Annotated in this window: 49 protein-coding genes and 2 pseudogenes (1 of these 51 cut by a window edge); 27 read left to right on the top strand and 24 right to left on the bottom strand. The window is 70.2% G+C overall.

What is annotated here, in order from left to right; genetic code table 11:
• Positions 1-2,579 carry the 3' portion of an ABC transporter permease gene (locus tag ACI2LP_RS25330; RefSeq protein ID WP_404726793.1) on the top strand. It extends 19 nt beyond the left edge of the window, so the window shows 2,579 of its 2,598 coding nt (coding positions 20-2,598); its start codon lies off the left edge, out of view; its stop codon occupies positions 2,577-2,579.
• Between the two features lie 92 nt (positions 2,580-2,671).
• Here the strand turns inward: ACI2LP_RS25330 and ACI2LP_RS25325 are convergent, their stop codons facing one another.
• Positions 2,672-3,211, bottom strand: coding sequence for an ATP-binding protein (locus ACI2LP_RS25325; RefSeq protein WP_404726792.1), 540 nt, complete (start codon positions 3,209-3,211; stop codon positions 2,672-2,674).
• Between the two features lie 181 nt (positions 3,212-3,392).
• Positions 3,393-3,713, bottom strand: a complete 321-nt coding sequence (locus tag ACI2LP_RS25320) for a hypothetical protein (protein WP_404726791.1) — start codon at positions 3,711-3,713, stop codon at positions 3,393-3,395.
• A 199-nt stretch (positions 3,714-3,912) separates the two neighbouring features.
• Between ACI2LP_RS25320 and ACI2LP_RS25315 the strand changes: the two genes are divergently transcribed.
• Complete coding sequence (locus ACI2LP_RS25315) at positions 3,913-5,046, top strand: PLP-dependent cysteine synthase family protein (protein ID WP_404726790.1); 1,134 nt, start codon at positions 3,913-3,915, stop codon at positions 5,044-5,046.
• On the opposite strand, the gene ACI2LP_RS25310 is transcribed toward ACI2LP_RS25315, so the two are convergent.
• The 3 genes from ACI2LP_RS25310 to ACI2LP_RS25300 all read right to left on the bottom strand — a co-directional run bounded on the left by ACI2LP_RS25310 (position 5,043) and on the right by ACI2LP_RS25300 (position 6,879).
• Complete coding sequence (locus ACI2LP_RS25310) at positions 5,043-5,513, bottom strand: SRPBCC family protein (RefSeq protein ID WP_404726789.1); 471 nt, start codon at positions 5,511-5,513, stop codon at positions 5,043-5,045. The two genes, ACI2LP_RS25315 and ACI2LP_RS25310, sit on opposite strands and share 4 nt — an antisense overlap.
• Positions 5,514-5,591: 78 nt before the next feature.
• Positions 5,592-6,029 carry an SRPBCC family protein gene (locus ACI2LP_RS25305; protein WP_404726788.1) on the bottom strand — a complete coding sequence of 146 codons (438 nt, stop codon included), beginning with the start codon at positions 6,027-6,029 and terminating at the stop codon, positions 5,592-5,594.
• Between the two features lie 4 nt (positions 6,030-6,033).
• Positions 6,034-6,879: a DeoR/GlpR family DNA-binding transcription regulator gene (locus tag ACI2LP_RS25300; RefSeq protein ID WP_360875681.1), complete on the bottom strand. Its 846-nt coding sequence runs from the start codon at positions 6,877-6,879 to the stop codon at positions 6,034-6,036.
• A 218-nt stretch (positions 6,880-7,097) separates the two neighbouring features.
• Between ACI2LP_RS25300 and ACI2LP_RS25295 the strand changes: the two genes are divergently transcribed.
• A complete protein-coding gene (locus ACI2LP_RS25295; protein ID WP_404726787.1) occupies positions 7,098-9,461 on the top strand; it encodes a hypothetical protein in 2,364 nt (787 codons plus the stop codon).
• Here ACI2LP_RS25295 and ACI2LP_RS25290 read toward each other — a convergent pair.
• From ACI2LP_RS25290 to ACI2LP_RS25280, 3 genes are all read right to left on the bottom strand, one after another.
• Entirely contained in the window at positions 9,431-11,824 is a 2,394-nt protein-coding gene (locus ACI2LP_RS25290) for a right-handed parallel beta-helix repeat-containing protein (protein ID WP_404726786.1), read from the bottom strand. The genes ACI2LP_RS25295 and ACI2LP_RS25290 overlap by 31 nt on opposite strands.
• A 153-nt stretch (positions 11,825-11,977) precedes the next feature.
• Positions 11,978-12,586 (bottom strand): hypothetical protein, encoded by a 609-nt coding sequence (locus tag ACI2LP_RS25285; RefSeq protein WP_404726785.1) that lies wholly within the window; start codon positions 12,584-12,586, stop codon positions 11,978-11,980.
• 219 nt (positions 12,587-12,805) lie between these two features.
• On the bottom strand, positions 12,806-13,276 hold the full coding sequence (locus tag ACI2LP_RS25280) for a DUF6643 family protein (RefSeq protein WP_404726784.1): 471 nt from the start codon (positions 13,274-13,276) through the stop codon (positions 12,806-12,808).
• A gap of 239 nt (positions 13,277-13,515) precedes the next feature.
• Between ACI2LP_RS25280 and ACI2LP_RS25275 the strand changes: the two genes are divergently transcribed.
• Entirely contained in the window at positions 13,516-14,820 is a 1,305-nt protein-coding gene (locus ACI2LP_RS25275; RefSeq protein WP_404727010.1) for a TerD family protein, read from the top strand.
• Positions 14,821-14,835: 15 nt separating this feature from the next.
• Here ACI2LP_RS25275 and ACI2LP_RS25270 read toward each other — a convergent pair whose 3' ends face one another.
• Complete coding sequence (locus ACI2LP_RS25270; RefSeq protein WP_404726783.1) at positions 14,836-16,011, bottom strand: glycosyltransferase; 1,176 nt, start codon at positions 16,009-16,011, stop codon at positions 14,836-14,838.
• A 58-nt stretch (positions 16,012-16,069) separates the two neighbouring features.
• On the opposite strand from ACI2LP_RS25270, the gene ACI2LP_RS25265 reads away from it, so the two are divergent.
• Together ACI2LP_RS25265 and ACI2LP_RS25260 are read left to right on the top strand one after the other, a co-directional pair.
• Positions 16,070-16,843 carry a glutamate racemase gene (locus ACI2LP_RS25265; RefSeq protein ID WP_404726782.1) on the top strand — a complete coding sequence of 258 codons (774 nt, stop codon included), beginning with the start codon at positions 16,070-16,072 and terminating at the stop codon, positions 16,841-16,843.
• A gap of 40 nt (positions 16,844-16,883) precedes the next feature.
• On the top strand, positions 16,884-17,444 hold the full coding sequence (locus tag ACI2LP_RS25260) for a hypothetical protein (RefSeq protein WP_404726781.1): 561 nt from the start codon (positions 16,884-16,886) through the stop codon (positions 17,442-17,444).
• Between the two features lie 132 nt (positions 17,445-17,576).
• On the opposite strand, the gene ACI2LP_RS25255 is transcribed toward ACI2LP_RS25260, so the two are convergent.
• Positions 17,577-18,650, bottom strand: a complete 1,074-nt coding sequence (locus ACI2LP_RS25255) for an O-antigen ligase family protein (RefSeq protein ID WP_404726780.1) — start codon at positions 18,648-18,650, stop codon at positions 17,577-17,579.
• Positions 18,651-18,845: 195 nt separating this feature from the next.
• Here ACI2LP_RS25255 and lnt point away from each other — a divergent pair, with 195 nt between their 5' ends.
• The 4 genes from lnt to ACI2LP_RS25235 all read left to right on the top strand — a co-directional run bounded on the left by lnt (position 18,846) and on the right by ACI2LP_RS25235 (position 23,858).
• Positions 18,846-20,489: an apolipoprotein N-acyltransferase gene (lnt, locus tag ACI2LP_RS25250; RefSeq protein WP_404726779.1), complete on the top strand. Its 1,644-nt coding sequence runs from the start codon at positions 18,846-18,848 to the stop codon at positions 20,487-20,489.
• The gene (locus ACI2LP_RS25245; protein ID WP_404726778.1) at positions 20,476-20,958 is read left to right on the top strand and encodes an NUDIX hydrolase; all 483 of its coding nucleotides are present in this window, start codon (positions 20,476-20,478) and stop codon (positions 20,956-20,958) included. The genes lnt and ACI2LP_RS25245 overlap by 14 nt, the downstream gene beginning before the upstream one ends.
• Positions 20,959-21,013: 55 nt before the next feature.
• The gene (locus ACI2LP_RS25240) at positions 21,014-21,829 is read left to right on the top strand and encodes a 3-hydroxybutyrate dehydrogenase (protein WP_404726777.1); all 816 of its coding nucleotides are present in this window, start codon (positions 21,014-21,016) and stop codon (positions 21,827-21,829) included.
• Between the two features lie 109 nt (positions 21,830-21,938).
• Positions 21,939-23,858: a helix-turn-helix domain-containing protein gene (locus ACI2LP_RS25235; RefSeq protein ID WP_404726776.1), complete on the top strand. Its 1,920-nt coding sequence runs from the start codon at positions 21,939-21,941 to the stop codon at positions 23,856-23,858.
• 89 nt (positions 23,859-23,947) lie between these two features.
• On the opposite strand, the gene ACI2LP_RS25230 is transcribed toward ACI2LP_RS25235, so the two are convergent.
• The gene (locus tag ACI2LP_RS25230; RefSeq protein WP_404726775.1) at positions 23,948-25,342 is read right to left on the bottom strand and encodes an MFS transporter; all 1,395 of its coding nucleotides are present in this window, start codon (positions 25,340-25,342) and stop codon (positions 23,948-23,950) included.
• 202 nt (positions 25,343-25,544) lie between these two features.
• Positions 25,545-27,644: a SpoIIE family protein phosphatase gene (locus ACI2LP_RS25225; RefSeq protein ID WP_404726774.1), complete on the bottom strand. Its 2,100-nt coding sequence runs from the start codon at positions 27,642-27,644 to the stop codon at positions 25,545-25,547.
• 279 nt (positions 27,645-27,923) lie between these two features.
• On the opposite strand from ACI2LP_RS25225, the gene ACI2LP_RS25220 reads away from it, so the two are divergent.
• From ACI2LP_RS25220 to ACI2LP_RS25205, 4 genes are all read left to right on the top strand, one after another.
• Entirely contained in the window at positions 27,924-30,608 is a 2,685-nt protein-coding gene (locus ACI2LP_RS25220; RefSeq protein ID WP_404726773.1) for a LuxR C-terminal-related transcriptional regulator, read from the top strand.
• Between the two features lie 235 nt (positions 30,609-30,843).
• Positions 30,844-31,347 carry a hypothetical protein gene (locus ACI2LP_RS25215; RefSeq protein ID WP_404726772.1) on the top strand — a complete coding sequence of 168 codons (504 nt, stop codon included), beginning with the start codon at positions 30,844-30,846 and terminating at the stop codon, positions 31,345-31,347.
• 127 nt (positions 31,348-31,474) lie between these two features.
• A complete protein-coding gene (locus ACI2LP_RS25210; RefSeq protein ID WP_404726771.1) occupies positions 31,475-31,672 on the top strand; it encodes a hypothetical protein in 198 nt (65 codons plus the stop codon).
• A gap of 166 nt (positions 31,673-31,838) precedes the next feature.
• Complete coding sequence (locus ACI2LP_RS25205; RefSeq protein ID WP_404726770.1) at positions 31,839-32,501, top strand: HdeD family acid-resistance protein; 663 nt, start codon at positions 31,839-31,841, stop codon at positions 32,499-32,501.
• A 125-nt stretch (positions 32,502-32,626) separates the two neighbouring features.
• Here ACI2LP_RS25205 and ACI2LP_RS25200 read toward each other — a convergent pair whose 3' ends face one another.
• The 6 genes from ACI2LP_RS25200 to ACI2LP_RS25175 all read right to left on the bottom strand — a co-directional run bounded on the left by ACI2LP_RS25200 (position 32,627) and on the right by ACI2LP_RS25175 (position 39,156).
• Positions 32,627-34,426, bottom strand: coding sequence for a SulP family inorganic anion transporter (locus ACI2LP_RS25200; RefSeq protein WP_404726769.1), 1,800 nt, complete (start codon positions 34,424-34,426; stop codon positions 32,627-32,629).
• Between the two features lie 427 nt (positions 34,427-34,853).
• Positions 34,854-35,714 (bottom strand): phosphate ABC transporter ATP-binding protein PstB, encoded by an 861-nt coding sequence (gene pstB / locus ACI2LP_RS25195; RefSeq protein ID WP_404726768.1) that lies wholly within the window; start codon positions 35,712-35,714, stop codon positions 34,854-34,856.
• A 5-nt stretch (positions 35,715-35,719) separates the two neighbouring features.
• Entirely contained in the window at positions 35,720-36,628 is a 909-nt protein-coding gene (gene pstA / locus ACI2LP_RS25190; RefSeq protein WP_404726767.1) for a phosphate ABC transporter permease PstA, read from the bottom strand.
• Positions 36,625-37,566 (bottom strand): phosphate ABC transporter permease subunit PstC, encoded by a 942-nt coding sequence (gene pstC / locus ACI2LP_RS25185; protein WP_404726766.1) that lies wholly within the window; start codon positions 37,564-37,566, stop codon positions 36,625-36,627. Before pstC ends, pstA begins: the two co-directional genes overlap by 4 nt.
• Entirely contained in the window at positions 37,563-38,540 is a 978-nt protein-coding gene (locus ACI2LP_RS25180; RefSeq protein WP_404726765.1) for a PstS family phosphate ABC transporter substrate-binding protein, read from the bottom strand. Before ACI2LP_RS25180 ends, pstC begins: the two co-directional genes overlap by 4 nt.
• Before the next feature lie 241 nt (positions 38,541-38,781).
• Positions 38,782-39,156 carry an ArsR/SmtB family transcription factor gene (locus ACI2LP_RS25175; RefSeq protein WP_404726764.1) on the bottom strand — a complete coding sequence of 125 codons (375 nt, stop codon included), beginning with the start codon at positions 39,154-39,156 and terminating at the stop codon, positions 38,782-38,784.
• Positions 39,157-39,665: 509 nt separating this feature from the next.
• Here ACI2LP_RS25175 and ACI2LP_RS25170 point away from each other — a divergent pair.
• The 3 genes from ACI2LP_RS25170 (at position 39,666) to ACI2LP_RS25160 (ending at position 43,270) form a co-directional block, all read left to right on the top strand.
• Positions 39,666-41,267 (top strand): sigma-70 family RNA polymerase sigma factor, encoded by a 1,602-nt coding sequence (locus tag ACI2LP_RS25170; protein ID WP_404726763.1) that lies wholly within the window; start codon positions 39,666-39,668, stop codon positions 41,265-41,267.
• A gap of 146 nt (positions 41,268-41,413) precedes the next feature.
• Positions 41,414-41,608 (top strand): hypothetical protein, encoded by a 195-nt coding sequence (locus ACI2LP_RS25165; protein ID WP_404726762.1) that lies wholly within the window; start codon positions 41,414-41,416, stop codon positions 41,606-41,608.
• Positions 41,609-41,785: 177 nt separating this feature from the next.
• Entirely contained in the window at positions 41,786-43,270 is a 1,485-nt protein-coding gene (locus ACI2LP_RS25160; protein WP_404726761.1) for a hypothetical protein, read from the top strand.
• A gap of 9 nt (positions 43,271-43,279) precedes the next feature.
• Here ACI2LP_RS25160 and ACI2LP_RS25155 read toward each other — a convergent pair whose 3' ends face one another.
• The 3 genes from ACI2LP_RS25155 to ACI2LP_RS25145 all read right to left on the bottom strand — a co-directional run bounded on the left by ACI2LP_RS25155 (position 43,280) and on the right by ACI2LP_RS25145 (position 45,303).
• Positions 43,280-43,951: a hypothetical protein gene (locus ACI2LP_RS25155; RefSeq protein ID WP_404726760.1), complete on the bottom strand. Its 672-nt coding sequence runs from the start codon at positions 43,949-43,951 to the stop codon at positions 43,280-43,282.
• Between the two features lie 123 nt (positions 43,952-44,074).
• Complete coding sequence (locus ACI2LP_RS25150; protein ID WP_404726759.1) at positions 44,075-44,584, bottom strand: flavodoxin domain-containing protein; 510 nt, start codon at positions 44,582-44,584, stop codon at positions 44,075-44,077.
• Positions 44,581-45,303 carry a helix-turn-helix domain-containing protein gene (locus ACI2LP_RS25145; RefSeq protein ID WP_404726758.1) on the bottom strand — a complete coding sequence of 241 codons (723 nt, stop codon included), beginning with the start codon at positions 45,301-45,303 and terminating at the stop codon, positions 44,581-44,583. Before ACI2LP_RS25145 ends, ACI2LP_RS25150 begins: the two co-directional genes overlap by 4 nt.
• A gap of 430 nt (positions 45,304-45,733) precedes the next feature.
• Between ACI2LP_RS25145 and ACI2LP_RS25140 the strand changes: the two genes are divergently transcribed.
• Positions 45,734-46,609, top strand: a complete 876-nt coding sequence (locus ACI2LP_RS25140; RefSeq protein WP_404726757.1) for a universal stress protein — start codon at positions 45,734-45,736, stop codon at positions 46,607-46,609.
• Positions 46,584-46,774: pseudogene (locus tag ACI2LP_RS25135) on the top strand (hydrolase); the annotation flags it as partial. The gene ACI2LP_RS25140 and the pseudogene ACI2LP_RS25135, both read left to right, overlap by 26 nt.
• 25 nt (positions 46,775-46,799) lie before the next feature.
• Here the strand turns inward: ACI2LP_RS25135 and ACI2LP_RS25130 are convergent.
• Positions 46,800-47,483 (bottom strand): DUF4389 domain-containing protein, encoded by a 684-nt coding sequence (locus tag ACI2LP_RS25130; RefSeq protein ID WP_404726756.1) that lies wholly within the window; start codon positions 47,481-47,483, stop codon positions 46,800-46,802.
• A 329-nt stretch (positions 47,484-47,812) separates the two neighbouring features.
• On the opposite strand from ACI2LP_RS25130, the gene ACI2LP_RS25125 reads away from it, so the two are divergent.
• From ACI2LP_RS25125 to ACI2LP_RS25100, 6 genes and pseudogenes are all read left to right on the top strand, one after another.
• The gene (locus ACI2LP_RS25125; protein WP_404726755.1) at positions 47,813-48,280 is read left to right on the top strand and encodes a cyclic nucleotide-binding domain-containing protein; all 468 of its coding nucleotides are present in this window, start codon (positions 47,813-47,815) and stop codon (positions 48,278-48,280) included.
• Positions 48,281-48,377: 97 nt separating this feature from the next.
• Positions 48,378-49,106, top strand: coding sequence for a response regulator (locus ACI2LP_RS25120; RefSeq protein ID WP_404726754.1), 729 nt, complete (start codon positions 48,378-48,380; stop codon positions 49,104-49,106).
• A 120-nt stretch (positions 49,107-49,226) separates the two neighbouring features.
• Positions 49,227-49,658 (top strand): annotated as a pseudogene (locus ACI2LP_RS25115) (GAF domain-containing protein); the annotation flags it as partial.
• A 62-nt stretch (positions 49,659-49,720) separates the two neighbouring features.
• Positions 49,721-50,068, top strand: coding sequence for a ricin-type beta-trefoil lectin domain protein (locus ACI2LP_RS25110; protein WP_404726753.1), 348 nt, complete (start codon positions 49,721-49,723; stop codon positions 50,066-50,068).
• 173 nt (positions 50,069-50,241) lie between these two features.
• A complete protein-coding gene (locus ACI2LP_RS25105) occupies positions 50,242-52,650 on the top strand; it encodes an alpha-L-fucosidase (protein ID WP_404726752.1) in 2,409 nt (802 codons plus the stop codon).
• A 332-nt stretch (positions 52,651-52,982) separates the two neighbouring features.
• A complete protein-coding gene (locus ACI2LP_RS25100) occupies positions 52,983-53,261 on the top strand; it encodes a DUF2079 domain-containing protein (protein ID WP_404727009.1) in 279 nt (92 codons plus the stop codon).
• Positions 53,262-54,043: 782 nt separating this feature from the next.
• On the opposite strand, the gene ACI2LP_RS25095 is transcribed toward ACI2LP_RS25100, so the two are convergent.
• Together ACI2LP_RS25095 and ACI2LP_RS25090 are read right to left on the bottom strand one after the other, a co-directional pair.
• Positions 54,044-54,325 carry a putative PEP-binding protein gene (locus ACI2LP_RS25095; protein ID WP_404726751.1) on the bottom strand — a complete coding sequence of 94 codons (282 nt, stop codon included), beginning with the start codon at positions 54,323-54,325 and terminating at the stop codon, positions 54,044-54,046.
• Positions 54,303-54,512 carry a hypothetical protein gene (locus tag ACI2LP_RS25090; protein ID WP_404726750.1) on the bottom strand — a complete coding sequence of 70 codons (210 nt, stop codon included), beginning with the start codon at positions 54,510-54,512 and terminating at the stop codon, positions 54,303-54,305. Before ACI2LP_RS25090 ends, ACI2LP_RS25095 begins: the two co-directional genes overlap by 23 nt.
• A 16-nt stretch (positions 54,513-54,528) precedes the next feature.
• Here ACI2LP_RS25090 and ACI2LP_RS25085 point away from each other — a divergent pair, with 16 nt between their 5' ends.
• Positions 54,529-55,011, top strand: coding sequence for a hypothetical protein (locus ACI2LP_RS25085; RefSeq protein ID WP_404726749.1), 483 nt, complete (start codon positions 54,529-54,531; stop codon positions 55,009-55,011).
• Positions 55,012-55,890: 879 nt separating this feature from the next.
• Positions 55,891-56,490, top strand: a complete 600-nt coding sequence (locus ACI2LP_RS25080) for a hypothetical protein (RefSeq protein ID WP_404726748.1) — start codon at positions 55,891-55,893, stop codon at positions 56,488-56,490.
• Positions 56,491-57,121: the final 631 nt, after the last annotated feature.

Genomic DNA, 57,121 nt, shown 5'->3' with positions numbered 1-57,121 from the left:
CGCGTGGGGTCTCCCCAGCGAAAGCGAGGGGAAGCATCAGCCTCAACTCGCTGCGCGCCCACAAGCGGCGCTTCGCCGGCACCTTCACCGCCGTACTGCTCGGCGTGGCCTTCCTCGCCGGCACGCTCATCATGGGCGACACCCTGCGCGGCAGCTTCGACACGATGTTCGCCGGCGCCACCGGCGGCACGGACGCCGTCGTGCGCAGCTCGAACGTCGTCACGGTGTCCGGTGAGGGCCAGGGCACCCGCCGTCCGGTGCAGACGGATCTTGTCACCCGGATCGAGAAGACGGCGGGTGTCGCCTCCGCGGTGCCCAACATCCAGGGCGCGGGACAGCTCGTCGGCGCGGGCGGCAAGCCCGTCGGCGGTCAGGGCCCGCCCACCCTCGCCGGCAACTGGATCGACGATCCGGAGCTCAACCCGTACCGGCTCGCCGAAGGCCGGGCCCCGGCAAACAGCGGTGAGGTCGTCGTCAACCGCGGCGCCGCCGACAAGGGCGGGCTGAAGATCGGCGACCGTACTGTGCTCCGCACTCCCGACCCGGTGCGGGTCACCGTGGTCGGTCTTGCCACCTTCGGCGGCGAGGACGCCATGGGACAGGTCACCTTCACCGGAATGACCCTGGCCGACGCCGAGAAGTACCTCACCCCCAAGCCCGGCGAGGCGGCGTCCATCCAGGTCCGGGCCGGACCGGGCACCAGCCAGCAGGAACTCGTGGACGCGCTGACACCCGTACTCCCCAAGGGAGTCGAGGTGATCACCGGACAGCAGTCGACCGAAGAGAACCAGGACATGATCTCCGGTCAGTTCCTGAATCTGTTCACCACGTTGCTGCTGGTCTTCTCCGGCATCGTGCTGCTGGTCGCGACCTTCTCCATCTACAACACCTTCGCGATCGTCATCGCCCAGCGCACCCGCGAGAACGCGCTGCTGCGCGCGCTCGGCGCCTCCCGCCGTCAGATCGTCGGCTCGACGCTCGCCGAGGCGGCCGTCGTCGCACTTGCCGCGTCCGCCGCCGGTCTGCTGGGCGGCGTCGGGATCGCAGCCGGACTGCGTGCGCTCTTCCCGGTCATCGGATTCCCCTTCCCGCAGGGCGGCCTGGTGATCAGCGGTGTCTCGCTGCTGCTGCCGCTCGCCGTCGGCGTGCTCGTCTGCCTCGGCTCCGCGCTGATGCCCGCCGTAAGGGCCGGGCGCACCGCACCGCTGGCCGCGCTGCGCGAGACGGCGGTGGACCAGTCGGCGGCGTCGAGGAAGCGCGCGTACGTCGGAACGGGCGTCGCCCTGGCCGGAATCGGCATCATCCTGGCCGGAGTCGTCGCGAGTCCGTCCCTCTGGCTCGCCGCCGCGGGTGCGGTGCTGGCCCTGGCCGCCTTCGTGGTGCTCGGTCCGGTCGCCTCCTCGTATGCCGTACGGATCCTGGGCGGGCCGCTGGACCGGCTGCGGGGCGTCTCGGGCAGCCTCGCCAAGCGCAACGCACTGCGCAGCCCCAAGCGCACCGCCGCCACCGCGACGGCGCTGATGATCGGTGTCGCCGTCGTCTCCTTGTTCACCGTCTTCGGTGCCTCGCTGAAGGCGACCATGGACCAGACGGTCTCCCGGTCCTTCGCGGGCGATGTGGCCGTCAGCGTGCCGGCGTTCGGCGCGGGCGGCAGCGGGCTGAGCCCGAAGCTCGCCCCGGCCATCGCCGCACAGCCGGAGGTGGCGACCGCGGTCGGCCTCGGGAAGGGCGTCGCGGAGGTCGACGGCGCGGGGCGCCCGCTGACCGTCACCGACCCGGTCGCGCTCGGCAGGGCATTCGACCTGGGCACCGTGCAGGGCTCGCTCGACGGGCTCGGCACGAACGGCATGGCCGTCGCGGACACCGAGGCGGACAGGCGGGGCTGGCAGCCCGGCTCCACCGCCGAACTCGCCTTCACCGACGGGAAGAAGCAGACCTTCACGGTCCGCGCCGTCTTCGAGCAGTCTCAGCTGGCGGGCGACTATGTCATCACCCGCGAGGCCTGGGCCCCGCACCGCGGACAGGACTCCGACACCCTGATCTCGGTCGGCTTCAAGGACGGTGTGTCGAGCGCCGACGGCAAGGCAGCGGTAGAGAAGACCGCGGCGGCGTACGGCAATCCCGAGGTGCAGACCCGTGACGAGTACGCGCAGACCGCGGCCGGAGCCATCGACATGATGCTCACCCTGGTCTACGCCCTGCTCGCGCTCGCCGTGGTGATCGCACTGCTCGGCATCGCCAACACGCTCACGCTCGCGATCCACGAACGCACCAGGGAACTCGGCCTGTTGCGTGCCGTCGGACAGACGCGCCGTCAGCTGCGCTCCATGGTGCGCTACGAGTCGGTGCTCGTCGCCGCGTTCGGCACGGCGGGCGGTCTGGCGCTGGGCGGACTGCTCGGCTGGGTGCTCGTCAAGGCTTCCGAGGGCACGGGCGACACCGCGTTCGCGTTCGCCGTACCGCCGGTGCAGCTCCTGGTGGTCGCGCTCGTCGGCCTGGTCGCCGGGGCGGTCGCGGGCTGGCGGCCCGCCCGCCGTGCCGGGCGCCTGGACGTACTGCGCGCCATTGCCACCGAGTAGTACCGGGCTGTCATGGGCGCCTCGTAGTACCTGGCCCTCAGCGCCGCCGCCGCGTAGTACCCGACCGTCATGGGCGCCGGGGCGCCGCCCGGTCAGCCTGCGACGGCCGACCGGGTGGCGGCGGGCTTGCGCGTCGCGTCGTGAGCGCGGGGGTGCCCGTCCTGGGAACCGCCCAGGGGCCCGTCCGCCGACGACGCGTACACCATCGGATACGGCGGCAGGGACACGGTCGGTGCGGGTGCCGCCGAGAGCGTGAACCAGACGATCTTCCCGGTGTCGCCCTTGGGCCGTACGCCCCAGCTCTCGCTCACGGCTGCGATCAGCCCGAGCCCGCGGCCGGAGGTCGCCTGCAGATCCGAGTCCCGTACGGTCGGCAGACGTGGATCGTGGTCGTGCACCGAGACCGTGAGCCGGTCGAGCAGCAGCTCGATCTCCACGGTGCACATCTTGTCCGGCTCGGCGTGCCGGTGGACATTGGACAGCAACTCGGTGACGCCGAGCGCTGCTTGGTCGATCAGAGGATCGAGATGCCAGTAGCGCAATTGCGCCGAGATGATTCTGCGGACCTGACCGATCCGCGACGGCAGGGCCTGGAGCTCCACCGTGCAGTGCCTGCTTGGCTGGCTGATCACGGCTGCGACTCCCCGAATGAGGTCCGGAAGAAGACGAAGGATCGGATCCAGCAGTTGGCTATCTGCTGATTTGTCCGGCGGGCTGGATCACAGCGTCACCGCCGGTGCACCCTGAGTGATGTGAGACAAGCGTGAACCAACCACCTCGGTCCCGCAACTCGCAGCACTCGGGCTGTTACTCTCAGCTCCTGGCGCCGGCGCCGCGCACCGCCTCCAAGAAGCGTCCGGCCAGCAGCCGGGCGTCCGGCCTGCGGCCGCGCTGCCCCATGGTGAGCCGGTACCGCTTGCCGTTGACCGTCGCCACCGTGCTCGCCTCATCGGCGAACCAGGGCTTGCCGGCCCTGACCGCCTGTACGGGGGCACTCTCGATCACCCGGCCATAGCTGGTGAGCAGGGCCAGCCTGCCGTCCTTGATCAGCACCTGTCCGGCCTTGGTGAGCGACCGCGGCCACCGCTCGATCCGCACGCCCGTAGCGCTGAATTCGGGTTCTGCCATCCCCATCGCCCCTCCGCCCCCTTCGCACCGTTTCCTGCTGGCAGTCTGCACAACTTGGGGCAGGTGCACCAGTGCGTGTGGCCTTGCCCGGGCAAGTCCCAGCCTGCAAGTAACCCCTATGGATGCCCAAAGTGAACGTTTGTGCAGGTGAGGGGCTTACTGTGGCAGGAGGGGAACGGATTCGACGAGTTGAGGAACGGCGCGCATGAGCACGAGTGGGAAACCAGTGGCGGGCGAGGCTACGGCCACCGCCGATGTGGACCGCAGCGATCCGGAGTACCGGGCCTGGCTCAAGGAAGCGGTGCGCAAGGTCCAGGCCGACGCCAACCGGTCCGCCGACACGCATCTGCTGCGCTTCCCGCTGCCCGAGCAGTGGGGGATCGACCTCTACCTCAAGGACGAGTCCACCCATCCGACGGGAAGCCTCAAGCACCGCCTCGCGCGGTCGTTGTTCCTCTACGGCCTCTGCAATGGCTGGATCCGGCCGGGCAAGCCCGTCATAGAGGCCTCCAGCGGCTCGACGGCCGTCTCCGAGGCGTACTTCTCCAAGCTGATCGGAGTGCCGTTCATCGCGGTGATGCCGCGCACCACCAGCCAGGAGAAGATCCGGCTGATCGAATTCCACGGCGGGCAGTGCCACTTCGTGGACGACTCACGCAAGATGTACGAGGAGTCGGCGGCGCTCGCGGAGCGTACCGGCGGCCACTACATGGACCAGTTCACCTATGCCGAGCGGGCCACCGACTGGCGCGGCAACAACAACATCGCCGAATCGATCTACCAGCAGCTGAAGTTGGAGCGCTATCCCGAGCCCGCGTGGATCGTCGCGACGGCCGGCACCGGCGGCACCTCGGCGACCATCGCCCGCTATGTGCACTACATGCAGCACGACACCCGTATCTGCGTCCCCGATCCGGAGAACTCCTGTTTCTTCGACGGCTGGACCCGCCACGATCCGGGCGCGAGCAGCGACTGCGGCTCCCGTATCGAGGGCATCGGCCGGCCCCGGATGGAGCCGAGCTTCGTGCCCGGTGCCATCGACCGGATGATGAAGGTGCCCGACGCGGCGAGCGTCGCCGCCGTACGCGCCCTGGATGCGGCCATCGGCCGCAAGGCGGGCGGCTCCACCGGCACCGGACTCTGGAGCGCGCTGAAGATCATTGCCGAGATGGTGGCCGACGGGCGCAGGGGCAGCGTGGTCACGCTCCTGTGCGACCCGGGCGACCGCTACCTCGACAAGTACTACTCCGACGCCTGGCTGGACGAACAGGGACTGGACATCGCGCCGTACACGGCGGCGATCGAGCAGCTCCTGGCGACCGGGGTCTGGCCTGGCTAGGCTGCCGCGAGCCGCCGGTCCAGTTTGCGCACGGCGCCACGGAAGGAGGCGGCCAGGCCCGCTCGGCCCAGCTTCAGCACCAGGCGCATCGGCGTCGGGGCGTCCGTCGCAAACGTCCACTGCACCCGGGTGCCGGCAACTGTGGGAGTGAGCCGCCACTCCTCCAACAGGGCCCGCAGGCCGGGGGCGTTGGTCTCGTCGACGCGGTACGCATACCGCTCGCCGGGGTCCGTGGCGAGTATCGTCTCGCCGAAGCGCACCCCGCCCCTGAGCGTTATCTCGCGGCCCGCGCCCTGGTGGGTGGGCGTCGCGGCAGCGACCGCGCCGAACCAGGACGTCCAGCCCGCAACATCCGCGAGGGCTTCGTACACGGCGGGCGGCGAGGCCGACACCTCGGCCGCGAAGACCAGTCGCAGCGGCGCGGACTCGGTGAAGTCGAGCTCCACGGGGCGCAGTCGGCGTGCCATGGGACCGTACCTCCGGCTGAAAGGGGTGGTGGGCCCGCACACCATAGCTGAGGGGCCGTCAGTTGTCTGCCGGTGGCCTCAGCCCCGCCCGAGCAGTCCGTCGAGGGCGCGGCCGAACACCAGCCGTGCCACCCGGCGGACCAGCGGGTCCAGCAACCGGGGTACGAAGCGGATACGCAGTTCCTCCACCCAGACCACCACCGCGCCCGAACCCTCCGGGTGCACCTCGATCTCCGCCCAGCCCCTGATCACCCGGCCGTGCTTGTGCAGTCGGCAGCGTCCCGTCCTGCCCTGCTCGGGCGGCGCCCAGTGCACGACCTCCATCGGGTCGTCGAAGCCGAGCCGGCCAAAACCCGAGCGCGCCACGAACACCGTGCCCACCCGCGTGGGCCCCGGCGTCAGATGCGACACCCTCGTCAACGGCACCTGAGCGGTGTGCCCCTGCCAGTCGGTCACCCGCAGCCAGGCCTCGCCCGCCGGCAGTGTGACGGCACGCGTGAGCCGGAAGGCGGTCACCCGCTCAGCCGTCCTGGCCGCCGGCGTCCTCGCCGCCGCCCGCCACCACAAGACCCGGCAGATGCTCGGCGATCTCCTCGCGCGCCTCGGCCGACAGACCTGCGTCCGTCACGAGCGTGTCCACGTCGGCAAGCCGCGCGAACGAACTCAGACCCACCGTCCCCCACTTGGTGTGGTCGGCGACCACCACGACCCGTCGCGCGGCCTGGACGAAACGGCGGTTCGTCTCGGCCTCCGCGAGATTCGGTGTGGAGAGCCCGGCCTCCACCGAGATGCCGTGCACCCCGAGGAAGAGCACATCGAAGTGCAGCGAGCGGATCGCCTGGTCGGCCACCGGTCCCACCAGTGAGTCGGACGGGGTACGCACACCTCCGGTGAGGACCACCGTGGCCGCGCCGGGCCGCTGACCGCCCGCCGCACCCGCCCGCTGCGCCGCGTGGAACACATCGGCGACCCGCACCGAGTTGGTGACCACCGTCAGATCCGGAACCTCCAGCAGATGGTGCGCCAGCGCATACGTCGTGGTGCCGCCGGACAGCGCGATCGCACTGCCGGGCACCGCCATCTGCGCCGCCGCCCGCGCGATGTCCTCCTTGGCGCTCAGCTCGAGCGCCGACTTGGCCTCGAACCCCGGCTCGTGCGTGCTCGCCTCGACCACCGGCACCGCGCCGCCGTGAACCTTCTCGATGACCCCCTGCCGGGCCAGCGCGTCCAGATCCCGGCGCACTGTCATGTCGGAGACATTCAGCTTGCGGGTGAGCTCATTGACCCGCACCCCGCCACGCCTGCGCACCTCGTCGAGGATCAGGGCGCGCCGCTGCTCCGCGAGCAGGTTCTGGTTGTCGGTCACTGCCGGGGCCGGTCCTTCCATGTCGTCGTACACCGCCGTCGTCGTACACCGCCGTGGCCAAGGCTGCTCATCCTCGCACGGGCCGGTCGGCCCGGTCCCGCTCGGGGAGATTCCGTGAGAGCCGTGCGGTGAACTGCCACGATCCGGGATTCTTGTCCCGAACCGCCGCGCGGCCGCGCACCGGCCGATCCTCCCATCGAGAGAGCGAGCCCCCTGAAGTGTCCCCTGACACCCCGGTCCCGCAGAGCGGAGGACCGGCGCTGGAACTGCTGGTCCACGGCGTCGGCGGGGCCACCCCGCAGGACATGCTCGGCGATCCCCGTACGGTCCGGATCACCGGTGACGAGAAGGCCGCCGTGTTCCGGCGCACCGACGACGAGCACGCCGAGAGCCACCCCGAGCGGTACGAGGACCGGCCCATCCCCGAGGCCTACTGCTGGTCCAACTTAACCTCGGGCAACGGCGCCCGGGCCCTGTGGCTGCTGTTACTTCCCTTCATGGTGGCCAACCTGGCGCACTGGATGCGCCCGCGTGCCAAGGGCCGCAGGAGGACGACCCGGCTGTACGGAGTGCTGGTGCGGCTCGTCGCACTCAGCCTCACCGTGCTGCTGACGGCCGCCGCCTGCGAGGTCGCGCTCGACCTGGTGGCCTGGCAGTGCGCGGGCTCGCCCGACTGCACCCGGGAGCGGTCCTGGCTGGGCTTTCTGTCCAGCGCCCGGGGCGGCTGGTGGTCCCAGCCGGGCCGCCGCCTCGCGCTCGCCTCGGTGGTGCCCGCCGCCCTGGTGGGCCTGCTGTGGTACCTCTCCAACCGCACCTGGAGCGCATACGAGTCCCAGCGGCCGCCGACCGGCGAGGACGAGGGCGACGAGGGGCTGGAGGAGGACGAGGAGGGCTCGGGACCGACGCAGCCCGTCGTGCGGCCCGCGCTCGGCAGGCCCGGTTTCTGGTACGGCCGCCGGCTCGTCGCCCGGCTGCGCGCCGCGCACACCGCCGCCGGGTTTCTCACGGTCGCCGCGGCGGTCACCGGTGCCGCCGCGCGCCACGACCGCAGAGCCGCAAGCACACCGCTGAACGTCTGCGGCCTCCTGTTGGAGACGGCACTCGTCGTGGTGCTGCTCGCCGTGCTGTGGGTCGTCTTCCGCAGGGGCCGCAGCGAGAAGCGGATCGACGCCCGCCTCGATCGCGCAGCCGTCCGCTATCTGCCCGCCGGCGCCCTCCTGCTGCTCGCCCTGTCGCTGCTGTACGCCTCCTGGTCCCGCCCCGGCTGGGCATCCACCGCAACCCTTCCCGGCGATGTCACCTTCCGCGTCATCGCCCTCGGCCAGGGCGCCCTGGTCGTCGCCCTCGCCGTCGTCGCGTGCGTCCTGCACCGCCGGGAGCGCCACCCCCGTACCGCCATGTCCGGCCTCGGCGGGCCCGCCGTCGCGATGCTCGCCTGCGCCCTGGGCGGGGTGATGACCGGTGGCGTCGCCCAGCGGGTCGCCGACTGGCTGGACGGCCCCGGAACCCCCGGCATGGACGGGGAAGCGGCCATCATCGGGCCTCCGGTGCTGCTCAGCTGGCAGGCCTCGGTCATTCCCGTACTGCTGATCGTCCTGTTCGTCCCCGCTCTCGTCCTCGGTGTACGGACCTGGCTGGCCGCCCGCCGGCTCGCCGGTCCGGTCGAGGCGGACTACGACGAGGGCCGTCGCGACGAAGTCCGCACCCGGCGGATAGCGGGCACCCAGGCCCGGGCCGCCCTCACCGACGCCGCCCCCTGGATCGTCGGCATCGTCTCCGGCGCCACGCTGCTCCTCGGCGCGGGCGCCGTCGCCGGGGCATGGGCGAGCGGCGAGGTGCCGGGCAAGGCGTTCGGCGAGCGCCACGGCCTCGTCGAATCCGTTGCCGAGACCGCCCAGTCGCTGGGCTCCTGGCTGATCGGCTTCGGTTTCATACTGTTCGTGACCTGGGGCCGCCGCGCCTACCGCGACGCCTCGGCCCGGCGCACCATCGGCATCCTCTGGGACGTCGGCACCTTCTGGCCGCGGGCCGCACACCCCTTCGCGCCGCCCTGCTACGCCGAGCGTGCCGTCCCCGACCTCACCTGGCGGATGTGCACCTGGACCGGACGCACCGGCGGACGGCTCGTCATCTCCGGCCACTCACAAGGCAGTGTGCTGGCGGCGGCCGCCGTCTGGCAGCTGCCCGCCGCCACCCGGCGACGGGTCGCGCTGCTGACCTACGGATCACCGCTGGAGCGGCTCTACGGCCGCTGGTTCCCCGCCTACTTCGGACCGCTCGCGCTGCGCGAACTGGGCAGCCAGGTGCACTGCTGGCGCAATCTGTGGCGGCGCACCGACCCGATCGGCGGGCCGGTGCTGGTCCCGGCCGCGGGCGAACACCCCGACGTGGACCATGACGCACTCAAAGACCCTGTGGTCTACGGGCGTTCGGAAAAGCATCCGCTGCCCGAGCCCATCCTCGGGCACTCCGAGTACCAGGCCGATCCGGTGTTCGCCACCGCACGGCGGGAGCTCCTCGACCGGCTCACACCGGCCGTTCCCCGTCAGGCTCAGGGCAGTTCGGGAAGATCGTCCGGATAGAGCAGGGTCAGGTCGTCGGTGTTCGCGTCGGCGAGCTCGGCGACCCGGCCCGCGTGCCGCTCGACCATCGACTCAAAGGTCTGCCGGGCGGTGCGGCCATTGCCGAAGGCGGGCCCCTTGGGCAGCGCGGTGAAGTACTTCAGCAGCGCCTCACCGGTGCCCGTGCCCAGCCGGTACTCATGCTCCTCGGCCTGCTGCTCCACGATCCGCAGCAGCTCCTCGGGCACATAGTCGCTGAAGGTGATGGTCCGTGAGAACCGGGATGCCACACCGGGGTTGACGGACAGGAACCGTTCCATCTCCGCGGTGTACCCGGCGACGATCACCACCACCGCGTCCCGGTGGTCCTCCATCAGCTTCACCAGCGTGTCGATGGCTTCCTTGCCGAAGTCCCGCCCCGAGTCCTCGGGGGACAGGGCGTACGCCTCGTCGATGAACAGCACACCGCCGCGCGCCCGGTCGAACGCCCCCTGGGTGCGGATCGCCGTGGAGCCGATGTGCTCGCCGACCAGGTCGACCCTGGAGACTTCGACGAGATGGCCGCGCTCCAGCACTCCGAGCGAGGCCAGGATTTCGCCGTACAGCCGAGCCACGGTCGTCTTGCCGGTGCCGGGGGAGCCGGTGAACACCAGATGCCTGCGCACGGACGCGGCCTTCAGCCCCGCCTCCTGACGGCGCCTGCCCACCTCGATCATGTTGGTGAGCGTGCGGACCTCGCGCTTGACGCTGTCCAGGCCGACCAGCGCGTCCAGTTCGCCGAGAACGGCGACGGAGGTGCGTACGGGCTCGGCAGGCGGCGCCTCGGCCGCGGTCGGTGCGGGCACCGCGGTGAGCCGCTCCGGGGACTCGGTCGCGGTCAGCACAGTCGTCTGCTGCTCAGCCACCGGCCTTACGGCGCTCTCGTCACTGGTGCAGTCCTCGACGACCACACCGTCCGACTCGGCGAACTCGTAACCGCCGCGGGCACAGCGCTCGGTGCGGCACCGGCTCAGCGTGGTGCGGCAGCCGTCCATCACATGGAAGCCATAGCCTCCGCTGCCCGTGACGCGGCAGCCGCGGAAGGTGCCGCGGCCCTCGGCGGAGACATAGAAGCCCGCCTCGGCGGGCGAGGTGACCGTGCACCGCTCGATCACCGGATCCGCGCCCTTGGTCACGATCACCCCGGTCTGCGCGGCGTCGATGGTGCAGCCGTTCAGCGTGCCGCCGCTGCCGTGGTCACGGAACCAGGCGCCGGTGGATGCCTCCCTGATCCGGCAGTCGTCCAGCTGCGCCGTCGCCCCGTCGCTCACCGACACCGCCGTGTTGCGGACCTGGGAGAGATCGCTGTCAACGACGTCGGCGCGCGAACCGCGGTCGAGCACGAACAGGGCGTCCGGCACATCGTGGATGCGGCACGAGTCGAGGACGGCAGTCGCCCCGTCGCTCACCCAGACCGCCGGATAGTCGCCCGTACTGTCCTGGATCTCGCACTGGTTGGCGTCCACCCGCGTGCCCGGGTCCCACACGGACAGACCGTTGCGGCCGAAGCGGCGCACCGTGGAACGGGTGAGCGTGAGCACGGACCGGGAGCGCAGGTCGATCGCGTTCTCCGGGATGTCGTGGATGTCGCAGTCGGAGAGCGTGAGCACGGCGTCGGTGTCGAGGGTGACGCCGTCGGCCGAAGTGCGGTGCACGGTGGAGTCGGTGAGATGGGCCGCCGCCCGCGAGGCGATCTGGACGCCGGTGCCGTTGATCTCGTACACCTCGCAGCCGATCGCCTCCAGGCCGCTGCCCTCGCCGGTGACGCTCAGGCCCGCGCCCGCCGCGTGGTGCACCCGGCAGCGCTCCAGCCTCGGATGCGCGCCACCGCGCACGGAGACGCCCGACCGGCCGGCCGAGACGACCTCGCACTCCTCGAACACCCCGCCGGCGCCGTCCAGTACGGCGATGCCGACGCCGGCCGGATTGTCGACGGTGCAGCGGCGGACGGTGGGCCGGGCCGCGCCGCGCACCTCGACACCGGCCGCGGAGCGGGTGACGATACGCAGATCGATCAGCTCGGGGGTGCCGTCCTCCACCAGCAGCGCGGGCGCGGCAGCGTCCTGCCCCTCCACCTGGAGGTCCTGGACGGTGGCGGAGGCGCGCACGGTCAGCGGCACACCGTCGGCGGGCGCGATGCGCACCGAGCCGGCCGCGCCCTCGGAACCGCGCAGGGTGACCGCCCGCTGGACGACGAGATTCTCGCGGTACGTCCCCGGGGCGACGGTGAGGATGTCGCCGTCGCCCGCGGCCTCCAGGGCGGCGGCGAGTGAGGGGTACTCACCTGTGCGGCGCCGCCACCGCGAGGTGCCGGTGTGCGTCACCTGGACCGTGCCCTGTGCCATCGTGCTGCTCTGCCCCCACCTCGTGATACTGCTCCGCCGCGCCTCTGAGGGGGACGCACCCTCGGCCCCGTCCGACCGCTCGGGACCCAACCCCCGAGGGGGTCGCACCACCGTAGCGCGCGCGACGAGCGGGAGTTGACGAGTCGGGAAGGGTCAGCTGCCTGCGCCTGCGCGGCCCCAGTCGGGCCCCGCCGCGGCCCACGCCCGGTCCAGGCGCGCGTATCTGCGCCGGACGAGCCGCCAGACCACCAGCCGTCTGGCGCCTTCCACGAGCCCGGCGAAGGAGAGCGTCGCGCCGATCCCCGCGAGGACGGCGTGCGCCCGGGCGGTCGCGAAGTCCATCGGCCGGGTCACCAGGCGGCCGGACCGGTCGGTCCAGACGGTGAACGTGTCGCCGGGCCGCATGGTGCGCAGCACGGTGGAGACCGTGCCGGTGTGCCGACTGCCGTCCACCGCCGTCCACTTCGCGAGGATCGGACGGCGCTTGTCCCGGGCGGCGGCGGACTCCGGATCGTACGCCGAGGGCTTGGGCTCCGCTGCCGGTCTCAGCACCGTCGCGGTGACCGGATGACGCTGCTGGCGCTGGATCCGTACCGACTGGCGCAGCGATTCGTCGGTCAGGCTGCCGCTCAGCCAGCCGAACGCCGGAGCCGCGGTCACCAGGAGCACAGCGGCGACCAGCGCAAGCCACGCTTCCAAGAGATCGGTCGCACGGCGCAGAGGATTGTGGCGCCAGCGCCAGACTCCCGCGGCTGCTCGCACTTCCCGCACCCCCTTCCCCGTCCCGTAATAGCCCTGTACGGAACGGCACATGTGCGGGTGGCACGAAGAGAGAGCAAAGTCACCCCTGCCACCCGCCCGCGTCGTTCCCCCGCGAACTGTCCAACGCATCCGCAGCCACGCAGGGTTCCCGAGGGGCAGCAGTAACGCTTGAGGACGGGTGGAGTCAGGAAGGGGCCAGTACCCCTGCTCTGGTACGGGCTAGTACCCCCTGCCCTGGTACGGGCGGTTGTACGGGTCCTCGTAAGGAGCGGGCGCCGGCGCGGGGCGGGCGGCCGCCGGGCGCATCGCCTCGTATCCGGTGGTCATCGGACGCTGCTGCGGCATGGGCTGGGGTCCCGGGTACCCGCGCGGGACGGAGGCCCCTTGCTGGGGGATGTACGGCGCGGGCGCATGCTGCAGCGGGACGGGCTGCTGCATCTGCTGCGGGTAGCCGTAGCCGTAGGCGGAAGGCGGTGTGGGTGCTGCCGGCAGGGCGGGCAGCGCCGCGGGGAGCGCCGGCAGGTAGCTGTTGGTGGTGTAGCTGCTGCCGGTGTCGTACGCGGAAGGCACTCGGATCGGGGCGATCTGAGGCGTGCCCCGCTCCGCGACCAGGGAGTCGTAGATGGGGGTGTCGGGGAACGACGGCGCGGAGTAGTAACCGCCGCCGTAGGTGGCGCGGGGGGACGTCATGGCACATAAGTTAAGCCCACGATGTGCTGGTTGGGGAGCCCGATAAGAGGGTTGTTTCGGTAGATGCGAGTGACGACGGATCCCCAATGCGAGCGAATCTGGGAAAAACGGTCGCCGGGCAGTGCATCGATCCTGTAAAGGGCAAGCTGAGAGCGGGTTACCCACGGGTCGGCCCGGGCAGCTGAGGCGCCTTGGGCGTTAGGTTGGCGGAGATGAACTTTCAGGCACCCCGACTCGCGATGGGGGCGAGCATGTCCATGCTTAAAGGAGCCAATACTCCGGTGCCGGCGCAGCAGGTTCGCGTCGAATTGGGCTGGCATTCAGGGCCCGGCGTGCCGGACGTCGATGCCTCGGCGCTCCTCCTCGCGTCGGGAAAGGTCCGCTCGGACGCGGACTTCGTCTTCTACAACCAGCCGGCGCACGCCTCGGGAGCCGTGCGCCACGAGGGGAAGCGGACCGCGCCGGACGGTGTGAGTGACCAGGTGTGGGTCGATCTCGAGCGCGTGGAGCCCGCGATCGAGAGGATCGTGCTGGCTGCTTCGGCCGACGGCGGCAGCTTCGGGCAGGTGCCCGGACTCCATATCAAGGTGCTTGACGCGGTCTCGGGCGGAGAGATCGCGCGGTACGACAGCCAGGACGCGACGGTGGAGACCGCCTTTGTACTGGGCGAGCTGTACCGGCGGCAGGGCGCCTGGAAGTTCCGCGCGGTGGGGCAGGGCTACAGCAGTGGACTCGAGGGCCTGGCGACGGACTACGGCATCACGGTCGACGAGCCGCAGCGGACCCCCGCCCCGGCTCCTGCCCCGGTTGCGCCGTCTGCCCCTGTCCCGCCCGCTGCGGTGACGCCGCCTGCGCCCGTGGCACCTCCGGTGACTGCCCCGCCGCCGCCGGCCCCGCCCTCCACTCCCGTACGGCTCACCAAGGTGACGCTGACGAAGGACACCCCGTCCGTCTCCCTCACCAAGCAGGGCGGCACCTCGGGCGCCATGCGCGTCAATCTGAGCTGGCAGGTGCGCAAGCAGTTCCAGGGCTGGGGCGCCAAGCTGGGCCGCGCCGTCGCCATGCACGGCGACCTCGACCTCGATCTGTGCGCCCTGTACGAACTGACCGACGGGCGCAAGGGCGTGGTCCAGGCCCTCGGCAATGCCTTCGGCGCGCTCCACCAGCCCCCGTACATCCATCTCGACGGCGACGACCGCACCGGCGGCACATCCGGCGAGAACCTCACCATCAACCTGGACCACAAGGACCGACTCCGCCGGGTCGTCATCTTCGTGACCATCTATGAGGGCGCGCGCAGCTTCGCCGATCTGGACGCGACGGTGACGCTCCAGCCGCAGCACGGCGCACCGATCGACTTCTCGCTCGGCGAGTGCACCGTGCCGTCGACCGTCTGCGCGCTCGCGCTGATCACCAACACCGGCTCGGATCTCGTGGTGCAGCGGGAGGCCCGCTTCCTGGTCCCGGAGCGCGGCGTGAGCCCGCAGCGCACCATCGACTACGCGTACGGCTGGGGCATGAACTGGACGCCCGGCAGGAAGTAACGCTCGTTGGGCAGGTCACCGATCCGGCGTGGCCTGCGGACGGGCGTACGTACGCCCCTTCCAGGCTGCGCCGCGCCCGCGGTAGTGCTGGATCGCCGAATCGACGGTCATCAGCAGATAGAGGAGCGCGGTGAAGGGCAGCAGGGGCGCGAGCAGCAGCGGCTGCCGGTAGTAGCGCAGCATCGGCAGGTACGTCCCCGTCATCACCGCCCACGCCAGGCCCCCGGCCCAGCCGGCGGCCGCGTCGTTCCCGAGCACGCCGACGCACGCGGCCACGGGCGGCGCGAGATACACCAGCGCGAGCCCCACCACGGTCCCGGCCAGCAGCAGGGGACTGTGCAGCAGTTGGGCGTACGCGCTGCGCGACACCATCCGCCACAGGTCCGCCAGCCGCGGATACGGCCGCACGCTGTCCACCCCGTCCGCCAGCCCCAGCCAGATCCGGCCGCCCGAGCGCTGCACGGCCCGCGCCAGCGACACATCGTCGATCACCGCCTGCCGGATCGAGTCCGGCACGCCCGCCCGCTCGGCCGCCTGCGCGCGCAACAGGACGCAGCCGCCCGCGGCGGCCGTCGTCCGTGCCCCCGGGCGGTTGACCCATCGGAAGGGGTAGAGCTGCGAGAAGAAGTAGACGAATGCGGGCACGATCAGCCGCTCCCATCCGCCGGCGACCCGCAGCCGCGCCATCTGGGAGACCAGATCGAGGCCGTTGGTGCGGGCAGCGGCCACCAACTCACGCAGACTGTCCGGCGCGTGCGCGATATCGGCGTCGGTCAGCAGCAGATACTCGGGCTCGCGCGCTCTCGCCAGCGTGATGCCGTGCCGCAGCGCCCAGAGCTTTCCGGTCCAGCCGGGTTCCGGCTCGCCGGGTGAGACCACACGCAGCGGCAGCCCGCCGTGCTGCTGGGCGGCCAGGGCCCGTGCCAGCTCGCCCGTGCCGTCCGTACTGCCGTCGTCGACCAGCAAGATCTCCGCGCGGCCGGGGTAGTCCTGCGCCAGCAGCGAGGGCAGGCTGACCGGCAGCACCTCCGCCTCGTCCCGGGCGGGCACGATGACGGCGACATCCGGCCAGGTGCCGGGGGCCTCGCGGCGGGGCAGCCGCTGGTCCGTACGCCAGAAATAGCCCTGCCCGAGCAGCAGCCACCCCCATGCGGCCAGTGATCCCACAGCGGTCCAGGCAACGACGCTCATTCGCCGCAGTCTGCCCCACCCCGCCAGTGCCGCAAGGGCAGTCGACTATGGTGACCGGGTGAAGATCGCGCTCATGGACTCCGGAATCGGCCTGCTTGCGGCGGCCGCCGCGGTACGTCGGCTGCGGCCGGACGCGGATCTCGTCATCTCCTCCGACCCCGACGGCATGCCCTGGGGGCCGCGTACCGCGGAGGATGTCACCCGGCGCGCGCTCGCCGCGGCGAGGGCGGCAGCCGAGCACCGGCCCGACGCGCTGATCGTCGCCTGCAACACCGCGTCGGTGCATGCGCTTCCCGCGCTGCGCGCCGAGTTGGAGCCCGCGATCCCGGTCATCGGCACGGTCCCGGCGATCAAACCGGCCTCGGCAGCCGGCGGCCCCGTCGCGATCTGGGCCACGCCCGCCACTACCGGCAGCCCGTACCAGCGCGGACTCATCCGGGACTTCGCCGACTCGGTCGCCGTCACCGAGGTGCCCTGCCCGGGGCTCGCGGACGCGGTGCAGTGGGCGGACGAGAGCGCCATCGACCGGGCAGTGGCGGCAGCGGCCGCCCTGACGCCCGGGGACGTAAGGGCCGTCGTCCTGGGCTGCACCCATTACGAGCTGGTCGCCGAACGCATCCGGGCCGCGGTCGGGCACCCCGTTGTCCTGCACGGCTCGGCGGAAGCGGTCGCCGCGCAGGCACTACGCCGAATCGGTGAGCAGCCCGCCCCCGACGCAGCGCCCAGCAACCGCCTCACGGTGCTGCTCAGCGGCCGCGATTCCGCCCTGCCCGAGCAGGCACTCAGCTACGAAGAAGGCCTGCTGCTACAGGCAGTGACCACCACGCACTGAGGGCATGCCACGCGGTCACCGTTTGAGTACTCTGCTAGGCATGATGGACCACTCCCGCGACCCGGGGCACATGGCAGAGCCTCTGCCCGCCATCTGGACAGGCCGTGCGACAAACCGCATTCAGTGGTTGCTCGCCGCGGCGGGCGCTGCGTGCATCGCGCTCGCCGTCGAACTGGCCGTCGACTCCACATGGGGCTCGGGCACCGCCCCGGTGCTGATGTCAGTGATCGGTCTCATCGCGGTGGGCCTGATGATGCTGTACGGGACCCTCGCCTTCGTCCATGTGTCGGTCAAGGTCGACAGCGACTGCGTCGAGGTGCGCTGCGGCCACATCGGCCTGCCGCGGCGGCGGATCCCGCTGTCCCATGTGGTGGATGCGGAGTTCGCACCCAAGGTGACCCCCTGCCAGTGGGGCGGCTGGGGCTATCGCTGGCGCCCGGAGCAGGGCACGGCCGTGGTGGTACGCCGCGGTGAGGGCGTGGTCGTCACGCTGGGCGACGGCAGGATCTTCACGGTGACGGTGGACGACGCGGAGGCGGCGGTGAAGGCGATCCGGGCCCGCCTGGGCCTGACGGGAGCCGGCAGGCCGGCGAAGGCGTAGGCGACGGTCAGCCCCGGGGTCGTAGCCGGCGCTCGACTGCGGCGTCACTTCGTGGGGGTGTGGCCAGGTTGTCGGGAGGCGAGTGGTTTGCCCTGACCGCCACGGATCGCGGCGCTGCCACTCGTACAACCGTTACAGCGCGCGACTGTCCACCTGGTGGGTCATGTGCCGGGAAGCTTCCGCCGCTCCCTCGCCCGCCACGCGCGCCGTTGCGAGACCCGCCAGCAGCCCCGCGCCCGCCGTCACGGGCGCGAAGCTCAGCGCGTTGCCCACGCTCGCCAGGACCGCCAGCGCCGCCAGTGCCGCGCCCGCGCTCAGGACCACCGGCGTGGAGCGCGGCGAGCGCAGCAGGCCGTAGAGCATCCAGCCGAACGCCGCCGCCAGCAGTGCCACCCCCACGACACCCTGCTCGGCCGCCTGCTGCAGCGAGGCCGAGTGCGGTTTGCCGTCCGAGCCCAGGGACTGCTGCGCCGTGGCGCTCAGCTTGCCGAAGCGATCGGGACCCACGCCCCGTACCGGTTCCTCCTTGGCGAGAGCGACCGCGTCCTGCCACAGCGCCACCCGGTTCTGCGTCAACTGGCCCTCCAGCGAGACCGTGAGCCCGGTCGGCAGGGCGTCCTCGGCGATCCCCCACGACACGGCCACGACCAGACCGGTGGCGAGGGCCAGGCCGCTGAGCGCGAGGGTCCGCCGGCGCATCCGTACCGCCGCGAGCGAGCAGAGAAGCACGCCGAGCGCGGCCGCGAACCCCACCACCGATCCGAGCGCCAGCGCGGTGCACGCGACGGCCGGCGCAAGCAGACGCAGGCACAGACGCAGGGCGGGCGGACGAGCGGCCGAGGCGGCGCAGCAGGCCGCGCCCGCGGCGAGGACCAACAGCGCGGCTCCCGCACCCGTGTGCCCGGGCTGGGTGGCCGCGCCCACGTTCCCACCGGGCACGCCCTGCCGAGAAGCGATCGCCAGACCGAGCGCGGCGAGCGCCGTGGCCGACGCCGCGGCGACCGGCAGCAGCGTGCCGCAGATACGGCCGCAGGCGTACCCCGCGGCCACGGCGAACACCGCGAGCAGCACACCCTCGGGCCTGGCTTCCCGCCCCGCGGCGCTGATCAGCGACCACACGGCGCACCCGCTGAGGACGACGACGCCGGCAACGTCGGTCGCTCTGCCGCGCTCCTGTGCCGCGGACCGGCCGTCCGGTGCAGCCATCCCGTCGACCCCCCGACCTGTGACGGGCCCTGCCGCAACAGCCGAACCGGGTCGGGAGGCAGGGACTGGCGCACACGGTAACGGCAGAGACGGGTGTTTGTGGATGGGTTGCGCAGGAACGTTGCCTCACCTATCACCGGAGGCGGGGCCGACCGGACTGCCGCGGGCACAGCATGCCGCCGTAGACTCCGGCGGGTGAGCACCACCATGACCTCCGCCGACACCACACAGGCCGCCCCCGCCGCAGGCCGATCTCTGCTGCGCCGGCTCGTACGGCCGGGTGCCGCCGCGCTGTCCGGTGTGCTGCTCTTTCTGAGCTTCCCGCCGCGGCCCCTGTGGTGGCTGGTGCCGTTCGCTTTCGCACTGCTGGGCTGGACGCTGTACGGACGGCGGCTGCGGCCCGCGCTCGGTCTCGGCTTTCTCACCGGTCTCGGGTTTCTGCTGCCGCTGCTCGTCTGGACCGGCGAGGAGGTCGGCCCGATTCCGTGGATCGCGCTGGCCGCTGCGGAAGCGTTCTTCGTCGCGCTCGCCTGCATGGGCATCGCCGCGGTGACCCGGCTGCCCGGGTGGCCGGTATGGGCTGCCGCGGTCTGGATCCTGGGCGAGGCGGCCCGCGCGCGGGTGCCGTTCGGCGGCTTCCCCTGGGGCAAGATCGCCTTCGGCCAGGCGGACGGCTTCTTCCTGCCGCTCGCGGCACTCGGCGGGACGCCGCTGCTCGGTTTCGCGGTCGTGCTGTGCGGCTTCGGGCTGTACGAGACGGCCCGGCGTGTCCGCAGGTACCGGCGCACCGGTGAGCTGCCGCGCCGCGCCGCGGCCGCTGCGCTCCTGACCGTGCTCGTTCCGGTCACCGCGGCGCTCGCCGCCCTGCCGCTCGTCGACGACTCCGCCGAGGACGGCACCGCGACGGTCGCCGCGATCCAGGGCAATGTGCCGCGCCTGGGGCTCGACTTCAACGACCAGCGCCGCGCGGTCCTCGACAACCACGCCCGTCGCACCCTGCAGCTCGCCGCGGACGTGAAGGCGGGCAAGGTGGCCAAGCCGGACTTCGTGCTGTGGCCGGAGAACTCCTCGGACCTCGACCCGTACCGCAATCCCGACGCGCGGATCGTCATCAACGACGCGGTGAAGGCGATCGGCGTGCCGACCGTCGTCGGCGCTGTGGTCACCCCCGAAACCGGCAAGCTCCGCAACACGCTGATCGAGTGGGACCCGGCCCGCGGGCCGGTGGACACGTACGACAAGCGTCATGTGCAGCCGTTCGGCGAGTACATCCCCATGCGGCCCTTCGTACGGCTCTTCAGCTCGGACGTCGACCGGGTACGACGCGACTTCGGCCCCGGCCACAGGGTCGGTGTCTTCGACCTGGCGGGCACCAAGGTCGGCATGGTCACCTGCTTCGAGGCGGCCTTCGACGACGCGGCGCGGGCCACGGTCACGCACGGCGCCCAGCTGATCTCCGTACCGAGCAACAACGCCACGTTCGGGCGCACCGAGATGACGTATCAGCAGCTGGCGATGTCGCGGGTGCGGGCCGTCGAGCACGGGCGTTCCGTGGTCGTCCCTGTCACCAGCGGCGTCAGTGCGGTGATCATGCCGGACGGGAAGATCGTCCAGCGGACCAGGATGTTCACGCCCGACGCGCTGGTCGCGAAGGTGCCGCTGCGCTCCTCGCTCACTCCGGCGACCCGGATGGGGACCTGGCCGGAGCGGGCCCTGGTGCTGGTGGCGCTGGGCGGTCTGGGCTGGGTCCTGGTCCCGGCGGTCCGGGCGCGGCGGGCACGGAAGGCGGCGCAGGGCACGGCGGACGCCGGTCAGGGTCGAGCGCATGCCAACCCCTGACTTCATCCGCGAGCTCCGGGCCAGCGCCGGTCATCAACTGCTCCTGCTGCCGGGCGTCAGCGCGGTCGTCTTCGACGACAAGGGCCGGGTGCTGCTGGGGAGACGCGCCGACACCGGCAAGTGGTCCATCATCGGCGGGATTCCCGAGCCGGGGGAGCAGCCGGCGGTCGCCGCGGTGCGCGAGGTGTACGAGGAGACCGCGGTGCGCTGTGTCGCGGACCGGGTCGTGCTCGTTCAGGCGCTGCGCAAGCCGGTCACGTATCCCAACGGCGACACCTGCCAGTACATGGACATCACCTTCCGCTGCCGTGCCGTGGGCGGAGAGGCGCGGGTCAACGACGAGGAGTCGCTGGAGGTGGGCTGGTTCGCCGCCGACGCGCTGCCGGAGCTCAAGGAGTTCGCCCTGTTCCGGATCAAGCAGGCCCTCACTGAGGGACCGGCATGGTTCCACCCCACCATTGAGCAGTGAAGTGTGGGTGGTGACCACATCGGTTGGGGGATGATCACTGCCTAGGGTGCGAAGCATGACCGTGCCCACCACATCAGGTCCCGCACCCCATCACCACTCCCGTACGGTCGACCTCGACCTCGGCGGCCGTACGGCACTCGTCACCGGCGCGGCGGGCGGCATCGGCCGCGCCTGTGCGCTGCGGCTCGCGGCCGCCGGGGCGAAGGTCAGGGCCGTCGACCGGGACGCCGAAGGTCTCGACGCCCTCGCCGCGCACACCGCGCAACTGGCCGGCGCGGTCGAACCGCAGGTCCTGGACCTCGCCGATCTCGATGCGGCGGAGGCCGCAGCCGCCGGCGCGGACATTCTGGTCAACAACGCCGGACTGCAACTGGTACGGCCCATCGAGGAGTTCCCGCCGGACGTCTTCCACACGGTGCTCACCGTGATGCTGGAAGCACCGTTCCGGCTGATCAGGGGAGCGCTGCCGCACATGTACGCGCAGGGGTGGGGGCGTATCGTCAACATCTCCTCCGTGCATGGGCTGCGCGCCTCTGCCTTCAAGTCCGCCTATGTGTCCGCCAAACATGGCCTTGAGGGGCTCTCCAAAACCGCGGCCCTGGAGGGCGCACCCCACGGGGTGACGTCGGTCTGCGTCAATCCCGGGTATGTGCGCACCCCACTGGTCGAGAAGCAGATCGCCGATCAGGCGGCGGCCCATTCGGTGGCCGAGGAGCGCGTACTGGCGGACGTGCTGCTCAAGGACTCCGCGATCAAGCGGCTGATCGAGCCCGAGGAGGTCGCCGAAGCGGTGGTGTATCTGTGTACCCCGCAGGCATCGTTCATCACCGGCACTTCGCTCACCCTCGACGGCGGCTGGACGGCCCACTGACGTTCCCGCCGTCCCACGGCCGCCGACAGCGGGTGACGCCGTTGTCCACAATGGCTTCGTCGTCCACAGGTCTGGTGCGACCACCCGTACGGCAGGTAATCCTGTGTCCATGTCCCACGATCAAGCCTCCTACCTGGAGCTCCTCGCACGCGGTGCCGCCGCTGAGGCGTACGACCGGCCGGTGCTGCTCGCCCGTGCGAGCGGCGCCGGACCGGACGAACTCGCCGACCTCGAGCAGGCCAAGCAGCTCGCGCTGCGGGTCCGCGCCGAGCTGGAGGGACGGCGCCGGCGTGAGGCCGAGCTGTCCGCGCTGTTCGAGACCGCACACGACCTGGCGGGCCTGCGGGATCTCGACGCCGTGCTGCGGGCGATCGTGCAGCGAGCCCGCTCGCTGCTCGGCACCGAGGTCGCGTATCTGAGCCTGAACGACCCGTCGGCGGGTGACACCTATATGCGCGTCACCGAAGGATCGGTGTCGGCGCGCTTCCAGCAGCTGCGGCTCGGCATGGGCGAGGGGCTCGGCGGGCTCGTCGCCCAGACCGCCCGGCCCTATGTCACCGACAGCTATTTCGACGACGCCCGCTTCGAGCACACCAGGGCGATCGACACGGCAGTGAAGGACGAGGGTCTGGTCGCGATCCTCGGAGTGCCGCTGATGCTCGGCAGTCAGGTGATTGGCGTGCTCTTCGCCGCGGACCGCCGGGCGAGAGTCTTCGAACGCGAACAGGTCGCGCTGCTGGGCTCCTTCGCCGCCCATGCCGCCGTCGCCATCGACACGGCGAACCTGCTGGCGGAGACCCGTTCGGCACTCGCCGAGCTGGAGCGGGCCAACGAGATCATCCGCGACCACAGCGGCGTCATCGAGCGGGCCTCGGAGGTCCACGACCGGCTGACCGGGGTGGTCCTGCGCGGCGGCGGCGTCCATGATGTGGCCGCTGCGCTCTCCGAAGTCCTGGACGGGACGGTCGAGTTCACGGACGAGGACCTGGACGCGACCGGCGCAGACGGCCGTGCGGTGCGCCACGGGGACGACTGGGTGGCGGCGGTGTCGGCAGGTGGTGAACTGCTGGGTGCCCTGGTGCTCCGCGGCCATCGTGACCTCGACCCCGTCGACCAGCGCACCCTGGAGCGGGCCGCCATGGTCACCTCGCTGCTGCTGCTCGCCCGGCGCTCGGCCCACGACGCCGAACAGCGCGTGCGAGGCGAGTTGTTGGACGACCTCCTCGACGCCGCGGACCGGGACCCCCGGCTGCTGCGCGAACGGGCGGCGCGGCTCCATGCCGATCTCGACGTCCCGCATGTGGTGCTGGCGGCCCGGACCGACGCCCCCGGCACGGACCTGGCGGGTCGGGGTACCGCCGACCGGCAGGGCGCAGGCCAGCGGGCCGCGGACCGGCAGACCGTGGACCGTCAGCGCCTGTGGTCCGCCGCCTCGCACCTGGCCGCGACCCGCTCGGGCCTTGCGGCGGCCCGCGACGGCGGCGCCGTGCTGCTGCTGCCGCTCGGCCCCGACGACAGCGCGTCCGACCTCGCACGCCAGACCGCGAAACAACTGGGGGGCACGCTCAGGGAGTTGGTCACCGTGGGCGCCTCCTCCCCGGTCGCCGCGCCCGCCGGTGATCCGAGCCCGATAGCGGGTGCGTACGCACAGGCGCGCCGCTGCCTCGACGCCCTGCGCCTACTCGGCCGGGCGGGGCAGGGAGCTGCGGCACAGGATCTGGGCTTCCTCGGCCTGCTGCTGGCCGACCCCGGCGACATCGACGGTTTCGTACAGCGCACGATGGGCGACGTTGTCGAGTACGACCGGCGGCGCGGCACCGACCTCGTCGGCACGCTCGACGCGTACTTCGCGAGCGGCATGAGCCCCGCCCGTACGAAGGACGATCTGCACGTCCATGTGAACACGGTGGCCCAGCGCCTGGAACGAATAGGCCGCCTGCTCGGCCCCGACTGGCAGTCGCCGGCGCGGGCGCTCGAGATCCAACTGGCGCTGCGGCTGCTCGCGATGTCTTCGGCCGTCTCCCGCTGACGCACCACCGCGCGGACCCTCTTCGGGAGGTCCGCGCGGCAGGACGCGAGTTCCGCTCTGCGCTGCCCGTCGGCAGTCCGCGTTGCCCCTCAGGCAGTCCGCACATCCGCAGTGCGCGCGGCAGACGCGTCGTCCACCGGCTCCGCCTCGACTGCGGCGAGATCCCGGTGCCGGGTCTCCCGGGCGCAGCCGATGGCCACAACGGTGAGCAGAGCTGCGGCGATGACGTACAGGGCGATCGGGGTCGACGAGTCGTAGTCGGCGAGCAGAGCCGTAGCGATCAACGGCGCGGGGGCCCCTGCCGCGACCGAGGAGAACTGCGCGCCGATGGAGGCCCCGGAGTACCGCATGCGCGTCGCGAACATCTCGGAGAAGAACGCGGCCTGCGGCGCGTACATCGCCCCGTGCAGCACAAGCCCCACCGTGACAGCGAGCAGCAGACTGCCGAAGCTGCCGGTGTCGATGAGCGCGAAGAAGGGGAACATCCAGGCGCCGACGCCGATCGCGCCGATGAGATACACGGGCCTGCGCCCGATCCGGTCCGACAGCGCGCCCCAGGCCGGGATCACGGCGAAGTGCACGGCCGAGGCGATGAGTACCGCATTGAGCGCGGTCTGCTTGCTCATCTGAACCGCGGTCGTTGCGTACACAAGGATGAAGGCGGTGATGACGTAGTAGCTGATGTTTTCCGCCATCCGCGCGCCCATCGCCACCAGGACATCGCGCCAGTGGTGACGCATCACGGCGACGAGCGGCGTCTTTTCGACCTGCTGGCCGGCGGCGGCCTTGCGCGCCTCGGCCTGCGCCAGCGCTGCCTTGAAGACCGGCGACTCATCGACAGAGAGACGAATCCACAAGCCGACGACGACCAGCACACCGGAGAGCAGGAACGGTATGCGCCAGCCCCATGAGGTGAAGGCGGCATCCGACAGCAACGCCGTCAGCACGGAGAGCACCCCGGTGGCAAGCAACTGCCCTGCGGGCGCCCCGGTCTGGGGCCACGAGGCCCAGAACCCGCGCCGCTTCGCATCCCCGTGCTCCGACACAAGCAGCACGGCCCCGCCCCACTCACCACCGAGCGCGAAGCCCTGCACCAGCCGCAGAACGGTGAGCAGCACGGGTGCGGCGGACCCGACGGTGGCATGTGTCGGCAACAGCCCGATCGCGAAGGTCGCCCCGCCCATCAGCAGCAGACTGAGCACCAGCAGCTTCTTGCGGCCGAGCCGGTCGCCGTAGTGCCCGAAGACGAGAGCCCCAAGAGGCCGCGCGGCGAACCCGACGGCGTAGGTGAGGAACGAGAGGAGAGTTCCGACGAGCGGGTCGGAGCCGGGGAAGAACAGCTTGTTGAAGACCAGCGCGGCGGCCGATCCGTAGAGGAAGAAGTCGTACCACTCGATGGTGGTCCCGATGAGGCTCGCGGCGACGATGCGGCGGAGATTCCCGGGCTTGGCGGGCGTCGGGGGATCGGATGCTGCGGAGGCCATGTGCACCACTTCCAGTGTTCGGTGGGGACGTGTACGTGTCGGCACACGGTAGGAAGACGCAGGTCAGGCGCACATGTGGTGGGACAACATAGTTCCGGGGCGGGGTGTAAGCGTGGCCTCCATGCCAGCGTTCGGGGCCCGAACTGGGCTTGATCTGTGGCGGTGTTGCCGGCTCGGCGCATGTCGGGCCCGGAGCGATGAGTCAGAGCGAGCCGTCGGGCCCGGTGACACGGGACAGCGCCTGCTCGGTCCAGATCGTCTTGCCCGGAGCCGTGTAACGGGTGCCCCACGTCTGGGCCAGCTGCGCGCTGATGAACAGACCACGTCCGCCCTCGTCGACCGTGCCCGCGTGGCGCAGGTGCGGTGTGGCCGAGCCGGCGTCCCGCACTTCGCAGGTCAGGGTGCGGTCGTGGATCAGGCGGAGCTCGAGCGGTGGGCTTCCGTATCTGATGGCGTTGGTGACGAGTTCGCTGACGATGAGCTGGGTGTTGAAGATGGTCTCATCGTCCACGCCCCACGCGGCGAGCTGCTCGCGGGTACGGCGTCGGGCGACGGACACGGCCGCGGGGTCGGAGGCGAGCTGCCACGCCGCGAACCGGTCAGGGGGAAAGAACCGGGTGCGCGCGACGATCACCGCGGCATCGCCGGCGCCCAGATCTGCCGGGAGTGCGTAGACGAGGGCGTCGCACAGGTCCTGGAGTGGGCGGTCGCGGAAGTCCGGCGCCGACGGCAACGGTCCTGAGGATTCGGCGAGATACGCGGTGAGGAGCGGATCACTGGTGAACACCAGGACGCTGCCGTCCGGCACCTCGATGTCGACCGCCGCGAAGGGTGCGCCCTCCGTCATGCCCAGCCGCGGCCCGGCCGCTGTGGCGGGGACGGTGACAGTGCGGTCGGGGCGCACGACGAGGGGAGCCAGTTGGCCGGCTGCTGCCATCGTGCACGTGCCGGTCAAGGGGTCGTGTACCGCGTACACGCAGTCGGCGGTGAGCGCTGCGCGGCGCAGCGGATCGCCGAGCGGGAGATGCGCCCGTTCGGCGGCGAGCTGGCCCGCCGTGTGGTGCAGGCGGGCCAGGAGCTCCTCGGGGGCGAGGTCGAACGCGGACAGGGAGCGCACGGCGGTGCGCAGTTGTCCCATGCTCGCCGCCGCGTTCAGACCGCGTCCCGACACCTTGCCGACGACGAGGGCGGTGCGGGCGCTGGACAGGGCGATGGTGTCGTACCAGGCGCCGGGATCGGCGCCGGTGACAGAGAGGTAGGCGGTCTCCAGCGACGCGTGGGTCTCCGGGCGGCGGGGCAGCAGTTGGCGCTGGACCGTGGCGGCGACCGTGTGCTCCCGCGTGTAGCGCCGCGCGTTGTCGATGCACAGCGCCGTGTGTGTGGCCAGCTCGACCGAGAGCTCCCGGTCACCTTCGTCGAAGGGAGGCGAGTTTCCGGTGCGGTACAGACTGACGACGCCGAGGGCCGCGTCGCGCAGCGCCAGGGGAACCACGAGGAGGGAATGGGCCCCCGACGAGCGGATCGCCTCCGCACCCGGGGAATCGGCGGACAGCCACGGGGCGACCGGATGCAGCGGGACCACGCGCGGACGCAGGTCGGCCAGGGCCTGGGTGAAAGGGGTCGGAGCCGACAGGCGGCGGACGTCGTCCACCGGAAGCGCCTGCGGCGGCCGCGTGGGGCCGCCGCGGAACGCGGTGCGCATCATGGGCGTGCCCGTGGGCATCGGGGCCGACGGCGGGTCGTCGCCGCGGATCACGGCGTCCACCACCTCCACGATCGCGATATCGGCGAACGCGGGAACCACGGTCGCGACGAGTTCCTCGCCGGTCACGACCGGATCCAGGGTGCGTCCCACGTGCCGGCGCACGGCGTCGAGCACCCTTGTGCGGGCACGGGCTCGCTCCCGTTCGGTGACGTCGATCGAGGTGACCGCCACTCCGAGCACCGACCCGCGCGGGCTCTGCAGGCGCAGCGCGCTGATCTCGAATTGCCGTTCCTGCGGCGGGTCCCCCCTGACACGCGTCCGGACGATGTGCCGCAGCAGGGGGACACCGGTGTCCAGCACCTCGCGCAGGAGCACCTCCATGTCGCCGGCCTCGACGATGCCGTAGGCGTCGCGGACCGGGCGCCCTTTCAGCTCGTCCAAGGGCACGCCGCGCATGGCGGGGGTGGCGGTGTTGACCCGCACCACCCGCAGATCGGCGTCCAGCAGGTGGAGCCCGATCGGTGACTGCGTGAACAGCGCCTCCAGCATCGAGGCCGCCGTCTCGTCCACTCGTCGGCCGGGATCGCTGTGCGCCACAGGGACCACCTCCGAGCTCCGTCCTGCGCTTGCTCCGGCGCACGGCTGCCTCGTATCCGGCCTGCTTCCAGCGTGCTCCGCGGTCGGCGCGACCGCACCCGGCCGAGCGCCGGGACACGCCTGCGAGACGTGCGCGACCCATTCTCCGGCGCTGCGCGCCCGGGAAGTCACCCGTGGCGGGGGAGCCCGGCGGCGCCCGGTGTGGAGAGCTGCGCATATGCCCAGGAATACTGGGATGCTGAGGGGAGGGCTGCCCGACGAACAGTGGTGGTGAGCGCCATGCCTGGGTTGGCGGAGAACGGTCCGGAACCGACCACCCCGCGCGCTGATCCCCACGGAGACCCGTTTCTGCCCACGCGGTTCGCCGTACCGACGCGCCCCGCGACGTTCCTGCGGCGGGAGCGGTTGGCCAAGCACCTCGACCAGGCTCTTCTGACGCCGTTGACCATGGTCAACGGAGCCGCGGGTGCGGGCAAGACCCTGCTGGTCGCCGACTGGGCCGCGGGGCGGTCCGTCGTCTGGCTCACCACCGAAGCGGCGGACCAGGGGTGCGGAATGTTCTGGGCGTACCTGCTCCAGGCCCTGCGCGCCTCCGGTGTGCCGCTGCCCGCCGAGGTCGGCTTCCCCGCGGACGCAAGCCGCGTGGACCACACGCTGCTGGCGCGACTCGCCGCCGGTCTGAGCGCTCGGGACCGGCCCGTGATCCTGGTGCTCGACGAATACGATCGTGTGACCGACCCGGAGATCGCGGAACAGCTGGAGTTCGTCCTGCACCACGCAGGACGGGGCATGCGCCTGATCCTCGTCACCCGCACCGAACCGCTGTTGCCGCTGCACCGTTACCGGGCGGCCGGCGCCATGACGGAGATCAGGGGCGCGGAGCTGGCCTTCACTCCCGAAGAAGCGGCCGCGCTGCTGGAGCTGCACGGGTTGCGCCTTCCGGTGCACGCTGCGCGCCCGCTCGTGGAGCGCACCCGCGGATGGGCCGCCGGACTACGGCTGTGCGCCCTGGCCGCGCAGGAGAGCCCGGATCCGGAGACGTATCTGAAGGAGTTCGAGGCCGACCGAACCACAGTCGCCGACTTCCTGCTGGCGGAGGTGCTCAAGCAGCAGACTCCCCAGACGCAGGACCTCCTGCTGCGGGTCAGCGTTCTCGAGCGCTTCTGTCCCGAGCTGGCGAACGCGCTGACGGAGCGCTCCGATGCCGAGTCCATCCTGGCCCGGCTGCACCGCGAGAACGCGTTCGTCGAGCACCTCGGGCACGCCTGGTACCGCCTCCACCCGCTGTTCGGGGAGATCCTCCGTGCTCATCTGCGGGTGCGGTCTCCCGGCCTGGAGCCGGAACTCCACCGGCGGGCCGCGCACTGGCTGCGGCGCTCCGGATCCCTCGCGGAGACGCTCGGCCACGGTGCCGCTGCTGGCGACTGGGAGTTCACCGCCGGCGCCCTCGTCGACGACCTCGCCATTGGTCAGCTCTTCACCGGCCTCCGCTCCGACGACCTGGCCGCGCTGTTCTCACGGATGGGGCCCGCGGGCACGAGCCCCGCCATGGACCTCGTCCGCGCGGCCCGCGAGCTGTCCCGGTGCGACCTCGACCGCGGCCAGACCCACCTGCAGCGCGCCGAGCAGAGCCTGGCGGGGCAGCAGATGCCGACGGGGGACGACGAACCCGGCTCAGCACCGGCCCGGTTGAGCTGTGCCCTGCTGGAAGCCCTGGCGGCCCGGCTGACCGGTTCGCCGGGCAGGGCGGAGACGGCCGCGGAGGCGGGCGAGGAACTCCAGGAGGAGGTGCCCACCCACCTCCTGGACGAGCATCCTGAACTCAACGCCCTCCTGCTGACGCATCTTGGCTCGACGCGGCTGTGGGCCGGGCGCTTCGAGGACGCGCGTGCCGCCCTGACCGCGGTGGCCGGCTGCTCCGGGGGAGCTTCGACGGCGCTCCCGCGCGAGGAGTCCCTGGGCCACCTCGCCCTGATCGACTACCTGAACGGCTGGCTCGGCAGGGCGGAGCGCAAGGCCCTGGCGGCGATGACCGAGACGGAGCGGTTCGGCCTGCCACAGGCGGCCGGCTCCGGCATCGAGCTGCTGGTCCTGGCCGCCGTCGCCGTCGACCGCAACGAACTGGGTCAGGCCCAGGCCCTCCTCGACGCGGCGGCCGACTCGCACTGCGCCATGCGTGACCCGGTGATGGAAGCGGGGCGGGCCATCGCCACCGCGCGTCTGCTGCTGGCCCGCGGAAACACGCAAGCCGCGCTCGCGGCGGCGGAACCGGCCGTCGTCGCCGACGTGGTCTCACCCTGGGCCAAGGGGCACATGGCGCTGGTGGCCTCCGCCGCGCACCTGGCCCAAGGCCGGCCGGAGACCGCCGCCAAGCTGCTGCAAGCGGTGCCCGACGACCAGGTGGCGTGTGCCGTGGAGGCCGCACGGGCCCAACTCGCCGCGGGGAAGCCGGTCGCGGCGATCCACCTGCTCGACAGCTTGCACCCCGAAGGCCGCATCGGCCCCGCGGTGACTGTCCGAGCCTCCCTGGTGAGGGCGCAGGCCGCGGACGGGGCGGGGGACTGGGCCACCTCGCGCAGGCTCGTTGCCCAGGCTCTCCACGAGGCACGGCGCGAGCGGCTGCGGCGCCCCTTCCTCGAAGCCGGACCGTGGATCCGGCCTCTGCTGGGCATGGTGCCACTGCGCGGGCTGGCCGCGGGCTGGCTCACACCCGGTCTGTCGCCACACGGCGGGCCGCCTCGGCCCGACGACCAGCCGCCGGCGCCGGTCGTGGAGGAGCTGAGTGGACGCGAGCGCGATGTGCTGCAACGGCTGGCCCAGATGATGTCGACGGAAGAGATCGCTGCCGATCTGTATGTGTCGGTGAACACGGTCAAGACCCACCTCAAGAGCGTCTACCGGAAGCTGGCCGTGAACCGGCGCCACGACGCGGTGCGCCGCGCGCGCGAGCTGCGGCTGCTGTGACCACGGCCGAGCAGAGGCCGCCCGATGGCGCACCGCCGCGGCCACCGGCGGCCGGTGCCCCTGCGCCCGGCCACCGGCGGCCGGGCAGGGGCCTTCGCGGCTCGCCCGGCTCGCCCGTGGTGGGTGAGGCGCAGGGTGAGTTCTTCGGATGCGATGGGGGTGGCGGCAGGGCGTGTGCCGGCCGCTGCCCGGCGACTCCGCCGGCGTTCCGGGCCGACTCGTCGAGGTGGACACCGTGACGCACTCCCGAGCGCGCACCCTCGAGCGCCGGGCGCATGCCGACTACACCGGTGGCGTCTACGGGTCCATGCTCGCCGCCTCGGTGGTCATCGGCGCCGGCACCCTGGGCTCGTTCCCGCGCCTGGAGCTGGTGTTGCTGCTGTTGCTCACCGGCGTGGTGTTCTGGATCGCGCATGTGCACGCCCAACTGTTCGGCGCGCGCCTGGCTCAGCAGAGCCTGGATCGCCGGATCGTGCTGCACGTGTGCCGCGACGAGTGGCCGATCGTCAAGGCCGCCGTCCCGCCGGCCGCCGCCGTGGCCATCAGCCCTTTGCTGGGCCTCGATGTGCAGGGTGCCTTGTGGCTGGCGCTCGCCGTGGCCGTGGCCGGGCAGGTGGGCTGGTCGGCGGCCGCGGCACGGCGTGCCGGCGCCTCCTGGCGCCTGGCCAGCGTCACCGCCTCGGTGAACCTGCTGCTCGGTCTGCTGATCATCGCGTTCAAGATCTTCCTGACACATTGACAGGGGCCGATCGTGTGCCGGCGGCGGATCACCTCTACGGGGTGAGGCCGGACAGCACCCCGAAGCGGACGATCGCACAGGAAGGGCGCAGTCCGCCTGTCCCGGGCCGCCCGCGGGAGAGCAACTCATGCGCTACGAGATCCGCGTCGACGGACACATGTCGGAGACGTTGACCAAGGCCTTCCCGGAGCTGGACCACGTGGTGATGTCCGGTCAGACCGTCCTGTTCGGCTGCGTCCTCGACGAGGCGCACCTGTACGGGCTGCTGGCCCGCTGCCAGTCGCTGGGACTACGGGTCCTGGAGATGCGCCAGCTGCCGGAGTGACGCGTCCGTACGACGAGCGATGCCACGAGCGGCGCTTCGCGCACGGATCACCCGCCGGGGGTGACCCGGTGGCCGACGGGGGGTGGGACGCTGGCCCGGTGAGATCCCCGCACACCGCCCCCTCGGCGGTCCGGGACCGACCCGCTCGATCGCGCGAGGAGGAGCCATGACCGTGCCGCGTGGTCCAGCACCGCGTACCGGACCGGAACACATGCCCGACGGGGCTGCCCCTGGACCGGCGGGCGACCCCGCCGAAGTGCTGGCGGAACTGGGGCGCTCATGGACGTGGATGCTGGGGTCGGCGGTCGCCACGCTCGTACCGGGCGTTTTGGTACTGGTCTGGCCGGACGAGACCCTGCATGTCCTGGCGGTCCTCATCGGCCTGTACCTGCTCGTGACCGGGGCGTTCCGGTTCGTTGCGGCCTTCACCCGGGAAGAGCACGGCGAACGGCTGCCCGGGCTGCTCCTCTCGGTGCTGTGCATCCTGGCCGGGGTGCTGTGTCTGAGGAACCCGCTGCAGACCATCGCCGCGCTCTCGCTGATCGTCGGGATCGTCTGGCTGGTGTCCGGCATCCTCACCCTCTACACGGCCATCGCCGCCAAGGACCTGCCCCACCGCGGCTTTGTCCTCGGCGCCGCGGTGATCGGCATCGTCGCGGGGATCGTGGTGCTGGCCCTGCCCACCGAGTCGGCCCGCGCGCTGACCCGGCTGATGGGTCTGTGGCTCGTCCTGCTCGGCCTCGCCGAGGTGGCGGTCGCCTTCGCATGGCGAGCCGCACTCCGCAGGTCACGCACCGAGGGGCCGCGCGGCCCCGCCGGGACCGTCTGAGCCCCGCCCGGACGCGACGGAACGTTCGTGGGCGCCCCCGGACCGGGGATCCCGGATCGCCGTGGCGCCGGGACAGGCAGGTCTGTTCACGGCGCCCGTCCGAGCACTTCGCGCCCGGCAGGACATCACCCTTCGTGGGTGAGCGGGGGAGGATCGACGCCGGTTCCCCGCTCGCCGGTCCGTTCGGCCGAGGCGGCGGCCGTCCACTCCGCTCCGGTACGCAGGCGGAAGGCAGTGACGGCGGCCTCCACGGTGGGGAAGAAGTGGCGCGGGTCGATGGTGCGGGTGAGCCCGTATCGTTCGATCTTGCGCCGGACCGGGTCCTTGAGCTCGGCGAACACCAGATGCACGTGCTCGGCGTTGAGGGCCTCGTCTAGTTCCTCGAGAACGTCGGCGGCGGTGGTGTCCACGTCGGTCATCGGCTCCGCCGCGATCACGATCCAGCTCGGCGGCGGGTCCGTGCGGGCCAGTCGCCGGATCCCGTCGCGGAAGGTCCTGGCGTTGGCGAAGAAAAGCGGGGCGTCGAACCGGTAGATCACCAGGCCGGGCAGCTGCTCGGCCTGCGGGTAGGAGCGGATGTCGTGGTAGCCCTCCAGGCCCTTCACCTGCCCCAGCACGGCGTCGTACGGCCACCAGGCGCGCCGGAAGACGTTGAGGACGGACAGGGCCACGGCGATCGCGATCCCGGGCAGGACGCCGAGCAGGGCCACACCGGCGAATGCAGCGATCGACAGCAGGAACTCCGTCCGGCGCTGCCGCCACAGCCGTACGGTCCCGGGGATGTCGGCCAGCGACAGCGACGCGGTGATGACCACGGCAGCGAGGGCGGGCTGGGGGAGGTTGCGGAACAGGCCCGGGGCCAGCACGAGCATGAGGACGATCAGCGACGCTCCGACGACACCGGTGAGCTGGCTCTTGGCGCCCGCGCGCTCCGCCACCGCCGTACGGGATCCGCTCGTGCTGACCGGGAAGCCCTGGAAGAGCCCCGCCGCCAGGTTGGCGACGCCGACTCCCGTCATCTCCTGATTGCCGCGGACCTCCTGCCCGGTGCGGGCCGCGAAGGCCGACGCGTTGGAGATCGTGTCGGCCAGGGACACAAGGGCGATGCCCAGCGCACCGCCGAACAGCGGCGCGAGGTCGGCGAGCCGGACGTCGGGGATCGTGAGCGGTGGGAAGCCCTCGGGCAGCTTGCCGACCAGGCCGACCCCGTGCTCGCCCAGGTCGAAGACGGCGGTCGCGAGGATCGCCAGCACCACCATCACCAGCACTGCGGGGACTTTCGGGAGCCGGCGCTGCAGCACCAGGATCAGGACGATCCCGCAGCCGCCGACCGCGGCCGCGGCCGGCACCGCCGCCCCGTCGGCCAGTGCCTCCACGAGGCCGACGCATTCCCCGATCAGGCTGTCCGCCTCGACCTTGAAGCCGAGCAGCTTGGGCAGTTGACCGATCAGAATGGTCAGGGCCAGGCCGTTCATGTAGCCGATCATCGTCGGTTTGGAGATCAGATCGGCGATGAAGCCGAGCTTCGCCACCGAGGCAAGGATCATGATGGCCGCCACCATGATCGCGAGCACCGACGCCAGCGCGACCGCCCGGCCGGGATCCCCGTCCGCCGCCACCAGGGGCAGCACGGTGGCGGCGATCATCGGCCCGAGCGAGGAGTCCGGGCCCAGCACCAGGATCCGGGACGGCCCGCACACCGCGTAGCCGAGCAGGCAGAGAATCGTCGTGTACAGGCCGGTGATCGGCGGCAGGCCCGCGAGTTCGGCGTACGCCATGCCCTGCGGCACCAGCAGCGTCGTGAGGACCACTCCGGCGACCAGGTCCTTGACCAGCCACTCGCGCCGGTACGACCTCGCCGCACGGATCCCGGGGACGGCCTGCAGCCGGGACAGAACCCCGTGGGTGTCGTGCTGGGTCGTCATGGACCGTCCTTCCGCCTGGCCCGGCCCGCCTCGGGTCCGCACATCCGGCGGGCCCGCCGGGCGAGCAGCTTGCCGAGCTCACACCACGCCGGCGCCGCGATCGGGGGGCACCAGCGCCCAAGCGAACTGTCGCAGATCCAACTGCCCTCGGGCGCCCGGCGTTCCGGCTCCCGCTTGACCGCGGTCAGTTCACGCCGGGCCTGGCCGCCGACCCGCGGACACCGCGGATCGAGACCGATCAGGATGTGCGCCGGCGCCGCGCCGTCGTTCCTTCGCAGGATCGACCGGGCTCGCCGTCGACTGCTTCACCCTCCACGGGTGACCACCCCCGAGCGTGTGCATCCGCGGGGTAAGGTGCACGCCTTTGAAAGGGTGGGAGAACGACGGCTGGAGTTCATCGATGTGTGCTGTTGGCACTCGGACCTCCTCAGCCGAAGCGGCCTGTGATGTAGTCCTCGGTCCGCTTGTCGGCCGGGTTCTCGAAAATCTTCTCCGTCGTCTCGTACTCGACGAGTCGGCCGTGCCGCACCCCCTTCTCGTCGACATCCGACGTGAAGAAGGCGGTGTAGTCGGAGATACGGGCGGCCTGCTGCATGTTGTGCGTGACGATGACGATCGTGAACTCCGAAGCCAGTCCCGCCATCAGGTCCTCGATCTTGGCGGTGGCGATCGGGTCGAGTGCGGAGCACGGCTCGTCCATCAGGATCACCTCCGGCTTCACCGCGATGGCACGGGCGATGCACAGCCGCTGCTGCTGACCGCCGGACAGCGCCAGCGCGTTCGCCTTCAGCTTGTCCTTGACCTCGTCCCACAACGCCGCCCCGGTCAGCGCCTCCTCGACGAGCTCGTCGAGGCTCCCCTTCATCCCGTTCACCCGCGGCCCGTACGCGACGTTGTCGTAGACCGACTTCGGGAAGGGGTTCGGCTTCTGGAAGACCATGCCGATCCGGCGCCGGACCTCGATCGGGTCGACCTCGGCGTCGTACAGATCCTCGCCGTGGTACGCGACCTTGCCCACCACCCTGGCCCCCGGGATCAGGTCGTTCATCCGGTTCAGGCAGCGGATCACGGTCGACTTGCCGCAGCCGGACGGGCCGATCATCGCGGTGATCTGGCGGCGGCCGATGGTCAGCGTGACATCACGTACCGCCTGGTGGTCGCCGTACCAGACGTCCAGGTCGGAGATGTGGAAGACCGGGTCGTCCAGCGAAGGATCGGGTCGGCCGTTGCGCCCGCCGCCGAGCGCGATGGAGAAGCCGTGGCCCTGAGGGGTGCTGTCCTTTGTCATGGCGGTCACCAGCGCTTGCTGTAGTGGTTGCGAAGCCAGATGGCGGTGGCGTTCATCAGGAGCAGAAGGCCCAGCAGGATCACGATGGCCGCGGCCGCCAGGTGGTGGAACTCCTCGCGGGACTGGCTGATCCAACCGTAGATCTGCACGGGCAGCACGGTGTACGCGCTCTGCAGCCCCTCGGGGTTGAAGGCCACGTACGTGACCGCGCCGAGCATGATCAGGGGTGCGGCCTCGCCGATCGCCCGGGAGAGGGCGAGGATCGAGCCGGTCGCGATGCCGGGGACGGCGGCGGGCAGAACCTGTCGGCGCACGGTCTGCCACCGCGTCGCCCCCAGCGCGAGCGAAGCCTGCCGGATGGACTGCGGTACGGCTCTGATGGCCTCCCGCGACGAGATGATCACCACCGGCAGCACCAGCAGCGACAGGGTGAGCGATGCCGTCAACACTGTTGTTCCGAGAGCGAGTTGGCGGGCGAGCAGGCCCAGTCCCAGGATGCCGTAGATGATCGAGGGGACCGCGGCCAGGTTCTGGATGTTCAGCTCGATCAGCCGGTTGTACCAGCGGTCCGGATCGGCGTACTCCTCCAGATAGATCGCCGCCATGATCCCGGTGGGAAGGCAGAACAGCGCGGTGAAGGCGATCACCCAGATCGTGCCGAAGATCGCCGATCGGGCGCCCGCTTCCTCGGGATGCCGGATGGAGGGGAAGTTGGTCCACAGCCGGGAGTCCAGGCGCGGCCAGGCCTCGACCAGGATGTAGATCATCAGCACCGCGAGGAACACGATGCCAATGGCCAGGCAGCAGAACAGCAGCCAGCGGAAGGCGACCTCGCCTGGGCGGAAGCGCGGACCGGCCAGTCGGCGGCCCGGCATAGGGGCAGGGGGTGCGACCGGGTCGCCCACGACGCTCATTCGTACACCTCGCGGTACTTGCGCACCAGGCGGATGCTGATCAGGTTCATCACAAAGGTCAGCAGGAACAGCAGCGCACCGACGGCGAAGATGGTCTTGTACTCGAAGGACGCCGTCGACACGTCGCCGGACGCTGCGCCGGCGATGAAGGCGGTCATCGTCTGCATCTCGTGCAGCGGGTTGAGGGTGAGATCGGGCTTTGCTCCCGCGGCGATCAGTACGATCATGGTCTCGCCGAGGGCACGTGAGATGCCGAGGACGAACGCGGCGACGATGCCGGACAGCGCGGCAGGCATGACGACCCGTACGGACACGGTGCGCTTGCCGGAGCCCAGGGCGTAGGCGCCGTCACGCAGCGAGTGCGGGACGGCCGACATCGCGTCCTCGGCGAGCGAGGCAATGGTCGGCACGATCATCACGCCCATCACCAGTCCGGCGGACAGGGCGTTCTTGACCTCGGGTGGATCGCCGAACGGCCAGTGGTCCTGCAGCAGTGGGGTGATGAAAGCGAACGCGAAGAAGCCGTACACCACGGTGGGGATGCCGGCCAGGACCTCGAGCATCGGCTTGAAGATGCCCCGGGTACGGCGGTTCGCGTACTCGCTGAGGTAGACGGCCGCACCCAGCCCGATCGGGATCGCCACGAGCAGCGCGATGCCGGTGATCAGTACCGTCGCCGTCAGCAGCGGCAGGACCCCGTACTCGGGGCTGGCGAACAGCGCGGTCCACTTGGTGCCGGAGAGGAACTCCCACACCCCGACCTTCTTGAAGAAGTCGACGGTCGGCGGGATGAGCGCCGCCACGATCCCGACCGTGGTGCCGACGGAGACGAGCGCCGCCATCAGAAGCAGCGCCTTGATGGCCCCTTCGCCGTAGCGTGGGCGGGCCCGCCGCAGGGGGCGTCTCCCTGCGGGGGCCAGTGGGGCGGGCGCGGTCACTTGCCTGACTTCAGCTTCTCGAGGTCGGCCTGGAGCTCCTTCTCCTGCTCGGCATTGAGCGGGATGAACTTGGCATCCTTGGCGATCTTCTCGTTGTTCTCGACGTAATACTCAACGTACCCCTCGACCTCGGGGCGCTCCAGCGCGTTGGCGTTGGGGTAGATGAACAGCGGGCGCGACAGCGGCTTGTACGTGCCGTTCTGCGCGGTCTCCACACCCGGGGCGACGCAGCCGGCTCCGCCGTCGATCTTCAGAGCCTTGAGCTTGTCCTGGTTCTCCTCGTAGTAGGAGAAGCCGAAGTAGCCCAGGCCGCCCTTGGAGCCGGCGACGCCCTGGACGGTGACGTTGTCGTCCTCGGTCGGGCTGTAGTCGGTACGGGACGCGCCTTCCTCACCGTTGATCTCCTTGGTGAAGTAGTCGAAGGTGCCCGAGTCGGTGCCCGCGCCGAACAGCTTCAGCGGCTCGTCCGGGAACGTGGGGTCGACCTGGTTCCAGTTGTTGACCTTGGAATTGGGCTCCCAGATCTTCTTCAGATGGGCGACCGTCAGGCAGTCGACCCAAGAGGCATCCTTGTTCACCACGACGGTCAGCGCGTCATTGGCGACGCTGAACTCTTCGTACTTGATGCCCTTCTTGTCGCAGGCTGCTTTTTCCTCGTCCTTGATGGGGCGGGAGGCGTCGGAGATGTCGGTCTCGCCGTTGCAGAACTTCTCGAAGCCGCCGCCGGTGCCTGAAGTGCCGACAGTTACCTGGACCTTGGGCTGCTCTTCGGCAAAGAACTCGGCGGCGGCAGTGCTCAGCGGCGCGACCGTGCTCGAGCCGTCCACCTTGACCTTGCCCGACAGCTCCTTTGTCCCGCCGGAGCCCGAGCCGGTGGCCGCGTCCCCATTCCCGCAAGCGCTCAGTGTGAGGGCTGCGGCGAAGGCCAGCGCTGCCGGCCCGGCGAACCTTCTGGAACCACTGGCTGAGTTCACTTTTCTCGATCCTCGAAGTCGGGCCGGGGTCGAAGGCCGGCGTCCGAGGGACCTTTGTGGAGGCCCCCTCACACTCTTAAATCGAACTTTTACTATATGAACTCACGGTGCACAGGTCCTGGCGCGGCCGAGAACTATAGCCATGCGTCTATATAGACGGTCACCTTTTTATGTGTTGGGTGCATGCAAGAGGGGCGGAGGCTTGTCGCCTCCGCCCCTCTGGGGTGTCGTGGGTAAACCGTCAGGACGGCGCGCCGACTGGTGACTGCAATATGTCCTGCACCGCTTCCATGCCATCGCGGTCGACCGAGTACCAGACCCGGGTGCCACGCTTCTCGCGCCTGAGCAGTCCTGCCGTGGCCATGGTCTTGAGATGGTGACTTATGGTCGGCTGCCGCAGAGCGAGCCTCTCGGTCAGATTGCAGACGCAGGCCTCGCCGCCGGGCGCGGTCTGGATCAGATGCAGCAGCTGCAGCCGGGTGGGGTCGGCGATCGCTTTGAGCACGCGGGCGATGCGCTCGACCTGGTCCCGCTCCATCAGGGGCGTGGTCAGGGAGGGAGCGCATCCCCCGGTGGGCTCCTCGCCCGATACCGGGCCCGATGCAGAGACGGTCATCAATGCAGCATACGAAGCCGATTAGCCCGAAAGGGTGAGCGAAGGCTTCGCGTGCTACCTGTTCGCTTCGAGTTCACCTTTGCTTGGATGCCCCGCCGATCTGTCCAGAACACAGGTGCGAAATCCATTCTTGCTGGTGTGGGCGGCGCAGGGGCCGCCGCAAGGAGGCTCCGATGCCGGCTGTCCCCTCGGCCCGGGCATCTCGCCGCTGCGCGACCCGAGCGACCTGCCGGCGCGATCTGCCCCGCCGCGTGGCGTGTCGTTACTCCGGCACCTTCGGCATCGAGACCGTCGAGTCTTACCGGGACGAATGCCGCACATCTTCGGCGTTGCGTTCCTCGGATCAAATCTTCCCGGACGCTTCCGTCGGTATTCGAACATCGACCAGAATGCCATTCCCTCATGCAACGCACGGAAGGCATGGGTAACTCATGCCCAATGAGCAGGAAATACCCCTATCTGACGCCGAACTCACGGCAGCAATCAGAGAGTTGGAGTCCGACGCCCCAGTGGACGAGTTATACCGACGGCACCGGTCCGCCGTTTTCTGCTACGCACTTGCCTGCTGCCGCGATCGGCACACCGCCGAAGACCTCACCTCGGAAGCCTTCGCCCGCACCCTCCAAGCCGTACGGTCCGGCAGCGGTCCGGAGGCCGCCTGGCGCCCGTACCTCCTCACCGTCGTCCGCCGCACCGCCGCCGACTGGGCGGGCACGGCTCGCCGCACCGAGCTGTCAGCCGACTTCGAGCAGTGGCTCGCCAACGGGTCCGACACCCCCGAGGCGGAGAGCGGCGAGGAGCGGATGCTCCGTCTGGAGGAGAACAGCCTTGTCCTGCGGGCGTTCCGCTCCTTGCCCGAGCGCTGGCAGACCGTCCTTTGGCACACCGCCGTCGAGGAAGAACCGGCCACGAAGGTCGGCCCCCTGCTCGGCCTGGGTGCGAGCGGTGTCAGCTCGCTGGCGTCCCGCGCCCGGGAGGGTCTGCGCGAGGCCTACCTGGCGGTGTACGGCGAGGATGCCTCCGCCACCGACGAGTGCCGCCGCTACAGCTCCCTGCTCGGCGCCGCTGTGCGCCGCACCGGCCGCCGTACGAACAAGGATCTCGAACGGCACCTTGCGCAGTGCGAGTGCTGCCGCAGCGCGCTCGTCGAACTCACCGAACTCAACGAGCGGTTGGGCTCGCTGCTGCCGGCCGCCGTACTGCTGTGGGGAGGCTCGGCATATACAGCGGCGCGGCTGGCGGAAGCAGGCGCGAGTGCCGGTGCCATGGCCGTCGCGCCCGGCGCACCGCACGGTTCCGTCCCTCTGGACGGCGGTACGGGGTGGTGGGCCAAGGCCAAGGTCGCCTCGCTGTCCTCGGGCGCGGTCGCCGGCTCCGTCGTCGCCGCCATCGGGATCGCAGTCCTCGTCGTGCCGATGCCTTTCGGCGACGACGGGAAGGGGGCTCAGGGCGCGCCGCACGCGCCGGTGGCGCAGCCGCCCGTTTCGGATTCCGGTCATCCACCGCCCGTCACGCTCACAGCGACGCCCTCCCGGACGGCGGGCCAGGCCGGGCACTCCGCCGCAGCGTCAGCTCCCGCGTCCGCAGAGTCGGTTCAGCCATCGCCCACGGCGGCCGACCTCGGGGCCGTCAAATGGTCGGGCAGCCTGCGCAACGCGGGAGTCACCGGCATGTGCATCGAGCCGGCCGGTACGAGTGTCGTGCAGAACGCGTGCGACGACGGTGAGGACCAGGTCTGGCAGACCTTTTCGTTCAAGGAGAACAAGGACTACACGTGGCTGCGCAACGCCGCCACCGGCGAGTGCATCGACTACCGCGGTGGCACCCAGCAGGTATTTGACAACGCTGCCAACGTGCGGATCAGGATGGGACCCTGCCGCGCGGCCGCCGACGGACAGCTGTTCCGCTTCGACCCGTGGTGGGGCGAGAGCGACGGCAGTTACCTGGTGCGCGCCGAACTCGAGGACGGCAAGCCCTGGGACGAGATGCAACTCGGCATGCTGGACTGGTGGGAAGGGAACGACCCGCCGCCTGAGAAGGACGCCCCCGTTGTGCTCACGTACAACTACTACAACGCTCCACGGCTGCGGTACCGCATCGACCTCAAGTGACTGACTGGCCAGGGCCCGTGCGACGCCACCCGCGGTCGCACGGGCCCATTGAGCAAAGCGTTGGCAAAGTGGCGGGATGCCCTCTGCCGGGCGCAGTCCTCCTTGTGACCGTCTGTACAAACGACACGCATCTCGGGGGGACCCCCATGGTCCGAAGTGTCCTCGCGCACCACCTTCACCGGCTCTTCAGCGCGCCCGTGCGGCGGCTCTTCAGCGCGCCCGTGCGGCGGCGCTTCTGCGCGCCCGTGCGGCAGGCCGCCGGTGTCCACTCGGTGTATCTCACGGCGTGCCGCGCCGCGGGCAATTCCAGCGTCAGCATCACCGAATTCACCTTCGGCTGAGTCTCCCGGAATTCCTTGCCGGCTCCCGAGCACGACGTCGGCCGGCAGGCCGGTGACGCCATGCGGGCCTTCACCCATGGCTGCCACCGGACTTGAGTGAAAGGTTTCTCGATGCATTTGGTCCTGGGATCGCGGCCGTCGCAGCAGCCTCTTTCCGATGCGGCTCTGATTCATGGGGTGCGCAAAGGCCAAGTCGAACTCTTCCGGCATGTCTATCGCCGCCACTACGCCGCCGTGCAGGCGTACGCCTCCCAGTGCATGCCGGGTCCACTGCATGCGCACGAGGTGACATCACAGGTGTTCGCGCAACTGCTGCAACGGATGGTCTCCGGGGAGGGCTTCGTCGGACAACGTCATCCGGGCTGCCTGCGACCCCAGATACTGGGCAACGTTCGCACCACGGCGATCACGAGGTGGCATCGGGAGCGCGAAGTGCTGTCACCGGACTTCCGGGCCTGGGTGGCCGCGGGAGGCCGGTGGCCCTGGGGAGACGACGGCCAGCTGGCTGTCGCGTTCCAGCGCCTCCCGGCCACCACACAGTGTCTGCTGTGGCACTCGGTGGTGGACCGGGACGATCCCGCGTCGACGGCCCGCATCACGGGACTGGCCCTCCATTTGGTCAAGGACCGCTGCGACGAGGCCAGAAGTGCGCTGCGCCAGGCCCGTACGGACCTGTATCTCGAACGGCTGGAGCGTCAGGACTGCAGGGAGGTGATCAAGCGGCTGCCCCAGGGGCCCGAGGCGCTCCCGGCCGGGGAGGTCGCGGACCATCTCCGTGTCTGTCCGGCATGCATGGGTGTCTACAAAGATGTCTCCCGGCTCGACGGACAGCTGGAAGCGCAGCTGCCCGTACGGCTGTTGGGGTGGTGGACCGGTCAGGATTACCTGCGTGCGAAGGAGGCCATCCCCGCGCCCTTGGACGATCCGCCGTTCCTGACGAGACTGATGGAGCGAGCCGAGGTCCAAACGCAGACGCAGCGTTCGCGCGTGCGCCGGGCCGCCCCGGCGGCCGCCGCCCACCGGCACGGGGGAAAAACAGGGGCGGCGGCTCCGCGAGTCCGCACGGCAGCGGCGTCCCCGCGGGTCCCACGTCGGTCCCGGGCGGCTGTCGCGGTCATTGGCTTCCTGACCGGGATTGGCGCGGGCATGGGTGCCCTGGCCGCCTGCGATCAGCAGCGCGCGGCACAGGAGCACCCGCCGTCTGCATCCCGGTCCTCGCCGACGCCGGACGACTCTGCGTCGCCCGAGGCGCCGGTTCCCCCTGCCTTCCGGGCCGGAGACCGCGTCCCCGCTGATGCGTACACCACCCAGGGCGGGACAACTGCCGGCTCCGGCCCGGGCATCCGCGCCCTGGGAAGCTCCTCCTTGCTGCGCTACGACCGTGTCGCCTTCTCCAGCGGGGACACGCTCGCCCACGCCAGGCTCGCGGGGCCGCCGGGCGGCGGTGCCTGGATAGAGCTCGTGCTCGATTCCCCTGCCCGGTTACCGCTGGCGCGGATCACCCCGACCGCCGATGGCTCCGTTCAGGACATCTCGGTGCCAGTCATCCCGGTCGACGGCGTGCACCGTGTCTACGTGACCGCGCATTGCCCGACGACCGCCGAGCCGTGCGTCGAACTCCATGCGTTCGGTACCGCGTCGACAGGCTCTCGTACACAATGACGACACGCGTCATGTCTCGTCCCTTTCCGCTTCCGTGCCTTCCACCCGGACGGGCCCCGGCCGGTCCGGGTGCTCCGCGGCCGTCTTCACGGACTGCAGTGCTGCCCGCAGGGCGATGCCGACGCCCGGTGAGACGAGTGTCCAGTAGCGGCCGAAGCGCACCGTGGACTCCGGGTCGGTGCACACGGTGCGGGCCTCATAGACCAGGAGGGATCGCCGCGTGCCATAGGGGTGGACGGTGAAAGCGGCCGCCATCTTGGCCCAGCCGGGCTCCTCGAAGCCGGTGAACGCATCCGGCTCGATCCGGCGCCACTCGATGGCGGGCTTCCATACCTTGCCGACGGCTCCGAAGGTGAGTTCCCGTCCCGGGGTCTCCCCCAGGGCCACCCAGGGCTGGTCCTGGTCGTGCGTGTTGACGTCGAACAGATCGGCCACCCGCATCGTCGGCGGCGCCGGCAGGGGGCGCCGACGAAGCCTGTCCGGCACCCCGCGCGCCCACATGACCAGGTCGAACAGTGGCGAGTGAATGGTGAGCAGGTCCAGTCGGCGCGTCGCTTCGTACACCGCATGAGGTGCGGCGTCGATCATCACGCACTCCAGGCGGCTGAACCGGAAGTCCCGCAGCGCGCTGTCGAGCAGCAGGGGTGCGGCAGCCGTGTCCGTGGTCGGGTCGGCGCTCATCGAAAACCTCCCAGGTCCGATACCGGGCCGATATCTCAGTGTGACGTGCCGCCAGGCGGTGCGCAGGTGCCGGACGGTCCCTGTCTCAGCCGGAAACCGGGACCAACAGTGCACCTGCGCCCCTCATCCGTGGGTCAGCTCCCGGACGATCTCAGCCGCCCAGGCGTCGATGGCCGGCCAGTCACGGAAGTCGCCGTACCGGCAGCCCATCAACCGGAATGCCACACGCCCGGTGAAGGGCAAGTGCTCGGGTGCGATGACGCCCGACAGGAGCCGGTGCCCCTGGTAGGGAATGCCTCCCGGCAGATCCGCGGTGATGACGGACTCCTCCTCGTCCGCCCTGCCTTTCCACGGCCCGCGCAGCGCGCTCGGTATGCCCACACTGAAGATCCACACAGGACGCACGCGGAGCAGTTCGCTGTTGCGGCGCAGAAAGTCCTTCGCCGGGTCGAGCCAGGCCTGATCGTGGACCGCGCTGCCGAGCACGAACGCCTCATACGCGTGCGCGTCCTCGACGTCGGCCAGGGACCTGACATCGGCCTTCAGCCCGGTCTCGCCCAGCCGCTTGCCCAGGCGCTCCGCGATCTCGCGGGTGGAGCCGTGTGCGGTTGCGTATCCCACCAGAAGGTTCATGTCCTGGGGGCTCCGCCGTCGGGAGGCACATGGGTCTGTCCGACATGGATCCGGCGGCCCGTGAGGCGGGTGGGTGTGATGGTCACCCACAGTCCGCGGTTGCCTCCCGCCCAGGGGGTGGTGGCCGCCTGTTCCTCCAGGTGACGCACGGCTTCGGCGTCGGTGACGGCACGTGCGGGGCCGACCACGAGAACGCTCCAGCCCTGGCTCAGCGCATCGTCGATGTGATCCACTTCGAAGGCGACTTCTGTGCCTGCCGCCGCAGCCGGAACGGCATCAGGAGCTGTTCTGTACGCCACGACGTCGTTCATGACGAGGTAATTGACGGGAACAATGGCAGGTCCGTCAGAAGTGGACACCGCCACCCTGCCCACGCCATGCGAAGACAGCCGCTTACGGCACTCTTCGGCGGTCATTTCCACCAGCTCCGAGTGGTAACCCGCCTTGCCGATTCCCGGCGGCAGATCCGTGCCGCCCCCGGTCAGGTCGCCGACCGTGGTTTCCAGCGCGTCGGCCAGGCGCAGCAGGAAGCCGATGCCCGGTGCGCCGGCCCGTTCCTCCACGTACTGGAGGTAGCTGGGTGCCGATCCTGCACGCAGGGCGACGTCCTCACGGGTGAGCCCCAGCTCCTCACGGCGCTGTGCCACCCGACGGCCGATGTCGCCCCCCGCCGTCCTGGACTGCTGGTTGGGCGAGCCACCCGGCTCATTCTCCGACATGCGCAACACATCCCTCGGTGATCCACGACGCTCCGTCGCGCAGCGGCGTGTCTTCCAAGTCCAGCCTCCGCCAGGAAGCAGGCGCGCCGCATGGGCCGGTCGGCTCCCGAAGTGGGGTTCATCGGCCCCGTCGCCCAGCCTGCCGTCGCCGCACGGCTCTCGGCGGGGGTGGGGACGGAGCCGTCGGCGTTGGGCAGCCAGGGGTTCGAGGTGTCAGTGGCTGCCTGGCCGGGTCGGCGGCGCCGGCTGCCGTGGATCATGCGGAATGTCCGGTCGTCATCGGCCGGTCGGGCGAACGCGGGACGCGCGAAGGGCGTGGGGCCGAACGTCCCGGATGAGGGCCGAAGCGCCCCTGACCGCGGCTGCGCACACACTGGGACTGTGAGGACGGCAATGCCTCCGATCGGCCGGCTGAAAGGTGGTGGGGACGATGGAGCTGCCCCTTGTCGTGGGTGTGGACGGTTCGGAGCCAAGCCTCGGGGCCGTGGACTGGGCGGTGGACGAGGCAGCACGCCATGGAGTTCCCCTGCGGCTGGTGTACGCGTCCCTCTGGGAGCGTTACGAAGGGGAGGCACCGTCGTACAGCCAGGACCGCCCCGCCGACCAGGTGCTCGCGGACAACATCGTCGGCACCGCCGCGGAGCGTGCCCATCAGTGCAACCCGGATGTGAAGGTGTCCACCGAGGTGGTGCCCGAGGAGGCGGTGACCGCGCTCCTGCGGGAGGGGCACAACGCCTTCGCGCTCGTCATCGCATCACATGGCCGCGGGGGTCTCGCCGGTCTGCTGCTCGGCTCGGTGAGTCTGGCCGTGGCTGCCCGCGCCCATTGCCCGGTGATCGTCGTACGCGGCGACCAGACCGCCCTGTCGGGCAGCCACGAGCGGATCCTCCTGGGCGTCGGTGACCTCGCTGCCGGCTCCAGCGCCGTGGGCTTCGCCTTCCGCGAGGCCGAGGCACGTGGCTGCACCCTCGACGCCGTACGTGCATGGCGCCGGCCCGCACACGAGACGACCGACCATGCCCCGCTCAGCGGCGACGCCGCGACGTTCCACGAGATGCGGGCCGCCACCCTGCTCGACGAGGCGCTGGGCAAGGGTGTGGGCGATCACCCGGCCGTCCGGGTGCGCCGTACCACGCTGGAGGGCCCGGCCCACAAGGTGCTGCTCGAACGTTCCGCCGCCGCCGACCTGCTGGTTGTCGGAGCCGAGCGCCGTCAGGGACACTTCGGCCTCCAGCTCGGCCGACTGGCCCACGCCGCACTCCACCACGCCGCCTGCCCCGTTGCCGTCGTTCCGCAGCGGATGTGAGCGCGTGATTGCCGCGCTGCGGTCCGTGGAAGCGGTGGTTTTCGACGCCGACGGAGTGATCACCGACTCCGCGAGGCTGCACGCCGCGGCATGGAGACCGCCTTCGACGCCTTTCTACGAGACCACCCGCCCGAGGACCCGGAGCTGAGGCGCCCGTGGCCGGCCCCGGACTCGGGTGCCGCGCTGTTGCTCACGCCTTGAACTGCCCGGCGTCAGGCGGCCATGGCCGGGCAGCCGGCTCGGAACCGCCCATGTCCAGCCGGAAGGGCGGATAGGCGTCGGTCATCAGGCTCGCGTAGGCGGCGACCCGCAGAACCCAGCGGTTGAGCCCGATGACGAGGTCGAACAGGTCCTTCGGATACTTCTCGGTGAAGGCGAGGATGACGGCGGCGATGATGGCCAGCACGGAGACCAGCCCACCGTCCCACCAGCCGGCCCGGTATCCGCCGGCGAAGAAGCCGATCACGATGTAGTGCGGGATGGCGAGCAGCCACCACTTCACCAGGACAAGGCCGCGCGACAGCCGCTCCGGGTAGACGATGTCCAGCCGTGCCGGATAGCCGGGCTCCGCCCCGAGACTGAACGGCGGGTAGCGGTCGGTGGCGAGTGCGCTGTACCCGTAGTAAGAGACCCGCCAGGTCCAGCGCAGCACCCCGACGTTGAAGTCGAACAGTGGCCGAGGGTAACGCTCGGTGATCAGAATGGCGAAGAACGCGACCACGCTGACCAGCAGGAAGGCGATCCACAGGAAGAACAGCACAATGTAGTGGGGGATCAAGAGCAGCCACTTGACCAGCCACAGCCAGCGCGACAGCGGTGAGTCCAGCGCTGCTTCCACTCTTACCGGGTCGTACGCCGCAGGAGTCGTAGTCATGACTGTCAGCTCCTTCGTACACAGGACCGCGCAGATGGTGCCTGATTTCAGGTTGGCGGCAAGCAGGCCTCGGCGCGACTTCCCGACGGCGGACTGCTTCCGGACGGCGCACTGTCAGTCCTTGTGCTTCGGTCCGGCGAGCACGACCGGGGCGGGGCCGCGTGTCTCTGTGCCCAGCCTGTGGTGGAGCGACAGCGGACGCACAGGGGCCGTCCGGCCCAGCGGCAGGGCCGCCAGGCCCCTGCCGCTTCTTTCCTCGGCCCGCCAGGCTGTGCACAAGGAAGACACCACTCCGGGCCGTGGACACGGCTTGAGGTACGGAGACAGCAATGACCAAGGCGCCCCCGCTGCTGAGCGTCCTGCCGCCCGAAGCCCGCGACAGGCTGATGGAGCTCGCCCGGGAGACAGCCTTCCCGGCCGGCGTACGCATCTTCGAGGAGGGCGCCCGCGCGGACCGCTTCTGGATCATCCTCAACGGAGCTGTCGAACTCGATCTGCACGTTCCGGGTCGGCGTGCCGCCGTGGTGGAGCGGCTCGGATCCGGAGATCTGCTGGGCTGGTCCTGGCTCTTTCCCCCGCGCAGCTGGCATCTCGGTGCCGAGGCGGCCGGCCCTGTCCGAGCACTGGAATTCGACGCTGCAAAGGTGCGTGCCCTGTGCGACGAGGACCGGGAACTCGGCAAGGCGCTCACGCTCCGTATCGCCGAGGTGATCGCCCACAGACTTCACTCCGCTCGCGGCCGCCTGCTCGACCTGTACGGACCCTCCGGCAGCGAAACCCTGCGCCTGGCCGACTGAGGGCCTCACGCAGCCCGGCCGACCCGTTCGGCTGTGGTGCGGGTGGCCGGTGTGAGTCAGGATCCATGGGGGGGAACAACGCGGCAAGGATCGGACAATGGCCGAGTCACGAACGTTCTCGAACGAGACGCCGATCAAAGTGTTCCTGCTGGACGACCATGAAGTCGTCCGGCGTGGCCTGCACGATCTCCTCGATACCGAGCCCGACATCAGCGTGGTCGGCGAAGCCGGCACGGTCGACCACGCGCTCGCCCGGGGTCCGGCGCTGCGGCCCGATGTGGCCATCCTCGACGTACGTCTGCCGGACGGCGACGGCATCACGGTCTGTAGGGAACTGCGCTCACGCATGCCCGAGCTGGCCTGTCTCATGCTGACGTCGTTCGACGACGACGACGCGCTGCTGGACGCGATCATGGCGGGCGCCGCCGGGTACGTCCTGAAGCAGATCCACGGCTCGGACCTCGTCGCGGCTGTCCGCACCGTCGCATCCGGGCAGTCCATGCTGGATCCGGCCACCACCACCAGGCTGATGCAGTCCCTGCGCCACGACGAGACCGCTCAGGAACCCGAAGATACGGCGCTGTCCGGGCTCTCCCCGCGCGAACACCAGATCCTGCAGCTGATCGGCAAAGGAATGACCAACCGCCAGATCGGCTCGCAACTCTTCCTCTCCGAGAAGACGGTGAAGAACCACATCTCGCGGCTGCTGTCCAAGCTCGGCGTCGAGCGGCGGATTCAGGCGGCTGTCATGGCCACTCGGGTGCAAGGGCCCTCGGAACCGGAGACACACGGGCACCACGGCGGAGGGCCGGACGTATACCCTTGAGACGCTCGCCTCGCTCCCCGCCGCCGCAATCCCGGGCCCATGGGCACGACTGGGGGCAGGTCCTATCGTGGGAGAGACGGAGTGTGACTCGTCGGTCGGTTCGAGTGCGGCGGAGGCTCTGTGGAGCGAGAGCGCGACCTGGGGACCGACAGTCTGCCGCGGCTTCGGCTGGACGAGTTGCTGGAAGAGCTGCACGTACGCATCGACGCGGTACGCGGCACGCGGGACCGTGTCCGTGGTCTGCTGGAGGCCGTGCTCTCGGTCGGGCGTGAACTCGACCTTCCGCAGGTTCTGCGGAGGATTGTGGAAGCCGCAGTGGTCCTGGTGGACGCCGAGTACGGCGCGCTGGGGGTGATCGGCCAAGACCGGAAACTGGCGCAATTCCTGACGGAGGGCATTGACGACGAGTTGAGGGCTCGGATCGGTGATCTGCCGAGCGGCCATGGCATCCTCGGCGAGCTGATCCGGCACCCCGAGCCGCTGCGCCTGGCGGAGCTGTCCGAGCATCCGTCCTCGTACGGCTTCCCGGCGAATCACCCGCCGATGCATTCATTGTCTTCCACGACGCCAAGGCCGCCGGCACGACGATCGTCGGAGTCGCCAGCGGCAGATGCGTGGACGTCCCCGGGGCCAGATCCGAAGACGGTAATGATCTGAACCTCTACGAGTGCAACAACACCGCAGCCCAGAAGTGGACCTTCGGCAGCGCGGGCGGCGAGGTCCGCGCCCTCGGCAAGTGCATGGATGTGGAGGCGGCCCGCCAGGCCGACGGCACCCCGGTGCAGCTGTACGAGTGCAACAACACCGCAGCCCAGAAGTGGACTTATGACCCCCAGAGCCAGGAGCTCAAAGCCTTCGGCAAATGCCTGGACGCCTACGGCGGGGGCTCCTCCGACGGCACCAAGCTGATCCTCTACAGCTGCCACGGCCGAGACAACCAGAAGTGGCGGCTCATCGCGTGATCAACGCCGGGGCGCCCCCGGCTCGGAGCAGCAGACGCTGTTCGACCGGCCGCAGGAGGAGTCGCGATGCGGCACAGACTCGGGCGCTGCCGTAACGGCGGCACCAAGCAGAAGCCCTGGGGAAGGCGACTGCTTCACCATCTGCCGATCAAGCATCACAGAGAGGTTTGCCCATGAGAGCAAGACGCGTATGGCCGGTGACGGCCCTGGTGGTGGGTCTGCTTTTCGGCTCGACGAATGTGGCGTCGGCGGCACCGAACCCGGTGGTGCCCATCTCACCCACCGACACCAACGCGCAGATCATCGCCAAGGCGGCCACGGTGACCCCGAGTGACCGGCAACTGGCCTGGCAGCGTGAGGAGTTGACCGGCTTCGTGCACTTCGGGCCGAATACGTACACCGGTAACGAGTGGGGCACCGGCCTTGAGGACCCAAACCTCCTTCAGCCGTCCAACCTCGACACCGATCAATGGATCAGCACGTTCAAGAACGCCGGTTTCAAGAAGGTCATCCTGGTCGCCAAGCACCACGACGGGATGCTGATGTTCCCCTCGGCATACTCCGATCACGGGGTCGAGCGGAGCTCATGGCTGGGCGGCAAAGGCGACATCGTCAGGTCGTTGACCGACTCGGCACGCCGGCAGGGCGTGAAGGTCGGCATCTATCTGTCCCCGTCGGACCTGCACGAGTACAAGCGGCCTGGCGGCACGTTCGGCAACGGCAGTCCAAAGGCAGACGCCACCATCCCGACAGCAGGCAGCGGCGGCGACCCGACCTTCCAGGTCAAGGCCGACGACTACAACCGCTACTACATGAACACCCTCTACGAGATCCTGACCAAGTACGGCCAGCTCGACGAGTTGTGGTTCGACGGCGCGGACCCGACCGAAGGCAAGCAGCCGTACAACTTCAACGACTGGTTCAAGATGGTTCGTACGTTGCAGCCCTCGGCGGTGATGTTCAACGGCCCGGACATCCGCTGGGTGGGCAACGAGGACGGCTTCGCCCGTGACAGCGAATGGAGCGTCGTACCGCAGAAGGGCAGCCCGGCCCCGGACGGTGAGCGGCACTCGACGTTCGGCGAGATGGCGGACAACATCGCCGGCGACGACAAGCTCACCACAGAGTCCGACTACCTGGCCTGGCATCCCGCCGAGTGCGATGCCCGGCTGCAGCCGGACTGGTTCTGGCACGAGGGGCAGGGCCCGAAGTCCCTGGACCGGCTGATGCAGATGTATTTCGAATCGGTCGGCCGCAACTGCCAGCTCTTGTTGAACATCGCCCCGGACAGGTCAGGCCGCTTCCCCGCCGCCGAGGTTGCCCGGATGGCGGAGTTTGGGGGCAAGATACGGTCCACCTTCGCGACGAACCTGGCCGCGGGCGCGACAGCGGCCGATGACGGCGGAACCTCCCACACCCCGGGCAATGATCCTGCCAGGGTGCTCGACGGGGATGACGGGACGGCGTGGCAGCCCGCCAAGACCACCGGGGGCCTGGTTCTGGACCTCGGGTCGGCCAAGACGTTCAACACCGTGCTGCTGCAGGAGAACATCCAAGTCGGCCAGCGCGTCTCCGGCTTCGCGGTGGATGCCTGGAACGGCTCGTCCTGGCAGCAGGTGACCAGCGCGACCACCATCGGCTACAAGCGGCTGCTGAAACTCGGCACCCCGGTAACCACCCAGAAAGTACGGCTGCGGATCACCGGTTCGCGAGCGCTGCCCCCGGCGATCGCGAACCTCCGGCTCTACGGTGACGGTCCGAACCTTGCCTACGGCAAGCCCGCCGTCCAGTCATCGGCGTTCGCCGACCAGCCCGGCAAGGGTGGCGCCGAGCTGGCGGTGGACGGCAATACGAACGGCGCGTACGGCACCGGTTCGGTCACCCACACCAACCCCGAGCAGCACGCATGGTGGCGGGTCGACCTCGGCGAGTCCAGGGACATCGGCGAGATCGCCCTGTGGAACCGCACGGACTGCTGCGCCGACCGGCTCTCCGACTACTGGGTGTTCACCTCGGAGACCCCCTTTGACACCGGCCTCACCCCGACCCAGCAGGCCGCCAAGCCAGGTGTCTGGTCCAGCCACCAGACCAGCCGTGCGGGCAGTCCGACCCGGATCGAGGTGGGCAAGAAGGCCCGCCACGTGATGGTGCAGCTGTCCGGCAGCAATCCGCTGTCCTTGGCAGAGGTGCAGGTGTTCGGCGCGCAGTCCGGTCGGATCGTCGGCGTCGGCGGCAAGTGCGTGGACGTGGCGGGGGCCGGCACCGCCGATGGCACGAAGGTGCAGCTGTATTCGTGCAACGGAACCGCCGCGCAGACCTGGAGCCGTTCCGGACAGACGTGGCGGGCGCTGGGCAAATGCCTGGACGTGGCGGGGGCCGGCACCGCGGACCTCACAAAGGTGCAGCTGTATTCGTGCAACGGAACCGCCGCGCAGAGCTGGGTCGCGGGTACGGGCGGATCGCTGGTGAACCCCAACTCGGGCAAGTGCCTGGACGCCAAGGACAACAGTTCCGCCGACGGCACCCAACTGATCATCTACGCATGCCACGGCGGCGCCAACCAGACATGGACGTATCCGTAGTCCCCTTCGCATCCGCCTGCACAATCTGCTGAACCGCATCTACTGCGGTTCGAGTCACGACCCTGTTGTGTGGCTGAATCCGGTGCAATGCTGTGCCGGGGGTGATCCTCCAGCCCCCGGCGGAGGCCCCCGCCCTGGCCCCGCCCGTGGGCTGCTACCTGGGCGGGACGCGCCGTCCTGATGCCCATCGTCTTCGCCGCGCTCGTCGAAGCGGTCACCACCCGACCGGGCGGGCAACGCGCCGCGCCCACCTGGCCATCAGTGCCTGCTGCTGCCGCTGTTCCCGCTCGCACGCCTCGGCCTGGCCCACCACCTGGACAAGTAATCCGCGCATCGCCGCCGCCCACCGCATCCTGGACCACATACCCGACGGAGCAACCGTAGCGGCCTCCAACCGTCTCGTTCCACAGCTCACCAGCCGTACCACTGTCTCTGAATTCGGCCTGCCCGGCCGCAGACCCGTCCCTGAATGGATCGTCGTCGATACCGCCGCCCCGCAGGGCTGGCCCATCTCACGTGCCCAACTGGCTCGCGACATCGATCCTGCGCAAGCCCGCGGCTACCGGACAGTCATCGACCGGGACGGCTACCTCATGCTGCGCAGGCCTTGAGCTTCATCCCGTTGCCCCGAGCCCCGAAGGCGCTGAGTGTGCGCCATCTTGTCGAGGGTGGCGGCGGTGCCGCGTTGTGCAGACGCCCGAAGCCGGTGTCGGCGTCGTCGTCTCCCACCATCTCGGCTTGCCTGGCGCTGCCGACCCCCGTCCGCACCGGCGGCGCGTCAACCCCACCAGCCGTACCGGCAGCCGAGCTTCGAGCTGCTGATCGAGCCGGACACGCCTTGCCGACGCTCGTGCAGGCCGGACAGGAGCGGAGAGGAGCGGTGAGATCCGCGGTGGGGGTGCCTCGGGCCGCAGAGTCAGCTTCCTCATCACATCGCGGAACTCCGGCAGTTCGAGCGTTCCGGGTTCAGGCCCGTGCGAGCCTCGCGGAGCGCGCTTCTGTCCTCCTCGCCGCACATGAGGAACTCCTGCAGATCTGTCGGGGACGTCGTTCAGGAGCGCCCCGGCCGTCCTGCTTCGCTGCCCGATCCCCGCGAGCAGGGAGGAATTGACGGGGAGCGAAGTCGACCCGCGACCGAGCCAGCCATCGTCGCGATAGACGGCCCGCAGGATGTGCAGCCCGTCCTCACCCACCTGCAGCACCCAGGTGGTCAATGCATCTCCGCCACGGGGAAACCGGTCATAGCAACCAGTCGCTTCAGCGGATCGAGGGCGAGGACAGACCGTCCGGAGACGAGGCCAGGCCGCCCGGGGGCGTGGATGGGCCGGGTGTGGGAGGGCCCTGGGACCGGTGAGGTTGAGGGTCCCGGGGCCGCGGCGGATGCGGGTCCCGCTCAGAGCATTCGGCGGCGAACGCCCGCACGTGCTGTGGCGGCGTCAGGCGCTCGGCGGGCCAGAACGGCCAGGGCCTGGCAATGGGCGAGGGAGTGTGCCCTGAGGGCGGTGCGGACTTCGGGCAGGCAGGCCGGGGCCATGGACAGGCTGCTCACGCCGAGCCCTACCAGCACCAGGGCAAGGGGCGGGTCGGACGCCGCTTCGCCGCACACGCCGACGGGCCGGCCGAGGTCCGCGCCCTCCTCGACCTGGTCGCCACTACCGCCCGCGGTCACAGACACCCGCCAGCCGGTCGGCGCGCAGCGCGGCCGCCGGGACCTCAACCATCGAACCGGCCACCGGCAGTCCGTAGGAGCGCACCCGGGCGGCGAACTGTTCGGCCTCGCCGGGCAGGGATGACGCTGATCCCGGACGGGCCGAGCCCGTCGACACCGATCCTCCGGCAGGCGCACCCGCCGGAGAGCTCATGACCAGGGGCCCTCCCATGATCACTTCCGTATCCCCGCCAGCCTCCGTCGCCGCGGTCTACCTGCGCTGCCACCCGGCCGACTACTGGCACATGCACACTCTGCGCGAAGCCCTCTGGCACTTCGCCCGCAGCCTCGGATTCGCCGACACGGAGCCCTTCACGGACGACGGGTATGCGTCCCACGCCCACTTGCCCCGTCTCCACCACCTCTTCCAGCTCGTGAAGCAGGGGCACTTCGCAACCGTCCTCGTGCCGGGCTGGTGGGTCTTCTCCATCAAGGACGGCGACGCCAGGGCGATCGGCGACGAACTCCAGAGCCTCGGCTGCCGGATCGTCGAACTCCCGGGCCGGCTTTCGGGATACGTTCCCGGCGACGGCTGGTCGCAGAGCCGCCGCCCGGCCCGGAAGCCCGCGCCGGTGACCGTTCCCGCCCCGGACCACGACCAGGCACCCGTTATCGTCCCGTCTCCGGCGCACCACGCCCCCCACCGCATCTGACGGCACCTCCCCGTGCGCGTGGCCCCGCCGTCACAAGCTATCGCGATGACAAGGACGTGGGCGGACCCGCACACGCACCCCATCAACTCGGCACTGCGTGGGCCGACTTGGTAAAGCATCGGCAAAGTAGCGGGATGATCGCCACCGAACACAGTCCTCCCTCGTGACCGCCGTAAACACCACGCACATCTGGGGAACCCGATGGTCCCAAGTGTCCTCCTGCACACCACGTCCGCCAGCGGCTCGGCCACGCGCAGATCGGACCCCGTGCGACAGGGCAGAGCGGCAGCCTTCCGGGCTGTTGTGGTGCGCAACAGGGCCGCGGTCCTCGATGGCACGTCAGCAGGCTCATGGCGGGTGGCTGCGCTGACAGGCGCGCGCATGCCGGCGCTGCGCGGGTGGAACCGTGCGTCGGACACCACGTACGGGCCCGGCAACTGGTTGGCGGGTGTCCTCGCGCTTCTGGGAGGGAGAAAGGAATGCGTCATGTGGACTGTCAGGTGCAGGCGGCTGCACAGACGTTGAGCTGACACGTCACCCTGGCGTCGCCGGTGGCTGCTTTCATGTTTCCGGAAATTATGCCGAGGCAGGCTGCTTGTCGGCGGTCTGCACCGTGTCACGGTAATGGCAATTTCTCATCGGGCGCGCTCCCGGCTCATTCCCGAAGTAATGCATGGCTCAGTGGCTTTGCCCTGCGGCGGCGCCTTCCATCGATTACCGATGTGACCTTTCGGGCCTTAAATGATCTTCATTTCCGGGTGTGATCGGCAGGCGAGGAAATTTGAATGCCGACGCTGAACAGAATATTGAATCGGGACGTACTCCATGGCGCACGGATCGAAATCCGACCGTGTTCCGCGATCGAGAACGGAGTTGAAAGTGTCCCGACAGAGAATGGTCAGCAAGAAGAAGATCGTCCTGCTCGCCGGTACCATCGCACTGGTCGGTGGTATGGCATTCGCGATGACAGGAACCGGCAATGCCGGCCAGGGGAGGGTCAACCTGTCGTCGTCACGGACGTGTGACGCGCTGGCCAGGGCTCTGGCGAGCAACCAGCAGTTCATCGCCAATGAGCGGGCCAACCCCAATCCCAACTCCCGGGCGAGGATCGCCAACCGGCAAGAAGTAATCGGTCTCATCAGGGTGCAGCAGCAGGCTGAAGGCTGTCGCGGGTCGGGCGGCCGCCAGGCTGCTCCACCGGGGGGACGCCAGAGGGGTGGGGCTGCTGCGGGCCAGGTGGTCTGCAAGGGGTCGACGGTGACGCTCTCCGGAGAAAGGGGTGCGCCGGCGGCGTCCAGCAGCCAGTTCCCCGCCGGGACCAGGCTGAGGGTGACGAACCTGGACAACAACAGGTCGACGACCGTCCAGGTGAATTCGGTCTCCGGTAGTTGTGTGCTGCTGAACAACGCGGCGTTCGAGCAGGTCCGCGAGCCGGGCAAGTTCCTGATCCGGAACGCACGGATCGAGCGCGTCGGATAGCTCGGGAGTAGCGCTGAATTCTCTCGCTCCCGCCCTGTCGTCCCAGGGACGGGAGCGGGGCACCCGCCTCCCTGCTACGCCGCGAATTCACCTCATTCGTATAGAGGAAATTCCACTACATCTGAAAGGAGGACCGTTCGCCCCGCCCGACTCTGTGCAGTAGGACGGTCCTGGAGTGATTCCGGGGGCGTTCTTACCTGCCGCGCGCTGCCCCCGGGCGCCCCCGCGTCCCCATGGGATTGACGGATACTCGCCTCCTCGCGCCCCAGGTCTCCTCCCTGGTCCCGTCTCAGATCCCCTCTCTCGTCTCAGCTCGCACCCGCCCTCGTCTGGTCTCGTCTGCTCTCGTCTCAGGGACGCCGTCATATCAAAGGAGGAGGAACGGGCCGGGCGATTCCACCCCGGGGAACGGGCACCGGGACTGACGATCCGTAACCGGGCGGCGGACAGCATGGGGTGGTTCCCACAGACCACCTCGACAGGAGAGTTCCCCCTTGACCGCCACCCCCATCGCTCAGGAGGGGGTGGTTCCCACAGACCACCCCGCAAGGAGAGTTCCCTCGTGACCACCACCCCCATCGCTCACCGCGCCACCGCAGTGGCCGCCCGCGCCACGGATCTGTCCAAGGTG

The sequence above is a fragment of the Streptomyces sp. NPDC019890 genome, from assembly GCF_044903445.1.
In the GTDB taxonomy this organism is placed as follows: Bacteria; Actinomycetota; Actinomycetes; order Streptomycetales; family Streptomycetaceae; genus Streptomyces.
Note: the sequence above shows the minus strand (reverse complement) of the source record. Positions and strands in the feature narration are given on the sequence as shown.

Bases quoted from the DNA above. Each gene is read 5' to 3' on its own strand.
- ACI2LP_RS25260 (WP_404726781.1), top strand. From the start codon at position 16,884: ATGATGGACCACTCCCGCGACCCGGGGCACATGGCAGAGCCTCTGCCC.
- ACI2LP_RS25165 (WP_404726762.1), top strand. From the start codon at position 41,414: ATGGTCCGAAGTGTCCTCGCGCACCACCTTCACCGGCTCTTCAGCGCG.
- ACI2LP_RS25235 (WP_404726776.1), top strand. From the start codon at position 21,939: ATGTCCCACGATCAAGCCTCCTACCTGGAGCTCCTCGCACGCGGTGCC.
- ACI2LP_RS25240 (WP_404726777.1), top strand. From the start codon at position 21,014: ATGACCGTGCCCACCACATCAGGTCCCGCACCCCATCACCACTCCCGT.
- ACI2LP_RS25120 (WP_404726754.1), top strand. From the start codon at position 48,378: ATGGCCGAGTCACGAACGTTCTCGAACGAGACGCCGATCAAAGTGTTC.
- ACI2LP_RS25290 (WP_404726786.1), bottom strand. From the start codon at position 11,824: ATGGCACAGGGCACGGTCCAGGTGACGCACACCGGCACCTCGCGGTGG.
- ACI2LP_RS25085 (WP_404726749.1), top strand. From the start codon at position 54,529: ATGATCACTTCCGTATCCCCGCCAGCCTCCGTCGCCGCGGTCTACCTG.
- ACI2LP_RS25140 (WP_404726757.1), top strand. From the start codon at position 45,734: ATGGAGCTGCCCCTTGTCGTGGGTGTGGACGGTTCGGAGCCAAGCCTC.
- ACI2LP_RS25200 (WP_404726769.1), bottom strand. From the start codon at position 34,426: ATGACGACCCAGCACGACACCCACGGGGTTCTGTCCCGGCTGCAGGCC.
- ACI2LP_RS25130 (WP_404726756.1), bottom strand. From the start codon at position 47,483: ATGACTACGACTCCTGCGGCGTACGACCCGGTAAGAGTGGAAGCAGCG.
- ACI2LP_RS25230 (WP_404726775.1), bottom strand. From the start codon at position 25,342: ATGGCCTCCGCAGCATCCGATCCCCCGACGCCCGCCAAGCCCGGGAAT.
- pstB (WP_404726768.1), bottom strand. From the start codon at position 35,714: ATGACAAAGGACAGCACCCCTCAGGGCCACGGCTTCTCCATCGCGCTC.
- ACI2LP_RS25175 (WP_404726764.1), bottom strand. From the start codon at position 39,156: ATGACCGTCTCTGCATCGGGCCCGGTATCGGGCGAGGAGCCCACCGGG.
- ACI2LP_RS25310 (WP_404726789.1), bottom strand. From the start codon at position 5,513: ATGGCACGCCGACTGCGCCCCGTGGAGCTCGACTTCACCGAGTCCGCG.
- ACI2LP_RS25155 (WP_404726760.1), bottom strand. From the start codon at position 43,951: ATGAGCGCCGACCCGACCACGGACACGGCTGCCGCACCCCTGCTGCTC.
- ACI2LP_RS25105 (WP_404726752.1), top strand. From the start codon at position 50,242: ATGAGAGCAAGACGCGTATGGCCGGTGACGGCCCTGGTGGTGGGTCTG.
- ACI2LP_RS25320 (WP_404726791.1), bottom strand. From the start codon at position 3,713: ATGGGGATGGCAGAACCCGAATTCAGCGCTACGGGCGTGCGGATCGAG.
- ACI2LP_RS25280 (WP_404726784.1), bottom strand. From the start codon at position 13,276: ATGACGTCCCCCCGCGCCACCTACGGCGGCGGTTACTACTCCGCGCCG.
- ACI2LP_RS25145 (WP_404726758.1), bottom strand. From the start codon at position 45,303: ATGTCGGAGAATGAGCCGGGTGGCTCGCCCAACCAGCAGTCCAGGACG.
- ACI2LP_RS25210 (WP_404726771.1), top strand. From the start codon at position 31,475: ATGCGCTACGAGATCCGCGTCGACGGACACATGTCGGAGACGTTGACC.
- ACI2LP_RS25315 (WP_404726790.1), top strand. From the start codon at position 3,913: ATGAGCACGAGTGGGAAACCAGTGGCGGGCGAGGCTACGGCCACCGCC.
- ACI2LP_RS25205 (WP_404726770.1), top strand. From the start codon at position 31,839: ATGACCGTGCCGCGTGGTCCAGCACCGCGTACCGGACCGGAACACATG.
- ACI2LP_RS25150 (WP_404726759.1), bottom strand. From the start codon at position 44,584: ATGAACCTTCTGGTGGGATACGCAACCGCACACGGCTCCACCCGCGAG.
- ACI2LP_RS25255 (WP_404726780.1), bottom strand. From the start codon at position 18,650: ATGGCTGCACCGGACGGCCGGTCCGCGGCACAGGAGCGCGGCAGAGCG.
- ACI2LP_RS25125 (WP_404726755.1), top strand. From the start codon at position 47,813: ATGACCAAGGCGCCCCCGCTGCTGAGCGTCCTGCCGCCCGAAGCCCGC.
- pstA (WP_404726767.1), bottom strand. From the start codon at position 36,628: ATGAGCGTCGTGGGCGACCCGGTCGCACCCCCTGCCCCTATGCCGGGC.
- ACI2LP_RS25220 (WP_404726773.1), top strand. From the start codon at position 27,924: ATGCCTGGGTTGGCGGAGAACGGTCCGGAACCGACCACCCCGCGCGCT.
- ACI2LP_RS25275 (WP_404727010.1), top strand. From the start codon at position 13,516: ATGGGGGCGAGCATGTCCATGCTTAAAGGAGCCAATACTCCGGTGCCG.
- ACI2LP_RS25245 (WP_404726778.1), top strand. From the start codon at position 20,476: ATGCCAACCCCTGACTTCATCCGCGAGCTCCGGGCCAGCGCCGGTCAT.
- ACI2LP_RS25090 (WP_404726750.1), bottom strand. From the start codon at position 54,512: ATGAGCTCTCCGGCGGGTGCGCCTGCCGGAGGATCGGTGTCGACGGGC.
- ACI2LP_RS25270 (WP_404726783.1), bottom strand. From the start codon at position 16,011: ATGAGCGTCGTTGCCTGGACCGCTGTGGGATCACTGGCCGCATGGGGG.